Annotated in this window: 61 protein-coding genes, 1 tRNA gene and 3 pseudogenes (2 of these 65 only partly in view); 36 read left to right on the top strand and 29 right to left on the bottom strand. The window is 62.6% G+C overall.

Going from position 1 to position 53,851, the window contains the following annotated elements; genetic code table 11:
* Window positions 1-113: the 5' portion of a hypothetical protein gene (locus NKH33_RS05700; protein WP_352768213.1), read on the bottom strand. 103 nt of this gene lie to the left of the window's left edge; the window shows 113 of its 216 coding nt (coding positions 1-113); it begins with the start codon at window positions 111-113; the stop codon falls past the left edge of the window.
* A 333-nt stretch (window positions 114-446) separates the two neighbouring features.
* Between NKH33_RS05700 and NKH33_RS05695 the strand changes: the two genes are divergently transcribed.
* Window positions 447-1,418, top strand: a complete 972-nt coding sequence (locus tag NKH33_RS05695; RefSeq protein ID WP_352540242.1) for a DUF2865 domain-containing protein — start codon at window positions 447-449, stop codon at window positions 1,416-1,418.
* 83 nt (window positions 1,419-1,501) lie between these two features.
* On the opposite strand, the gene NKH33_RS05690 is transcribed toward NKH33_RS05695, so the two are convergent.
* A complete protein-coding gene (locus NKH33_RS05690) occupies window positions 1,502-1,855 on the bottom strand; it encodes a hypothetical protein (protein WP_352540241.1) in 354 nt (117 codons plus the stop codon).
* A 654-nt stretch (window positions 1,856-2,509) separates the two neighbouring features.
* On the opposite strand from NKH33_RS05690, the gene pstS reads away from it, so the two are divergent.
* Genes pstS through phoB form a run of 6 tightly spaced genes read left to right on the top strand, consistent with a single transcriptional unit; the run spans window position 2,510 to window position 7,721 of the window.
* The gene (gene pstS, locus NKH33_RS05685; protein WP_352685935.1) at window positions 2,510-3,571 is read left to right on the top strand and encodes a phosphate ABC transporter substrate-binding protein PstS; all 1,062 of its coding nucleotides are present in this window, start codon (window positions 2,510-2,512) and stop codon (window positions 3,569-3,571) included.
* 59 nt (window positions 3,572-3,630) lie between these two features.
* A complete protein-coding gene (gene pstC / locus NKH33_RS05680; protein WP_352634128.1) occupies window positions 3,631-4,620 on the top strand; it encodes a phosphate ABC transporter permease subunit PstC in 990 nt (329 codons plus the stop codon).
* A gap of 3 nt (window positions 4,621-4,623) precedes the next feature.
* The gene (pstA, locus tag NKH33_RS05675; RefSeq protein WP_352918436.1) at window positions 4,624-5,475 is read left to right on the top strand and encodes a phosphate ABC transporter permease PstA; all 852 of its coding nucleotides are present in this window, start codon (window positions 4,624-4,626) and stop codon (window positions 5,473-5,475) included.
* Window positions 5,472-6,275: a phosphate ABC transporter ATP-binding protein PstB gene (gene pstB, locus NKH33_RS05670; protein WP_254816571.1), complete on the top strand. Its 804-nt coding sequence runs from the start codon at window positions 5,472-5,474 to the stop codon at window positions 6,273-6,275. Before pstA ends, pstB begins: the two co-directional genes overlap by 4 nt.
* Before the next feature lie 32 nt (window positions 6,276-6,307).
* Window positions 6,308-7,015, top strand: a complete 708-nt coding sequence (phoU, locus tag NKH33_RS05665; protein ID WP_023678534.1) for a phosphate signaling complex protein PhoU — start codon at window positions 6,308-6,310, stop codon at window positions 7,013-7,015.
* Window positions 7,016-7,031: 16 nt separating this feature from the next.
* On the top strand, window positions 7,032-7,721 hold the full coding sequence (gene phoB, locus NKH33_RS05660) for a phosphate regulon transcriptional regulator PhoB (protein ID WP_031212149.1): 690 nt from the start codon (window positions 7,032-7,034) through the stop codon (window positions 7,719-7,721).
* Window positions 7,722-7,730: 9 nt separating this feature from the next.
* Here the strand turns inward: phoB and NKH33_RS05655 are convergent, their stop codons facing one another.
* Window positions 7,731-8,975 (bottom strand): ROK family protein, encoded by a 1,245-nt coding sequence (locus NKH33_RS05655; RefSeq protein WP_352685931.1) that lies wholly within the window; start codon window positions 8,973-8,975, stop codon window positions 7,731-7,733.
* 285 nt (window positions 8,976-9,260) lie between these two features.
* Between NKH33_RS05655 and xylF the strand changes: the two genes are divergently transcribed.
* The 4 genes from xylF (at window position 9,261) to NKH33_RS05635 (ending at window position 14,375) form a co-directional block, all read left to right on the top strand.
* On the top strand, window positions 9,261-10,301 hold the full coding sequence (gene xylF / locus NKH33_RS05650) for a D-xylose ABC transporter substrate-binding protein (RefSeq protein ID WP_352685929.1): 1,041 nt from the start codon (window positions 9,261-9,263) through the stop codon (window positions 10,299-10,301).
* Between the two features lie 141 nt (window positions 10,302-10,442).
* Window positions 10,443-11,807: a sugar ABC transporter permease gene (locus NKH33_RS05645; protein WP_352821295.1), complete on the top strand. Its 1,365-nt coding sequence runs from the start codon at window positions 10,443-10,445 to the stop codon at window positions 11,805-11,807.
* Window positions 11,808-11,822: 15 nt separating this feature from the next.
* Entirely contained in the window at window positions 11,823-12,623 is an 801-nt protein-coding gene (locus tag NKH33_RS05640; protein WP_352613525.1) for an ATP-binding cassette domain-containing protein, read from the top strand.
* A 129-nt stretch (window positions 12,624-12,752) separates the two neighbouring features.
* A complete protein-coding gene (locus NKH33_RS05635; RefSeq protein ID WP_352821298.1) occupies window positions 12,753-14,375 on the top strand; it encodes a CHASE domain-containing protein in 1,623 nt (540 codons plus the stop codon).
* Between the two features lie 98 nt (window positions 14,376-14,473).
* Here NKH33_RS05635 and NKH33_RS05630 read toward each other — a convergent pair whose 3' ends face one another.
* The 5 genes from NKH33_RS05630 to NKH33_RS05610 all read right to left on the bottom strand — a co-directional run bounded on the left by NKH33_RS05630 (window position 14,474) and on the right by NKH33_RS05610 (window position 17,779).
* Window positions 14,474-14,719 (bottom strand): YMGG-like glycine zipper-containing protein, encoded by a 246-nt coding sequence (locus NKH33_RS05630; protein WP_006328050.1) that lies wholly within the window; start codon window positions 14,717-14,719, stop codon window positions 14,474-14,476.
* A gap of 346 nt (window positions 14,720-15,065) precedes the next feature.
* The gene (locus tag NKH33_RS05625) at window positions 15,066-15,236 is read right to left on the bottom strand and encodes a hypothetical protein (protein WP_352685923.1); all 171 of its coding nucleotides are present in this window, start codon (window positions 15,234-15,236) and stop codon (window positions 15,066-15,068) included.
* Between the two features lie 131 nt (window positions 15,237-15,367).
* Window positions 15,368-16,402, bottom strand: a complete 1,035-nt coding sequence (locus tag NKH33_RS05620; RefSeq protein ID WP_352451150.1) for a sensor histidine kinase — start codon at window positions 16,400-16,402, stop codon at window positions 15,368-15,370.
* Between the two features lie 191 nt (window positions 16,403-16,593).
* Complete coding sequence (locus NKH33_RS05615) at window positions 16,594-16,758, bottom strand: DUF1328 domain-containing protein (protein ID WP_023678541.1); 165 nt, start codon at window positions 16,756-16,758, stop codon at window positions 16,594-16,596.
* A 226-nt stretch (window positions 16,759-16,984) separates the two neighbouring features.
* The gene (locus NKH33_RS05610) at window positions 16,985-17,779 is read right to left on the bottom strand and encodes a response regulator (RefSeq protein WP_352471123.1); all 795 of its coding nucleotides are present in this window, start codon (window positions 17,777-17,779) and stop codon (window positions 16,985-16,987) included.
* Window positions 17,780-17,996: 217 nt separating this feature from the next.
* Between NKH33_RS05610 and NKH33_RS05605 the strand changes: the two genes are divergently transcribed.
* Window positions 17,997-18,200, top strand: coding sequence for a NepR family anti-sigma factor (locus NKH33_RS05605; protein ID WP_023678543.1), 204 nt, complete (start codon window positions 17,997-17,999; stop codon window positions 18,198-18,200).
* A gap of 3 nt (window positions 18,201-18,203) precedes the next feature.
* Complete coding sequence (locus NKH33_RS05600) at window positions 18,204-18,755, top strand: sigma-70 family RNA polymerase sigma factor (protein WP_023678544.1); 552 nt, start codon at window positions 18,204-18,206, stop codon at window positions 18,753-18,755.
* 29 nt (window positions 18,756-18,784) lie between these two features.
* On the opposite strand, the gene NKH33_RS05595 is transcribed toward NKH33_RS05600, so the two are convergent.
* The gene (locus NKH33_RS05595) at window positions 18,785-19,282 is read right to left on the bottom strand and encodes a response regulator (RefSeq protein ID WP_352821300.1); all 498 of its coding nucleotides are present in this window, start codon (window positions 19,280-19,282) and stop codon (window positions 18,785-18,787) included.
* 110 nt (window positions 19,283-19,392) lie between these two features.
* On the opposite strand from NKH33_RS05595, the gene NKH33_RS05590 reads away from it, so the two are divergent.
* Window positions 19,393-19,719, top strand: a complete 327-nt coding sequence (locus NKH33_RS05590) for an ElaB/YgaM/YqjD family protein (RefSeq protein ID WP_023678546.1) — start codon at window positions 19,393-19,395, stop codon at window positions 19,717-19,719.
* 10 nt (window positions 19,720-19,729) lie between these two features.
* Entirely contained in the window at window positions 19,730-20,209 is a 480-nt protein-coding gene (locus tag NKH33_RS05585; protein ID WP_352918433.1) for a hypothetical protein, read from the top strand.
* Between the two features lie 48 nt (window positions 20,210-20,257).
* On the opposite strand, the gene NKH33_RS05580 is transcribed toward NKH33_RS05585, so the two are convergent.
* Window positions 20,258-21,784 carry a sensor histidine kinase gene (locus NKH33_RS05580; RefSeq protein WP_352613535.1) on the bottom strand — a complete coding sequence of 509 codons (1,527 nt, stop codon included), beginning with the start codon at window positions 21,782-21,784 and terminating at the stop codon, window positions 20,258-20,260.
* Window positions 21,785-21,930: 146 nt separating this feature from the next.
* Between NKH33_RS05580 and NKH33_RS05575 the strand changes: the two genes are divergently transcribed.
* The gene (locus NKH33_RS05575) at window positions 21,931-22,104 is read left to right on the top strand and encodes a hypothetical protein (RefSeq protein WP_292659198.1); all 174 of its coding nucleotides are present in this window, start codon (window positions 21,931-21,933) and stop codon (window positions 22,102-22,104) included.
* Window positions 22,105-22,162: 58 nt separating this feature from the next.
* Here NKH33_RS05575 and NKH33_RS05570 read toward each other — a convergent pair whose 3' ends face one another.
* Entirely contained in the window at window positions 22,163-23,083 is a 921-nt protein-coding gene (locus NKH33_RS05570; protein WP_352471119.1) for a diacylglycerol/lipid kinase family protein, read from the bottom strand.
* 252 nt (window positions 23,084-23,335) lie between these two features.
* Here NKH33_RS05570 and NKH33_RS05565 point away from each other — a divergent pair, with 252 nt between their 5' ends.
* Window positions 23,336-24,703 (top strand): PRC-barrel domain-containing protein, encoded by a 1,368-nt coding sequence (locus NKH33_RS05565; RefSeq protein ID WP_352540232.1) that lies wholly within the window; start codon window positions 23,336-23,338, stop codon window positions 24,701-24,703.
* A 52-nt stretch (window positions 24,704-24,755) separates the two neighbouring features.
* On the opposite strand, the gene NKH33_RS05560 is transcribed toward NKH33_RS05565, so the two are convergent.
* Entirely contained in the window at window positions 24,756-26,369 is a 1,614-nt protein-coding gene (locus tag NKH33_RS05560; protein WP_502896448.1) for an alkaline phosphatase family protein, read from the bottom strand.
* Window positions 26,370-26,556: 187 nt separating this feature from the next.
* On the opposite strand from NKH33_RS05560, the gene NKH33_RS05555 reads away from it, so the two are divergent.
* The 4 genes from NKH33_RS05555 to NKH33_RS05540 all read left to right on the top strand — a co-directional run bounded on the left by NKH33_RS05555 (window position 26,557) and on the right by NKH33_RS05540 (window position 29,674).
* A complete protein-coding gene (locus tag NKH33_RS05555) occupies window positions 26,557-27,489 on the top strand; it encodes a VOC family protein (RefSeq protein ID WP_352918430.1) in 933 nt (310 codons plus the stop codon).
* Between the two features lie 10 nt (window positions 27,490-27,499).
* Window positions 27,500-28,135 carry an alpha/beta hydrolase gene (locus NKH33_RS05550; protein ID WP_352686686.1) on the top strand — a complete coding sequence of 212 codons (636 nt, stop codon included), beginning with the start codon at window positions 27,500-27,502 and terminating at the stop codon, window positions 28,133-28,135.
* Complete coding sequence (locus NKH33_RS05545; RefSeq protein ID WP_352451160.1) at window positions 28,128-28,427, top strand: GNAT family N-acetyltransferase; 300 nt, start codon at window positions 28,128-28,130, stop codon at window positions 28,425-28,427. The genes NKH33_RS05550 and NKH33_RS05545 overlap by 8 nt, the downstream gene beginning before the upstream one ends.
* Window positions 28,428-28,615: 188 nt before the next feature.
* Entirely contained in the window at window positions 28,616-29,674 is a 1,059-nt protein-coding gene (locus NKH33_RS05540) for a dipeptidase (RefSeq protein WP_352686689.1), read from the top strand.
* Here NKH33_RS05540 and NKH33_RS05535 read toward each other — a convergent pair.
* Window positions 29,671-29,973 (bottom strand): hypothetical protein, encoded by a 303-nt coding sequence (locus NKH33_RS05535; protein ID WP_352918427.1) that lies wholly within the window; start codon window positions 29,971-29,973, stop codon window positions 29,671-29,673. The genes NKH33_RS05540 and NKH33_RS05535 overlap by 4 nt on opposite strands.
* Before the next feature lie 2 nt (window positions 29,974-29,975).
* Window positions 29,976-30,194, bottom strand: a complete 219-nt coding sequence (locus NKH33_RS05530; RefSeq protein WP_352918616.1) for a hypothetical protein — start codon at window positions 30,192-30,194, stop codon at window positions 29,976-29,978.
* Window positions 30,195-30,307: 113 nt separating this feature from the next.
* On the opposite strand from NKH33_RS05530, the gene betI reads away from it, so the two are divergent.
* The 5 genes and pseudogenes from betI (at window position 30,308) to NKH33_RS05505 (ending at window position 33,721) form a co-directional block, all read left to right on the top strand.
* Window positions 30,308-31,024, top strand: coding sequence for a transcriptional regulator BetI (betI, locus tag NKH33_RS05525; RefSeq protein ID WP_502893699.1), 717 nt, complete (start codon window positions 30,308-30,310; stop codon window positions 31,022-31,024).
* Window positions 31,025-31,100: 76 nt separating this feature from the next.
* Window positions 31,101-32,402, top strand: coding sequence for a flavin monoamine oxidase family protein (locus NKH33_RS05520; RefSeq protein ID WP_352618137.1), 1,302 nt, complete (start codon window positions 31,101-31,103; stop codon window positions 32,400-32,402).
* A 27-nt stretch (window positions 32,403-32,429) separates the two neighbouring features.
* A pseudogene (locus NKH33_RS05515) lies at window positions 32,430-32,606 on the top strand (aspartate aminotransferase family protein); the annotation flags it as partial.
* A 50-nt stretch (window positions 32,607-32,656) separates the two neighbouring features.
* Complete coding sequence (locus NKH33_RS05510; RefSeq protein WP_352618134.1) at window positions 32,657-32,860, top strand: hypothetical protein; 204 nt, start codon at window positions 32,657-32,659, stop codon at window positions 32,858-32,860.
* Between the two features lie 66 nt (window positions 32,861-32,926).
* Entirely contained in the window at window positions 32,927-33,721 is a 795-nt protein-coding gene (locus tag NKH33_RS05505) for an inositol monophosphatase family protein (protein WP_352618131.1), read from the top strand.
* Here NKH33_RS05505 and NKH33_RS05500 read toward each other — a convergent pair whose 3' ends face one another.
* The 6 genes and pseudogenes from NKH33_RS05500 to NKH33_RS05475 form a co-directional block, all read right to left on the bottom strand.
* Window positions 33,722-33,967 carry an extracellular solute-binding protein gene (locus NKH33_RS05500; RefSeq protein ID WP_352618129.1) on the bottom strand — a complete coding sequence of 82 codons (246 nt, stop codon included), beginning with the start codon at window positions 33,965-33,967 and terminating at the stop codon, window positions 33,722-33,724.
* 267 nt (window positions 33,968-34,234) lie between these two features.
* Window positions 34,235-36,827: pseudogene (locus NKH33_RS05495) on the bottom strand (NAD-dependent epimerase/dehydratase family protein).
* A 190-nt stretch (window positions 36,828-37,017) separates the two neighbouring features.
* Window positions 37,018-37,941, bottom strand: a complete 924-nt coding sequence (locus tag NKH33_RS05490; RefSeq protein ID WP_352618145.1) for an arginase family protein — start codon at window positions 37,939-37,941, stop codon at window positions 37,018-37,020.
* A 334-nt stretch (window positions 37,942-38,275) separates the two neighbouring features.
* Window positions 38,276-38,776: a DUF6496 domain-containing protein gene (locus NKH33_RS05485; RefSeq protein WP_352451168.1), complete on the bottom strand. Its 501-nt coding sequence runs from the start codon at window positions 38,774-38,776 to the stop codon at window positions 38,276-38,278.
* Between the two features lie 122 nt (window positions 38,777-38,898).
* The gene (locus NKH33_RS05480; protein WP_352471474.1) at window positions 38,899-39,576 is read right to left on the bottom strand and encodes a dienelactone hydrolase family protein; all 678 of its coding nucleotides are present in this window, start codon (window positions 39,574-39,576) and stop codon (window positions 38,899-38,901) included.
* A gap of 11 nt (window positions 39,577-39,587) precedes the next feature.
* A complete protein-coding gene (locus NKH33_RS05475) occupies window positions 39,588-40,304 on the bottom strand; it encodes a phosphoribosyltransferase (protein ID WP_352471473.1) in 717 nt (238 codons plus the stop codon).
* A gap of 297 nt (window positions 40,305-40,601) precedes the next feature.
* Between NKH33_RS05475 and NKH33_RS05470 the strand changes: the two genes are divergently transcribed.
* Window positions 40,602-41,030 (top strand): CBS domain-containing protein, encoded by a 429-nt coding sequence (locus NKH33_RS05470; protein ID WP_023677862.1) that lies wholly within the window; start codon window positions 40,602-40,604, stop codon window positions 41,028-41,030.
* 87 nt (window positions 41,031-41,117) lie between these two features.
* Here the strand turns inward: NKH33_RS05470 and NKH33_RS05465 are convergent, their stop codons facing one another.
* Window positions 41,118-41,597: an Hsp20/alpha crystallin family protein gene (locus tag NKH33_RS05465; protein WP_352471471.1), complete on the bottom strand. Its 480-nt coding sequence runs from the start codon at window positions 41,595-41,597 to the stop codon at window positions 41,118-41,120.
* Between the two features lie 279 nt (window positions 41,598-41,876).
* Between NKH33_RS05465 and NKH33_RS05460 the strand changes: the two genes are divergently transcribed.
* Both NKH33_RS05460 and NKH33_RS05455 read left to right on the top strand, forming a co-directional pair.
* Window positions 41,877-42,314: a DUF2267 domain-containing protein gene (locus tag NKH33_RS05460; RefSeq protein ID WP_023677864.1), complete on the top strand. Its 438-nt coding sequence runs from the start codon at window positions 41,877-41,879 to the stop codon at window positions 42,312-42,314.
* 49 nt (window positions 42,315-42,363) lie between these two features.
* Window positions 42,364-42,834 (top strand): YbhB/YbcL family Raf kinase inhibitor-like protein, encoded by a 471-nt coding sequence (locus NKH33_RS05455; protein WP_352918424.1) that lies wholly within the window; start codon window positions 42,364-42,366, stop codon window positions 42,832-42,834.
* A gap of 24 nt (window positions 42,835-42,858) precedes the next feature.
* On the opposite strand, the gene NKH33_RS05450 is transcribed toward NKH33_RS05455, so the two are convergent.
* Both NKH33_RS05450 and NKH33_RS05445 read right to left on the bottom strand, forming a co-directional pair.
* The gene (locus tag NKH33_RS05450) at window positions 42,859-44,334 is read right to left on the bottom strand and encodes an FAD-dependent oxidoreductase (protein WP_352618116.1); all 1,476 of its coding nucleotides are present in this window, start codon (window positions 44,332-44,334) and stop codon (window positions 42,859-42,861) included.
* A 1-nt stretch (window position 44,335) separates the two neighbouring features.
* The gene (locus NKH33_RS05445; protein ID WP_352814990.1) at window positions 44,336-45,325 is read right to left on the bottom strand and encodes a hypothetical protein; all 990 of its coding nucleotides are present in this window, start codon (window positions 45,323-45,325) and stop codon (window positions 44,336-44,338) included.
* A 295-nt stretch (window positions 45,326-45,620) separates the two neighbouring features.
* On the opposite strand from NKH33_RS05445, the gene NKH33_RS05440 reads away from it, so the two are divergent.
* Together NKH33_RS05440 and NKH33_RS05435 are read left to right on the top strand one after the other, a co-directional pair.
* A complete protein-coding gene (locus NKH33_RS05440) occupies window positions 45,621-45,890 on the top strand; it encodes a hypothetical protein (RefSeq protein WP_352471467.1) in 270 nt (89 codons plus the stop codon).
* A gap of 24 nt (window positions 45,891-45,914) precedes the next feature.
* Window positions 45,915-46,350 (top strand): annotated as a pseudogene (locus NKH33_RS05435) (YqaA family protein).
* A gap of 199 nt (window positions 46,351-46,549) precedes the next feature.
* Here the strand turns inward: NKH33_RS05435 and NKH33_RS05430 are convergent.
* The 3 genes from NKH33_RS05430 to NKH33_RS05420 all read right to left on the bottom strand — a co-directional run bounded on the left by NKH33_RS05430 (window position 46,550) and on the right by NKH33_RS05420 (window position 49,154).
* Window positions 46,550-47,323: a sulfite exporter TauE/SafE family protein gene (locus tag NKH33_RS05430; protein ID WP_352471466.1), complete on the bottom strand. Its 774-nt coding sequence runs from the start codon at window positions 47,321-47,323 to the stop codon at window positions 46,550-46,552.
* A gap of 224 nt (window positions 47,324-47,547) precedes the next feature.
* Window positions 47,548-48,435 carry a DUF1259 domain-containing protein gene (locus NKH33_RS05425; protein WP_352918422.1) on the bottom strand — a complete coding sequence of 296 codons (888 nt, stop codon included), beginning with the start codon at window positions 48,433-48,435 and terminating at the stop codon, window positions 47,548-47,550.
* A 92-nt stretch (window positions 48,436-48,527) separates the two neighbouring features.
* Window positions 48,528-49,154 (bottom strand): hypothetical protein, encoded by a 627-nt coding sequence (locus NKH33_RS05420; RefSeq protein WP_352918420.1) that lies wholly within the window; start codon window positions 49,152-49,154, stop codon window positions 48,528-48,530.
* A gap of 262 nt (window positions 49,155-49,416) precedes the next feature.
* On the opposite strand from NKH33_RS05420, the gene NKH33_RS05415 reads away from it, so the two are divergent.
* Window positions 49,417-50,322 carry an alpha/beta fold hydrolase gene (locus NKH33_RS05415; protein WP_352471462.1) on the top strand — a complete coding sequence of 302 codons (906 nt, stop codon included), beginning with the start codon at window positions 49,417-49,419 and terminating at the stop codon, window positions 50,320-50,322.
* Here the strand turns inward: NKH33_RS05415 and NKH33_RS05410 are convergent.
* Both NKH33_RS05410 and NKH33_RS05405 read right to left on the bottom strand, forming a co-directional pair.
* Window positions 50,317-50,393 (bottom strand) — tRNA-Arg (locus tag NKH33_RS05410). The genes NKH33_RS05415 and NKH33_RS05410 overlap by 6 nt on opposite strands.
* A 47-nt stretch (window positions 50,394-50,440) precedes the next feature.
* The gene (locus NKH33_RS05405; RefSeq protein ID WP_352457625.1) at window positions 50,441-51,133 is read right to left on the bottom strand and encodes a winged helix-turn-helix transcriptional regulator; all 693 of its coding nucleotides are present in this window, start codon (window positions 51,131-51,133) and stop codon (window positions 50,441-50,443) included.
* A 338-nt stretch (window positions 51,134-51,471) separates the two neighbouring features.
* On the opposite strand from NKH33_RS05405, the gene NKH33_RS05400 reads away from it, so the two are divergent.
* From NKH33_RS05400 to NKH33_RS05385, 4 genes are all read left to right on the top strand, one after another.
* On the top strand, window positions 51,472-51,798 hold the full coding sequence (locus NKH33_RS05400) for a DUF1330 domain-containing protein (RefSeq protein ID WP_023677873.1): 327 nt from the start codon (window positions 51,472-51,474) through the stop codon (window positions 51,796-51,798).
* Window positions 51,799-51,919: 121 nt separating this feature from the next.
* Window positions 51,920-52,444 carry a hypothetical protein gene (locus NKH33_RS05395; RefSeq protein ID WP_502906724.1) on the top strand — a complete coding sequence of 175 codons (525 nt, stop codon included), beginning with the start codon at window positions 51,920-51,922 and terminating at the stop codon, window positions 52,442-52,444.
* Window positions 52,445-52,564: 120 nt separating this feature from the next.
* A complete protein-coding gene (locus NKH33_RS05390) occupies window positions 52,565-52,855 on the top strand; it encodes a hypothetical protein (protein WP_352471460.1) in 291 nt (96 codons plus the stop codon).
* A 41-nt stretch (window positions 52,856-52,896) separates the two neighbouring features.
* The gene (locus NKH33_RS05385; RefSeq protein WP_198023575.1) at window positions 52,897-53,040 is read left to right on the top strand and encodes a glycine zipper domain-containing protein; all 144 of its coding nucleotides are present in this window, start codon (window positions 52,897-52,899) and stop codon (window positions 53,038-53,040) included.
* 72 nt (window positions 53,041-53,112) lie between these two features.
* On the opposite strand, the gene NKH33_RS05380 is transcribed toward NKH33_RS05385, so the two are convergent.
* Window positions 53,113-53,851 carry the 3' portion of a M20 aminoacylase family protein gene (locus NKH33_RS05380; protein ID WP_352451192.1) on the bottom strand. 425 nt of this gene lie beyond the right edge of the window, so the window shows 739 of its 1,164 coding nt (coding positions 426-1,164); its start codon lies beyond the right edge, outside the window; its stop codon occupies window positions 53,113-53,115.

The raw sequence follows: 53,851 nt of genomic DNA, 5'->3' as shown, positions 1-53,851 counted from the left end.
TCCAGCAAAAGCCTCTGCTCGTGGTCGAGTGGCCTCGGTGCGCGTTCATGGTCCAACCAAAGTGAATGGAACAGATTCCTGGTCAGGTCCGCGACAGTGAAGTGGATCGACATTTGCGGTCTCCTCCTTTGGCCGCTCAACGCCGATCCCAGGGCTAAGGTTTCAGCGACGGCCGGCCGGTAACGCCGGATTGATCGCGATGCCGAACCCGCCGCGCGCATCAAACTTCGCCGTGGCGGGCGTCCGCCGGCGTTGCTGCCGGTTCGTCTCAATCTTGAAATAAAAATGTAATATTGAATTTACACGAGTAGATCTAATACACTAGAGCTAAAGTCTCTGGTGGCGGTTTGATCTACTTCAATTAGGAAAAACTGATTTAGCTAGTACTTATCCATAGTCGACAAAGAAATCATGTTCTCGGTGCAACAAGGATAATGGTCGTTCCAATGACACGCTTCTGGCCCCTCACGATTCTGATGCTGGTGTCGGCAATAGCCGTTGCGCTCGGCACATCCTTCTCCTACGCGGATAGCTGCGGTGCCATCAGGAGCCAATTGCTTTCGGCGGGGCGCAGCGGCGGGACCAGCCCCGAGCTTGCCCAACTGCGCCGGCAACTCGCCGCGATTCAAAAGCTTGAGAGACAACGCAGATGCGCAGCGAAAACCGCCGGCTTCTTCTTCAATCCCTGCGCCGACCTGGTCAGCAGCAAGGCGGAGGTGCAACGGCAGATCGCCAGACTGTCGAATTCGAGCAGGGACACGTCCGGACTGAAGGCCAGGTTTGTCGCGCTGGGCTGCGCCGCCCCCGCTGCCAAGAAACAGCCGGCGCAGCAACGCCCGGCACCCAAGGCCCAGTCCGCAGGCACAACAATTGGCGGCAATCGGATGCTGTTTTGCGTTCGCTTGTCGGACGGATATTTCTTCCCCGCGCCAAAATCGCAGTTCGCCAAGAGCGACGATCTGAAGGAAACGGTCGATCAGTGTCGCTACATCTGCGACGATGCCGGCGTCGACCTCTATACGCTGAGCGACGCCACTCGCGAGACCGAGGAGATGGTCGCGCTCGAGTCGGGAAAACCCTATGTGGAGCTACCTGCCGCGTTCCGGTACCGCGACGACGCGAACTTCAAGGCCTGTGACGTCAAGCGCTATTACCAGCGCGTTGCCGAACTCAGGGCACGAACCGTGACACCGGCCAACATGAGCAACGCCATCATTCCGTTGCCGACCGCAAAGCCGGATCTTGGCGTCGTCGCGGAAATTCCTGAATCCGGGATCGAAACTGCCGGTGCGGCTCTCGCAGGGGCAAAAACGTCGGTTTTCGAGGTGCCAGGGACTGCCCAGCATCAGTCGATCGAGAAAGCGATCGGCGCGCGGCCGGTGAGAGTGGTCGGGCCGGCCTTTTTCCCGGCGGACTGACCAGGGCGGGCGATGTTCCGAGACGGCTGGCCGGATAGCCGCTTCAAGGCCTGGAGCCGTGCGCATCGACCGACGTCGGCTGGTTATTCGCAGACCATGCGGGCCCGTTTACCGGGCTCGCTGACATTCTTGCAAGTTAGCGGCTTCGTCGACTCCGGCGACAGCATGGGCGGGTTGTTGGTGACCCTCCTCCGAGGCGTTGCAACGGAAGCCGCGCTCCTGCGCACCGCCGGCCTTTTCGGCGTTTGCGGCGCCACTGGAAAGACGTCGGTCTCCAGTTGCGACTGTTCGGCTTGCGCCTGCGGCGAAGGCCTGTCCCAGAAACGGCGAACATCGAGCGGCTTGGGAATGATGACGGTGCCGTCATAGCTGCGCGCGCAGCCGCTTCCCAGAGGCAGCGCCAGGCACAGGAAGACAGGCAGAATCCGTCGAGACATCAGCAATACCCCTGCAAGCTTATAACGCTGCTTCGGCCTAACCGACAACCCGCGGAATAGGGCGAAGGGAGTAGATACCGTGAAGTAGAAGTCGTCGCACTTCCAGTGGAAGGCGTTGCTCGAAGATCGAGCGCCGGGTCGGGCGCGGATGGAGGTCCAGCGCGAGTTAGAACCTTGCGATTCGTCAACGCTTCCAGCGTAAGGCCATGGTGCGATCGCACCATACCAAAGCCGCGCTCAGTGGCGACAATGGGATATTCGAAGTTCCGCTCCTCCAGTTACGGGCGGGAGCAGCGACCGCCGGCAAGAAACAGGGTCAGATTTACCCCAACGGACCTGTTTCGGCGATGGCGCGGCCATGACACGTTCTGGCTGCATGCAACGCGCTCCCGTCCGGCTTTTTTCTTTTAAAGCCGGTGGCTGCGATCGCCGAGCAGACGATGCCGGCCGGAATTCACGCAAGCTGCTGATTCCAGCGGCAAACCGCGGCCCATGCCGACAAAAGCCCGCGGCCGCTCCTTCTTAACCCGGCTGGACGTCGTTACCGGAGCGACATGAAACTGTCATGCGACTGTAATAATCGGGGGCTATTGGCCTCAGCGGGCGCCGGAGGAATGGCGCCGAGAGACCATATTCCGAACAGGAGCAGGCCACATGAGACATTTCATCCGCTCGGCGGCCGTTGCGATTGCAATGGCTGCGGCGACGACCACCCTCACCCTGTCCGCCGCGCTCGCCGCGGACATCTCCGGCGCCGGCGCCACCTTCCCCTACCCGATCTATGCGAAGTGGGCCGACACCTACAAGAAAGACACCGGCGTTGGCCTTAACTACCAGTCGATCGGTTCCGGCGGCGGCATCAAGCAGATCAAGGCCAAGACCGTTACCTTCGGCGCTTCGGATGCGCCGCTCAAGGGCGACGAGCTTGAAGCGACCGGACTGGCTCAGTTCCCGATGGTGATGGGCGGCATCGTTCCCGTCGTCAATCTCGAAGGCATCAAGCCGGGCGAGTTGGTTCTCGACGGCCCGACGCTGGCCGACATCTTCCTCGGCAAGATCACGAGCTGGGATGACGAAGCGATCAAGAAGCTCAATCCCGACGTCAAGCTGCCTTCGCAGGCGATCGCGGTCGTTCACCGTTCCGATGGTTCGGGCACGACGTTCAACTTCACCTATTACCTCGGCGACGTCAGCGCGGTCTGGAAAGAAAAGGTCGGCGTCGACAAGGCCGTGGAATGGCCGGTCGGCATCGGCGCCAAGGGCAATGAGGGCGTTGCCAACAACGTCTCCCAGACCGGCGGCGCGATCGGTTATGTCGAATATGCCTACGCCAAGCAGAACAAGCTCACCCACACCGATATGATCAACAAGGACGGCAAGAAGGTCGAGCCCACCGCGGCGGGGTTCTCGGCGGCAGCGGCCAATGCCGACTGGAGCTCGCAGCCGGGCTATGGCGTCATCCTCGCCAACGAGCCGGGCGCCGAGTCCTGGCCGATGACGGCGGCAACGTGGATCCTGCTCTACAAGAAGCCGGATGATGCCGCGACCACCGGCGAAGCGCTCAAATTCTTCGCCTGGGCATACGACAAGGGCGACGAGATGGCCGGCGAGCTGGACTACGTTCCGATGCCCGACAAGGTGGTTGAGAGCGTCAAGGCCATGTGGGCCAAGGAAGTCGTCGGCGACGACGGCAAGCCGCTCTACTCGGCTATGTAATCTCCTCCAGGGAGGGCGTCGATGGCGCCCTCCCTGTTGCCTTTAATCGCGAGGACCCAATGACCATCGCTTCCGATGCCATGCCATCATCTGCAGCAGCCCGGGCCAGGGAAGCTACTGTGCGGCGCTTCGCGCTCACAGATGCCATATTCCGCGGACTCACCCGCGCTTCCGCAATCCTTGTGCTGGTCATCCTCGGCGGTGTCGCCATCTCGCTGTTTGCCGGCTCATGGCAGGCGCTGTCGTCGTTCGGTTTTTCTTTCCTGACGACTGAGAGCTGGAATCCCGTTACGGAAAAATTTGGCGCACTGGCGCCGATCTACGGCACGCTGGTGACGGCGGCCATTGCCATCCTGATCGCGGTTCCGATCGGCATCGGCATTGCAATCTTTCTCACCGAGCTCTGCCCGCGCCCGCTCAGGCGTCCTATCGGCATAGCGGTCGAGCTGTTGGCCGGCATTCCTTCGATCATCTACGGCATCTGGGGCCTGTTCGTGTTCGCGCCGTTCCTGCAGACGACGATACAGCCCTTCATCATCAACATCTTCCACGGCGTGCCGGGACTATCCAGCCTTTTCGCCGGCCCTCCTTACGGCATCGGCCTTCTGACCTCGGCGCTGATCCTCGCCATCATGGTGCTGCCCTTCATCACCTCGATCACCAAGGACGTCTTCGATACGGTGCCGGCGGTGCTGAAGGAATCGGCCTATGGCATCGGTTGCACGACCTGGGAAGTGACCCGGCGCGTGGTCATTCCCTATACCCGCATCGGTATCATGGGCGGCGTCATGCTTGGCCTCGGCCGGGCACTCGGCGAAACCATGGCGGTGACTTTCGTCATCGGCAACGCACATCGCATCAGTGCCTCCCTGTTCGCGCCGGGCACGACGATCTCGGCGACCATCGCCAATGAATTCACCGAGGCCGACGGCGACCTCTACACCTCCTCGCTGGTTTCGCTCGGCCTGATCCTCTTCGTCATCACCTTCCTGATCCTCGCCGCCGCCCGCTATATGCTGATGCGGATCGACGCCCGTACGGGAGCCTGACCGATGTCGACATCCTCATCGCTCCACAGCCGCCGCAAAGCCAGGAATTCGGTGATGATGGCGCTTTGCGTCGTCGCCGCCGGCATCGGGCTTGCCTGGCTGGCGCTCATTCTCGGCGCGTTGGTCTATAAGGGCATAGCCGGGCTTTCGCTCGCGGTCTTCACCGAGATGACGCCACCACCGGGCGAGGCCGGCGGCTTGCTCAATGCCATCACGGGCAGCCTGCTGATGACGATCATCGCCGTTGTCGTCGGCACGCCGATCGGCGTGCTGGCGGGAACCTACATGGCCGAGTATGGACGCTTTTCGCGCATCACCACCGTCGTCCGCTTCATCAACGACATCCTGTTGTCGGCGCCGTCGATCATCATAGGCTTGTTTGTCTATGAGCTGATGGTGCGGCCAATGGGACATTTCTCGGCCATTGCCGGCGCCGTTGCGCTTGCCATCCTGGTCATTCCGGTGGTCGTGCGCACCACTGAAGACATGCTCAACCTGGTGCCGAACGCGTTGCGTGAAGCCGGTGCCGCGATCGGCGCGCCACGCTGGGTGGTGATCCGTTCGGTCGCCTACCGCGCCGCATTGTCCGGCATCGTCACCGGCATATTGCTGGCGATAGCACGCATTTCCGGCGAGACGGCGCCGCTGCTCTTCACCGCGCTCAACAACCAGTTCTGGAGCAGCAATATCAACGCGCCGATGGCCAGCCTGCCGGTGACCATCTTCCAGTTCGCTCTCAGCCCTTACGAGGAATGGCAGCAACTGGCGTGGACCGGCGCACTCATAATCACCCTGACGGTTCTGGGCTTGAGCATCCTCGCCCGCAGCCTTACCGGACGCAGAGAGGACAGATGACACAGATGTTGTCCCCAGACATGACGATGACCGAAACGGTCACCGAGAAGACGAAGATCGAGGTCAAGAATCTCAACTTCTACTACGGCCAGAGCAAGGCGCTGAAGGACATCAGCCTGTCGCTGCCCGAGCGCAGCGTCACGGCCTTCATCGGCCCTTCGGGCTGCGGGAAATCGACGCTGCTGCGTGTGTTCAACCGCATCTATGAGCTCTACCCAAAACAGACGGCCGAGGGCCAGGTGCTGCTCGACGGCAAGAACATTCTCGACCGGTCGCAGGATCTCAACCTCCTCAGGACCAAGATCGGCATGGTGTTCCAGAAGCCGACGCCGTTCCCGATGTCGATCTACGAGAACATCGCCTTCGGCGTCAGGCTCTACGAGAACCTCGGCAAGTCCGAGATGGACGGCCGCGTCGAACAGGCGTTGAAGCGCGCCGCGCTGTGGAGCGAGGTCAAGGACAAGCTCAACGCCAGCGGCTTGAGCCTATCCGGCGGCCAGCAGCAGCGGCTCTGTATCGCCCGCACCGTGGCCGTGAAGCCGGAAGTCATTCTGCTCGACGAACCGGCTTCGGCCCTCGACCCGCTGTCGACTGCCAAGATCGAGGAACTGATCGACGAATTGCAAGCCGACTACACGATCGTCATCGTCACCCACAACATGCAGCAGGCGGCGCGCGTGTCGCGCCAGACGGCCTTCATGTATCTGGGTGAACTGGTCGAGTTCGACCGGACCGAGAAGATCTTCACGTCGCCCCGCGAGAAGCGCACGCAGGACTACATCACTGGCCGCTTCGGCTGAGCCGTTCCGATCATGCATATGAGGACAGGACCATGGGCGAACACACAGTCGCTTCTTTCGACGAGGATCTCGAGCAGATCAGCAAGCTGATCCGCGACATGGCCGACCTCGCCGGTTCGATGGTCGGCGGGGCGACCAAGGCGCTGTTGAATTCCGACAACGTGCTGGCGCAACGCGTCGTTTCCGACGACGCCATCATGGATGCGCGTCAACGCGAACTGGACGACCGCGCTATCACCCTGATCGCCAAACGCCAGCCGATGGCCCACGATCTTCGCCATGTGGTCGGAGCGATCCGCATGGCGGGCGACCTCGAACGCATCGGCGACCTTGCCAAGAATATCGCCAAGCGCGTGAGTGCGGTCGGCCTCAGCGCCACGCCGCGGGACCTGTCGCATTCCATCGACGCGATGGCGCAGCTGGTTCTCATCCAGGTGCAGGGTGTCATCGAGGAATATGCTGCAGGCGATGCGGCCGCGTTGGCCAAGCTTCGTGCCGCCGACGAGCGCATCGACGTTAAATACACGTCCGTGTTCCGCGAGCTGTTGACCTACATGATGGAAGATCCGCGCAACATCACCGCTTGCACGCACCTGCTGTTCTGCGCCAAGAATCTGGAGCGGATCGGCGACCATGTCACCAACATCGCCGAAAATGCGTATTATGTGCTGACCGGCGAGCAATTGCCGGTCAATCGTCCGAAGCAGGACGAAACGACAATGTCCGCACCGGTGACATGATGGGGGTGCCCAGCCGATGATCGCACCACGCATAATGGTGGTGGAGGACGAGGAGCCGTTGGGTGTGCTGCTCCGCTACAATCTCGAATCCGAAGGCTACCAGGTCGAGGTGGTGACACGCGGCGACGAAGCCGAGATCCGTTTGCAGGAGAATGTGCCCGACCTTTTGGTGCTCGACTGGATGATACCAGCGGTTTCCGGCATCGAGCTCTGTCGTCGGTTGCGGGTGCGCCCCGAAACCGAGCGGCTGCCGATCATCATGCTGACCGCGCGCGGCGAGGAGAGCGACCGGGTGCGCGGTCTTTCGACCGGCGCCGACGACTATCTGGTCAAGCCGTTTTCGACACCGGAATTCATGGCCAGGGTCAAGGCGCTGCTGCGGCGCGCCAAGCCGGAAGTGCTGTCCAGCGTGCTGAAGGTCGGCGACATCGTGCTCGATCGCGAATCGCACAGGGTCTATCGCAAGAAGAGCGAAATCAGGCTCGGGCCGACCGAATTCCGGCTGCTCGAGTTCATGATGCGGCATCCGGGCCGTGTCTTCTCGCGCAGCCAGTTACTCGATAATGTCTGGGGGGAGACAATCTACATCGACGAACGCACCGTCGACGTGCATGTCGGGCGGCTGCGCAAAGCCGTCAACAACGGCCGGATGCCGGATGTCATCCGCACCATCCGCGGCGCCGGCTATGCGATCAGGGAAGATTGACCCGCCTGGTCAGGCTACGTTCTTTCTGACGCTGGGCCTCATTTGCGCGCCCGGCGCGAAAATCTCCTGGTCGACGAAGCTTAACGCCCGCATCGCGCAGCCTTCGCGGATCAGAGGCAATTCGTTCGGCTCTGTATCGAAGGAGATCGAGCCTGAATGCTGGCCGCCGGCGGTCTGGGCGATTGCCTTCCGCAAGGCCGGCTCGATCAGATCGAAGGCGGCGGCACTGGCGCCGACCATCGCGACCGGTGCCGGATCGATCAGCGCGAACAGCGAGCCGAGACCGAAACCCAGCGCTTCGCCGGCCTTGCGGTAGGCCTCGCGTTCCGGCCCATCTTTCTCGCGCGCCCGGGCCGCCAGTGCGCGCATGTCGGCGTCGCTGACGTCGGCGACCGGTTCGCTGTCTTCGCTCATCTGCCTGGCGTTGCGCCAGATGGCGTAGTTCCCGGCATACGCCTCGATGCAGCCGCGCCGCCCGCAACGGCAGAGCGCGCCGCCCGGACGATGGATCATGTGGCCAAATTCGCCGCCCGAGGAATGCGTCCCGGTGAACAGTTCGCCCTTCAGCACCAGCCCCATGCCGATGCCATGCGAAAGCAGGATGGCGATGAAGTCGTCGCGATAGCGATCCGGATTGCGCCAGCGCAAAGCCACCGCCATCATGTTGCAGTCGTTCTCCACCGTTGCCGGGATGCCGAATTCGTCCTCCAGCATGTCGGCAAAGGCGATGTCGGTCTGCGGCGTGATCGGCGACCACAGCATGGCGCGTGCAGGGGAGTCGGTAATGCCCTGAATCGCCAGGGCGATGCGGGCGACACTGCGGACGTCAAGATCTGGATCCTGCAGCCGGCGCCGGACGATGGCCATGCATTCACGGATCAGCTCGTCGCGCGGCATAGTCAGCGTGTCCAGCCGGCGCTGTTCCTCGGCGACCACCTGTCCCGTATAGTCGATAATGGCGGCCGAAAGGAAATTCAGCGACAACACCACGGTCAGCACCGCCGCCGCTTCCGGGTTGAGGGCGAGGCCGACTTGCGGACGACCGCGTTTCAACGAAACGGGCTCACTTGGCTTGCTCTCGGCGAGGATGCCTTCCCGTATCAGGTCGGAAGAAATCGCCGATATGGTCGAATGACTGAGGCCGGTGGTAGCTGCGATCTCAGTACGCGATGGCTGGCCGGCCCGGCGCACCGCCGAGATCACCATCGCCCGGTTGCGCCGGCGCAAATCGTCATGGCGGATTCCGACCGACATTGTTTTGCTTTCCTCCCGGTTGCCGCGGCCGCTCATGAACCGGAAGCCGTCGGTAATGTCCGACAAATAGTGTCGGATGAGGCAAATAGTGTCAGATGCAGGTGGCGCTGTCATCGTTTATTCCGACGCTCGAAAAAACTCGCAGAGTCATCAAAATCCATCAGAATCGATGTTGACAGCAGCCGGAGATCGGGCCAGTATTTTTTCGATGCTCGAAAAAATTAGAGCTTCTAAGCTGGTCTTTGAGCCAATTGGTCACGCCGTACGCGGCGCAGGGAGGATATGATGAAGAAATTCACGACCGCCATTCTGGCGGGTGTCGCCATGACGCTGGCGCTGGCGTCGGTGGCGCAGGCTAAAGACAAGGTCATCGGCGTTTCCTGGTCGAACTTCCAGGAAGAGCGCTGGAAGACCGACGAGGCCGCAATGAAGGCGGCCATCGAGGCCGCAGGCGACAAGTATATTTCCGCCGACGCACAGTCCAACCCCGGCAAGCAGCTCACCGACGTCGAGAGCCTGATCTCGCAGGGCGCCAACGCACTGATCATCCTGGCGCAGGACGCCTCGGCCATCGGGCCGGCCGTGCAAAAGGCGCTGGACGAAGGTATTCCGGTTGTCGGCTACGACCGGCTGATCGAGAACAAGGACGTCTTTTACCTGACCTTCGACAACAAGGAAGTCGGCCGCATGCAGGCCCGGGAAGTCTTCAAGGTGAAGCCGGAAGGCAACTATGTCTTCATCAAGGGTTCGGGTTCCGATCCGAATGCCGATTTCCTGTTTGCCGGTTCGATGGAGGTGCTGAAGGCGGCAATAGACAGCGGCAAGATCAAGAATGTCGGCGAGGCCTATACCGACGGCTGGCTGCCGGCCAACGCTCAGAAGAACATGGAACAGTTCCTGACCGCCAACGACAACAAGGTCGATGCCGTGGTCGCGGCCAATGACGGCACTGCCGGCGGCGTCGTCGCCGCGCTGACAGCGCAAGGGCTGGCCGGATCGGTTCCGGTTTCGGGCCAGGACGGCGACCACGCCGCGCTGAACCGCATCGCGCTCGGCACACAGACCGTGTCGGTGTGGAAGGATGCGCGCGAGCTCGGCAAGAATGCCGCCGAGATCGCCTCGCAGCTGGCCGACGGCAAGCAGATGACCGACATTGCCGGCGTGAAGGATTTCACCACGCCCGGCGGCAATACCGTCAAGTCGCTGTTCCTGACCCCGGTCGCCATCACCAAGGACAACCTCAACGTCGTCATCGACGCCGGCTGGATCAAGAAAGAAGAGGTCTGCGCCGGCGTGACGGCTGGCACTGTTGCAGTCTGCAACTGAGCCGACGTTTCCGAGAAGTCCGAACGCCGCGGCCGCTCGCCGCGGCGTTTTTCAACAAGAGTTGTTTTTCCGCTTCCGGCGGATAACTTCTAGGCTGCTTCCGGCATCCGCGGCAGACGGCAACCCGGCGGGAGAAACATCATGACCGACACGACGTCCAACACGCCGGTCGACAGCACGGCAGACCGGGCACGGGAATCCGAGCTCGGCATCGTTGCCCGATTTCTCAAGGCAACCGAACTCGACACGCGCATGCTCGGCATGGTCGGCGCGCTGCTGGTCATCTGGGTCGGCCTGCATGTCATTTCCAGCGTACGGCTCGGCGTCAATCCGTTCGACTTCGACAGCCGGACCTTCCTGACGCCACGCAATCTCTGGAACCTGTCGGTGCAGACTTCCGCCGTGGCCATAATGGCCGCCGGAATGGTGCTGGTTATCGTCATGCGCAATATCGACCTGTCGGTCGGTTCCGCCGAAGGTCTGATCGGCGTGGTCATGGGCTTTGCGCAGGTGCATTTCCTGGTGCGAATGATCGGTCTGCAATTAGGCAATCCCTGGATCTGGATCCTGGCACTGGCCATCGGCCTGGCGCTTGGCCTTCTGATCGGAGCGTTCCAGGGATACATCATCGCTTATCTCGAGGTGCCGGCCTTCATCGTGACGCTGGGCGGCCTTCTGGTCTGGCGGGGTGCCGCATGGTGGGTCGCCAGCGGTCAGACGATTGCGCCGCTTGATGCCACTTTCCAGCTGATGGGGGGCGGGCCGGCGGGTTCGATCGGCGCGCGATGGAGCTGGATCGTCGGAATTGTCGCGTGCCTAGCGGTTGTGTTCATGCTGCTCAACGGGCGGGTGCAGCGCAAGCGGTTCCGCTTTCCGTTGCGCCCGATCTGGGCCGAGACGTTCCTCGGTGTCCTCACCTGCGCTGCCATCATGGGCGCCATATGGCTTGCCAATTCCTATCCTTGGCCGGTCGGCATCGTGAACAGATATGCGGCGGCCAACAATATAACGGTTCCCGAAGGCGGGCTGTTCATCGCCCATGGCATCGCCATACCCGTGCTGATGGCTGTAGCCGTAGGGCTGATCATGACCTTCATCGCCAAGCGTACCCGTTTCGGCCGCTATGTCTTCGCCATCGGCGGCAATCCGGAAGCAGCCAACCTTGCCGGTATCAACACGCGCTGGGTGACCATGAAGGTGTTCATGATCATGGGCGTGCTGGCGACGATCGCCGCGGCGATCTCGTCAGCCAGGCAGAACTCGTCGACCAATGCGCTGGGCACGTTGGACGAGCTGCTGGTCATCGCGGCGGCGGTGATCGGCGGCACGTCGCTCGCCGGCGGCTCCGGCACAGTGCTCGGCGCCATGCTCGGCGCGCTTTTGATGCAGTCGCTGCAGTCCGGCATGGTGCTGCTCGGCATCGATTCACCGCTGCAGAGCATCGTTGTCGGCGCCGTGCTGGTGCTCGCGGTGTGGCTCGATACCGTCTATCGCAAACGTGTGTAGGGAGGAGGAACGATCATGGCAGACAAAACCGCTCCCACGGGCACGCCGCTGATCGACATGCGCAACATCTCCATCGCTTTCGGCGGCATTCGCGCCGTCGACGATGCCTCTGTCGACCTTTTCCCGGGCGAGGTGATGGCTTTGCTCGGTCACAACGGTGCCGGCAAATCGACGTTGATAAAAATCCTGTCCGGCGCCTACAAGCGCGATGCGGGCCAGATTTTGGTCAACGGCGAGGAGGCTTCGATCTCCAATCCCCGCGACGCCAAGAAGTACGGCATCGAGACGATCTACCAGACGCTGGCGCTGGCCGACAATGTCGATGCGGCCGCCAACCTGTTTCTCGGCCGCGAGCTGATGACCGGCTGGGGAACGCTCGACGACGTCGCCATGGAGGCCGAGGCGCGCAAAGTGATGGGCAGGCTCAATCCGCGTTTCCAACGCTTCAAGGAGCCGGTGGTAAAGCTTTCGGGCGGCCAGCGGCAGTCGGTGGCGATCGCCCGCGCCATCCTGTTCAATGCTCGCATCCTGATCATGGACGAGCCGACGGCTGCACTCGGGCCGCAAGAGACGGCGCAGGTCGGCGAACTGGTCAGGCAGCTCAAGGCCGACGGCATCGGCATCTTCCTGATCAGCCATGATATTCACGACGTGTTCGAGCTTGCCGACCGTGTCTGCGTCATGAAGAACGGTCGGGTTGTCGGAACGGCGCGCACAACCGACGTCACCCAGGACGAGGTGCTCGGCATGATCATCCTCGGCAAGTGCCCACCCGGCGCCATTCCGGGGCCGGGCGCGCTGAAGATCGCCGCATGAACGAGAATTAGCCGGCTAATCACACGCCGCCAAAATGTGCCAGCCGTCACCATGCTTTGGCCTCGCCATTGTGTTGGCGTCAGGACTTGCCCATAAAGATGCCGAACCGTCCACGGGACGTATCAGCAATTGAAGAAGCTTTTTCCGACCGTCGCTTTTATCGCCGTCGCGCTGATCAGCCTGACGATGGCGGGTTTTGCCTATTTTGCCACCCAGGAGGCGGCCCGCATTAAATTCGAGGCGACGGCAGACGACGCGCTTAACCGGATCGAAAGCCGCATCGACCTGGACCTGTCGCTGCTGCGTTCGACCCGGGCGCTGTTCGACGCACGCAATGGCGGTATCTCGCAGGGCGAGTTCAAGGCTTTCTTCAACGCGCTCGACGTCGACAATAATTTCGCCGGCCTGCGCGGCATCGGTTTCCTCCGCCTGGCGAAAACTGGCAACGAGGCGGCGGTCGAGCGCGACATCCTGCACGATCACGGCGCAAGCCATCCGATCTATCCCGACACGAACTTACCGTGGCGTACGCCCATCGTGCTGTTCGAACCGCTGGATCCGTCCAACAAATCCAGCATCGGCTACGACATGTTCACCGGGCCGGCGCGGCGCGAGGCGATCGAAAAGGCGATGGCCGACGACCAGCAGCACGCCAGCGGGCTCGTGCAGTTCGGCAAGGATACGGGTGCCGCGCAGACCTTTACCGGGTTCCTCGTCTTCGTCCGGCTCAATGTCGAAACCGCGCCGGACGCCGTGAACGCGACGAGATCCTCGACTGCCGGCTTCCTTTATGCGGCCTTCCGCGCCCGTGATCTGTTCCAGGCTGCGCTCAGCCGGGCACCATTGCTGCCGGTCAACACCGAGATCTATGACGGCACGGTGGACAGCGACAACCTGCTGTTCCAATCGGAAACGCCGCCTGTTTCGAGCCTCGGCGACAGGCTGCTGGTCACCCGCAAGGTCACCGTCGCCGGCCGGCCGTGGGTCGTCCTGTTCAGGCCGACAAGTGCTTTCTCGCAACCTTCCTCGCGCGCCATCCCGGTGATGCTCGGATTGTTCGGACTGCTGCTTGCGGGCGCCATCGCGCTGGTGGCCCGCTATCAGGAGCGGGCCTATGAGGCGGTCTCGCTGCTTCACGAAACGACCGAAAAGAGCCTGCTGGAAAAAGACCTGATGCTGCAGGAGATGAAGCATCGCATCAAGAACTCGATCACGCGGGTGCTGGCAATCGCGCGCCAGACAGCATCGCACACCACCGACGTCCAGGAATTCTCGGCTTCTTTCTCGGCCCGGCTGCAGGCGATGGCGGCTTCCCAGGACATGCTGACGCGCTCACGCTGGCAGAAAGCCGATCTCGGCGACCTGCTGCGCATCGAGCTAGGCCAGGTGTTCGGCAGCGAGCTTCCTGAAGGGCTGCTGTCGGGACCGCAGATTCTTCTCGATGAAAAGACGACGCAGGCACTCGGCCTCGTCTTTCACGAACTGGCGACGAATGCGCTGAAGCATGGCGAAGCCGGCAATTCAGTCGGTGCGCTGAAGGTCGACTGGTCGCTCGAAGCCCGTAGCGGCACCCGGACATTGGCTCTCAACTGGCGCGAGGCCGGTCAGAAGAAGCTTGAGAGACCGGCAAAGAGTGGTTTTGGCACCAGACTGATCGATCTCAACGTCACGCGCGAATTGCGTGGCACAATCAGGCGCGATTTTCGCGAAGATGGCTTGAACGTGGAAATCAAGGTTCCGCTGCCGGCCTGAAACGCCGTCTCGTGGGCCGCATCGCAACAGCGCTTTAAAGAGCAAACGCGGAGACAGGTGGCCTGCCTCCGCGTTTGCTGTTCGCCTGGAGCTCGAAACTAGTTGCAGCGAGCTGTGTAAATCCGGCCGTGACGATCTCTGTATTGGCAGTAGCCATTTTGCAGCCGGCGAACGAGCAGACCGCCAATCGCACCAGCGCCGGCGCCGATCAAAGCGCCCTTGCCGCCGCCGACAGCGCCACCAATGAGCGCGCCGCCCACAGTGCCGATACCCACGTTCTCTTCCGTGGTGGTGCAGCCGCTGACCGCAACCACGGCAACCATGGCAATAATCATCTTCCGCATGGAGTCATCCTCACTTTTGTCCTCACTTTAATAAGCTCCAGCCGCCATTTAGCATGAAAGTACGGCCTTTGCCCGCACGATTTCATTGTTGATTAAGATAGTCTTTTTCGGGGCGTGCGCCGTTCGATGCTACCACGAACCCGGAAATCTCCAAGGACGCATCGAGCGTGCCGTTGGGGCGCACGTTCCAGACGATCCTGTCATGGTCGTTCTCGAGCGCCGGATCGACGGCAAGGCATCTGGCGCCGACATGTTGGGCCTGGCCCTGCAGGTCAGCGACCGCGAACGGGCACGGCCGAGCACTCGGGCAGTGGTTTCAAAGCGATCAAGCAGAGGCGAGTTCGATTCAGATCAGTTGGGACGCGGCGGTCAGGACGATCGCGGCCATAAGCGCGACGGCGGCGAAGCGCAGGGGCGAAGCACGAGGCGCGGGCGTTGCGGGCGCGTCGGGATCCTGAAAACCGCCCATCGAGACGCGAGCGGCCTGTTCCAGTCTGTTCACGTCTGCAGCCGTCAACGCCCATCCCTTCACTTTGTGCCAAACTCAATCCGGCGGATCGGCACGTTCGCACAGGATCGGACTTTATGGTGAACAGTCGGTTAAAGATGGCGATGCGCAGCAAGCCTTCGCGCGGCGACCGCCGCTCGTTAATCCGTCTCGAAATTACCGTGAGGAACGACAAGGCGGTATTCGAGGCGGTTCCCGGTGATCTCAAGGGTCGCCGTTCCATTCAATGAAGTGGGCACGACGCGTTCGAGCGCGACGCTGCCAAAACGCTTCTCACTGCGCTGATTGTCGTTGGCTCCGATCACTTCGGCCCATGTCAGCGACAGCGCAGGCTCGCCAGCGGAAGCTGCCGTCAGATCGGCCGTCACCTCGACGAAACCGTCGCTGCGCGACAGTGCGCCATAGCTGACCGAATTGACGGCGAGCTCATGCATGGCCAAGCCGATGTGCAAGGCGGCATTGGGGTTGAGATATGGATTTGCGCCGCGGAAACGTAGGCTGTGCAAGGGATCCGCGCCGTACCTGCCGACCTGACCGGAAACCAGCTCGCGCAGCGCCGCTCCCCGCCAGTTGGATGACGTAACCAAATCCTGCGAGGAGGCCAGCGACTGCAATCGGCCCCGGAAGCGCGTCAGGAAATCGTCAATGCTGCCGGAATAACGGCCCGTCTGGGTGGCGATGCTCTGGATGATGGCCAAAAGGTTCTTGGAGCGATGACTGACTTCGCGCAGCAGCGCCTTCAACGTCTGCTCCCGGCGTTTCTGCTCGGTTGTTTCGACCATGGTGGTCACGACGCCCTGCACCGCGCCGGTCTCGCTGCGGTCGGCGTCTATCCACACCTGAAACCAGCGGGCGCCGTCATCGGCCGGCACACTGAGCTCAAGATGTTGAGGATTGCCGGAGACGATGACGTCGTGCTTGGCGGCGCCGATACGCTCTGCCTGCGCCGGCGGCAAGATGCCGTTGTTGTCGGAGGCATCGGAAGTCCAGGGCGCGCGCATGTTGCGCGCCCACACCGTCTTCATCTCGCGATCCTGGTACAGGACGGAAATCCCGGCATTGTGCAGTGCATGGAGAAGGGCCCGACCAAGCTGCATCCCGCTTTCGGCGGGATGCAAAGCGATGATCTCATCACTCTGGCCGCGGTCTTTCATTTTTCCGACTCTGGAACGCATCGGTCAATTTGCTCAACCCATGTCGGGCTGAACGGTTCGCGGAAAAATGGGTTCCAAAAGGAGGAGGTTCGTATCAAACCTTAAAAAGCGGTCCGCCGAGCGGCATCCCGTTGGAGGACACTGCCCGGCGGTGGCTGGAAACCGTTTGAGGGGTGCGGCTTCCAGTGTTCGCTTGAATGGCCGCTTGGCATTCACGCTCGTCTGATCAGGCCGGCAATAAGCGATATGATCAGGAAGGCGAGAAAGATGAAGAACAATATCTGCGCTATGCCGGCCGAGGTGCCAGCGATGCCGCCGAAACCAAGCGCACCGGCGATGATCGCCACGACGAGAAATACGAGCGCCCAGTAAAGCATGATCGATCTCCTTCCAATGCTGCGGTGAAAACGTGATTCGCCTCCGTTTGTTCCACCATTTTCCGAAAAAGACGATGCTGAAAATCTTCAGGGCCCGAATTGCCGCGGTGTGTGGAAAGGTCCAGTTGGTTGCCCCAGTTGGTTGCCAGTGAATTGAGCCGGCGTCACTCCCCTCTGATCCTGGGGAGCGGCTGTCTCGGCGGCCGCAGTTCGGCCGCCCGCTGTTTCATGCCGCGGCTTTCGCGTGCCGGTCAAAGAACAGGGCCTGGCTGATAAGAGCCTTGACCATGTCCGGATTGAACGGCTTGGTAACCAGGAATGCCGGTTCCGGCCGCTCGCCGGTGAGCAGGCGCTCGGGAAAGGCGGTGATGAAGATCACCGGTACCGAGGTCGACGACAGGATCTCATTCACGGCCGCTATGCCCGAACTTCCGTCGGCAAGCTGGATATCGGCAAGCACCATCTTTGGCCGCGCCTTGCCGAACATCGCCACCGCCTCGGCGTGGGTGCGCGCCGTTCCGACGACGCGGTGGCCGAGGCTTTCGACCATTTCCTCGATGTCCATGGCGATCAGCGGCTCATCCTCGATGATCAGCACGTCGGTTGCCACCTGACGGGAGATCTCGTTGCTCGCCTGCGCGAGGAGTTCGGAGAATTCCTGTTCGTCGACGTCGAGAATCTCCGCCGCCTCGTCTTCGCTGAAGCCTTCGACCGCCACCAGCAGAAAGGCTTGGCGGGGGCGAGGCGCAATTGCATTCAGATTGGCCGCGGCACGCTGTTCCCATGCCGACTGGGCATGCTCCTGCGGAACGCGAATGGCCACTGAGGTGAAGAGCTTGGCAAAGACCTTGTAGAGCGCGATGCGGTCGTTCGATGCGTTCGGAAAGATGTCGACATCGGCAATGATGGCCTCGAGCATTGCGGCGACCAGCGCGTCGCCGCTCTCCTGCGATCCGGATACTGCGCGCGAGAAGCGACGCAGGAACGGCAGGTGCGGAGCGATGGTTGCTGATAGGCTCATATTGGACGTCTCCCTCATATGACGTGATTGCATGTTACAGCTAAAAAACGGTTCGCAAGCCCAGAGTTGAAAACGCGGGTTCTGCGAAAAAGTTCCGATCATGCGGAACTAAATATATGGGCTGGCGTTTAGGGGCGGGTTGGGCAACCAGACGAGGCTGCCGCTTGCCTTGCGTTATGTGTTGAAGGGCGGCTTAAGGCTGGGACAAAAGGGCGAAATGAAGAACATGACGAAAGCTACCATGGGTGGCGTTGGCAACGGGCGCCGGGCTGCTTCCCGCGACCCGCTTGGGCCGAACTCGGAAATCGGCCGCAAACTCAAACAATACTACGACGAGCTGGTCTCCGACAATGTGCCGGATCGCTTCGCCCAACTGCTCAGCCAGTTGGAAAAAGCCGAACCTGTACAAAAGAAGGACTGAGGCATGGCGGCCGTCTCCCAGGGCTTCAAGACCGACTTGCTCGGCTCGATCCCGAGCCTGCGGGCTTTTGCCGTGTCGCTGACGCAAAACGCCGACAAGGCCGACGACCTGGTGCAGGAAACATTGGTCAAGGCATGGGACAAGCATGAAAGCTTCCAGCCCGGCACCAATCTGAAGGCATGGCTGTTCACGATCTTGCGCAACGAATTCTATTCGCAGATGCGCAAGCGCGGCCGCGAGGTGCAGGACAGCGATGGCGTCATGACGGCCAGGCTTGCCGTTCACCCGGCCCAGCACGGCCAACTTGACCTCGAGGACTTTCGCGGCGCGCTCGAATTGCTGCCAGAAGACCAGCGCGAAGCCATTATCCTCATCGGCGCGTCGGGCTTCTCCTACGAGGAAGCGGCCGAGATCTGCGGCTGCGCCGTCGGAACGATCAAGAGCCGCGTCAGCCGCGCCCGCACACGGCTGCAGGAAATTCTGAAGATCTCCGGTGAAGACGAGTATGGCCCGGACGCAATTTCGGCTCAGGTAACCGGGTCGACGGCTGCGTGAAGCGCGGCGTGTTCGAACCGCTCCGCGCCTCAGCGGAGAGGCGTTCGCCTGCAGGCCGCCGCCACTGCCTCGACGAGATCGTCTCCCGAATAGGGCTTGGTGACCAGTCTGACGCCGGGAAAGGATTTCTTGATCTCGTCCGTATCCGAATAGCCCGAGGCAAAGACGAACGGGATGCCCGCTTCACGCAGCCGCGAAGCAAATTGGAGCGTCGAAACGCCGCTCAGCATGAGGTCGACGATGGCCACATCGAACTGCGCGGCAACGTCTTGCTGTTCGATCTCAGTCAGATCACGGGCGATGACCACATTGAGCGCGCCGTAGTCGCGGCAAAGCTGCTCGATATCCATGGCAATCAGGAACTCATCTTCCAGGATAAGAATCCGCAAACCGTCGAGTGATGCGCGCACGCAGCAATATCTCCTTAAATTCGTCTCGATCGTGAAACGGGGGAAGTCATGATCGTTATTTGGCATGCTGTCATTTAAAAAAGACGCGCTGGCGCGGATGCGTCGGCCTCGGCCCATGCAAGGCATTTGCAACGCGCGCTGCCGGAGATAGGGTTAGAAGAGGTTCGTGCCGGAACCTTGGGGTCTGTCGGGCGTTTCGACCGAGCAAAAGCATGGAGAGTGAAGCAATGGCGACTGCCGCAGGAAAGGCCGCGAACGAAGCCCGCACGAATTCCGATATTGAGGCCGACATCGCACAACTGAAGGCCGACATCGACCAACTTACCAAGCTGTTGGCCAAAACTGGCGAACATGGCTACGGGGCAGCGCGGCGAGCCGCCGCCGAAAGCGTCGAGCAGTTGCGAACCCAGGGCGAGGCAGCCTTCGACAGCCTGCGCAGCAACGCCAGGGACATCGAGGCGCAGATGATAGCGCATATGCGCGAGAAGCCGGTGACGTCGCTGGCGATCGCCGCCGGCGTCGGGTTCCTCTTCGCGCTTCTCGCGCGCCGCTAGTTCTGCACGCATGGGAATGCTTGCATCGCTGATCTCGGGCCTCGCCTCGGGCGAAACCATTGCGGCGGTGCAACGCGCGCGTGTGGCTGCAATTGTCTATTCGGTCGCAGCGGTCGTAGCGCTGTGCGGCCTCGGCTTCCTGGTCGGGGCGGCCTATATCTGGACGGCGGCCCGCTATGGGCCGATGGCAGCTTCCCTGAGCTTCGGGATCGGCTTTCTCGCAATCGCCGGTCTCATCCTGCTCGTCTACCGGATGTCGGCCGGCTCGCGCGCCAGGCGCCGGGCGAAGCGACGCAACGCCGACATGAAGGCTATCGGGATCACTGCGGCACTCGCCGTGCTGCCGGCGCTGCTCAAGGGCAAAGATGGCCCGGGAAAGGCCGGACTGAGCGCGATTCTCGGTCCGGCGATAGCACTCGCTGCCTACGCCATCTACCGCGAGAACGTGAAGCGCGGCTCCGATGATCCGGATACCGGCAAACGCGAATAGTTCGGATGGGATAGTTCGGGGCAAACGATTCTGGCGCCGGTCGCAAAATCACAAATCTTCGAGCGGAATCGATATTTCCGCGACCACGCCGTCCGGCCGGAATTCATGGATCACCTCGCTGGAAATGACCTTGGCCAGGCTGCGGCGGATCAGGATCGAGCCGAAGCCATGGCGTTCGGGCGGCGCAACCCGCGGGCCGCCGCTTTCGCGCCAGGCCAGCAACAGACGGCGTGCGCCCTTCCTGCCTTGTACCCTCCAATCGAGATCGACCTTTCCGGAGGAAACCGAGAGCGACCCGTATTGCAGTGCATTGCTTGCCAGTTCATGCAGGATCAGCCCGAGCCCGACTGCCTGGTCGGGTGAGAGCAGGACATCGGCGCCGGAGATCGCCATGCGCGATTGTCCGGCGGCTTGGAACGGCTTTAGCTCGATCTCCACCAGCTCGCGGATGCCGATGCCGCGCCACTCGCGGTCCGACAGCAGGCTGTGCGCAACGCCCAGTGCCTGCAGCCTGGCGCTGAAGGCTTCGAGGAATTCGCTTGGCTGGCGGGCATGGCGAACGGTCTGCGTCGCCAGCGCCTGTACGGTTGCCAAAGTGTTCTTGACGCGGTGATTGAGCTCGCGCAGCAACAGTCGTTGACGTTCGTCGCCAAGCTTGCGTTCGGTAATGTCGTAGTTGACGCCGAAGATCAGCGTCGGCTTGCCATCGCCGTCGCGTTCTATGACGCGGCCGCGTGTTGCGATCCATCGCGGCGGATCGAGGCCTTTGACACGGTATTCGCCAAAATAATCGTCGCTGCCGGTCAGCGCGTCGCGAAAGCGTGTTTCGGTCTGGTGAACGTCGCGCGGGTCGATGGCGGTCAGGATGTCGCGCGCCCTCAGCCTGTTCGACTTCGGCAGGTTGAACAATTCGGACAGCAGGACATCGCAGTCGATCATATCGCTGCGGATATCCCATGCCCAGCTGGCAAGCGAAGCCGCGTCGAGCGCGATAGCGCGCCGCTTTTCCTCTCGAACCAGTGCTGCCTTGGCAATCGCCGCACTGCGGGTTGCATCCTTCAGCGTGAACAGGCTCGCGGCGAGGCCGGCCAGCGCCGACAGCTGGTCGAGCTGGACAGAGGAAGGACGTGCGTGCGGCTTCCGGTCGAGCACGCACAGCGTGCCGATCAGCGCGCCGTCGACTACGATGGGCACGCCTGCGTAAAAGCGGATATGATGCTCGCCGGTGACCAGCGGATTGGCTTTGAACCGCGGATCCGCCGCCGCGTCGGCCACCACCATCGGCACGTCGCCGGCTGCGATGGTATAGGCGCAGAACGATGTCTCGGTTGCGATTTCGGTCTCGTCGAGGCCGATACAGGACTTGAACCACTGCCGCTCGGCATCGACCAGCGTGATCAGTGCGACAGACGTTTGCATAGCCGAAGCGGCAAGACCGCCGATACGATCGAAATCAGGGTCGGCAGCCCCGTCCAGCGTGTCGAGGCCGTGCAGCACGGCAAGACGGTCCGCGGCGCCCACCACACGGCGAATATCGGCCGGCAGGCCCGGCGTGTTCTGGCTATTGTCGTCCACTATGCCCCCGGAGGCCGGCTCCGCTGATTGGTCAGGCCAACCGGCCCGTCTGCCGCCTTGCAGTGCCGGAACTTTCGCGGCGGGGGACCGTTACCAGCCAACGCCCCGCGAGTTACGCCTGCCGGCGCCAAATATGGAGCCAGACGATGCCAAAAACCATTCCTGAAAACAAAGCCCGTCAAGGGCGGCGGGGTCGGCATGTCCTTCGTATCCTGATCGCCGCGCTGTTGCTGGCTTTTATCGCCTGGGGCGTCGCCGAAATCTACGGCTGGATGATCGAGACGCCGAAGACCGAACAGGGCAACACGCCCAGCGGCTAGGTTCTCTCCATCGCTCGCGCCAGTTTGCATCACGCAACCCCACATCACGCATCCCACGTCAGGCAACCTTTGCCTCGACAGCGCGCGCCGGGACGAGAACATTCAACGCGCGCGGATGGATTTCGACGGTCGTCTCGCGATCGAGCTTTACCAGTTCGCCGTCCATGACGGCCTGAACTTTCCTGTTAGTCGAATGGATTTTCAAAACGGCGCGGTTTGCCTGATGGATTTCGACATGCTCGTTGCCGCGCCATTTCCCACGGGCGACGTCAAAGAGGAACCTGATCAATTCGCCGCGCCGCCGCGCCACGGTGACATAGATGCCCAGCACGCCGCCTGCCGGATTATCGGCATAGGGCAGGTGGCCCTCGCCAAACAGATTGTTGGTGATGCCGATACCGGTGATCCGGGTTCTGATCTCGGCCTCGCCGATCATCAGCGTTACGTTCATCGCCGGTGGATTGTTGATCGTCGCCCAAGCGGCTCGCACCGAGGCGCGCATCTTCCCCAACCGCGAGCCGAATTCCATCTTCTGGCGCAGTTGCACCATCCTGGCGTGCATGCCGATCGAGAATTGATGCACGAAGGGCCGGCCGTTGGCTGTTGCAATGTCAATCGCCATCACCTCGCCGTCGGCAAACGATTTCAGTGCCGCATCGAGGGTCTGCGGGATACCGAGGCCGCGCGCAAAAAGGTTCATTGTGCCAGCCGGCAGAATTGCCAGCGCCTTCTCCCCATTCATCAAACGGGCTGCCGCGGCCGAAATGGTGCCGTCGCCGCCGCCAGCCAGCACGACGTCGATGCCGCGCCTGGAAGCTACGCCGTCCAGCGTGGCGACGATATCCTTGCCGGCGACGATTTCGATATCAATCGAGTGGCCGGCAGTCTCAAGTGTGCTGCGCATCCGACTGGCGAAGGCCTCAAGATCGATGGTGCGCAGGGTGCCCCCGTCCTTGTTCAGCACCGCTGCAAACCGCATGGCCGTTCCATTTTCCAGCACCTATCGGGCCGGGACGTAGCCCCAGCCGGGAGTGGAACGGGGCGGCCGAGAAAATGTTCCTTTCGACCAACGCGGCGAATCCGAGAACCATTGACATCGCACCGGGTGCACCACGGCTTTTTTCGGAACAACAGTGTGGTCACAACGTTGTGAACATGCAGAAGACGCTGCGCCCGCAGTGACGCCAGGCGGGCACGGCGTGCACGAAATCACCGACGAGGAGACACTAAGATGATCCGCACCCTTTTAACCACGACAGCAGTCGCAACATTGATTGCGACGGGTGCATTTGCGCAGTCGGCGACGACCCCGGCGCCGGCGCAACCACCCGCCGTAGAGAATTCCGCTCCAGCCGCTCCGGTGCAACGCGCCGAGGGCAGCCTTGTCACCAATATCATCGGCGAGTCGGTCTATAACGGCACCGGCGACAATGCAGAGAATATCGGCAAGATCACCGATGTCGTCTTCGACGAGCGCGGCGAGGTAAAATCCGTCGTCATCGGCGTTGGCGGTTTTCTTGGCATAGGAACCAAGAACGTCGTTTTCGACTACAAGAAGATGCAATGGGCCGAAAGAAATGGCGACCGTTGGCTGATAGCGCAAACGACGAAGGATGAGTTGACGGCTCAGCCGGATTTCGACCGGAGGCCTTACGATCCGACTCCGCCACCAGCTTCGGCGGATAATGCGGCGCCTGCCGCCCCTTCCACCAGCGCGCAAAATACAACCCCGGCGCCTGCCGCGCCGGCTGAGCCAGTGAAGCGCGCCGAAGGCAATCTCGCCACCAATATCATCGGCGAGACCGTCTATAACGGCACCGGCGACGACGCCCAAAACATCGGTGACGTGAACGACATCGTCATCAACAAGGAAGCCAAGGCGCAATCGCTGATCATCGGTGTCGGCGGCTTCCTCGGCATCGGCGAAAAGAACGTCGCCTATGACTTCGATAAGGCGCAGTGGGCCGAGAGGAACGGCGATCGCTGGCTGGTCGCGCAAACGACCAAGGAAGAGCTGCAGGCGCAGCCAGACTTCAACCGCAAGGCCTATGATCCGGCCCCGGCAACCACTGCGTCGAACGATGCCAATGCGCCTGCTACCGTCACGCCTACCGTGATGGCCAGCAACACTGCGCCGAACGACAACACCGCAACGACCAACAACGCTGACCAAGCCGGCAAGACGGCTCAAAACGCTCCGGCAGCGGCGCCTCCGGCTAATTCCACGGCCGACCAGACCAAGACCGGGTCGATCGACAAGTCGACGCTAACCGAAATGCCGATGGGCGAAATCCGGGCCGAGGATCTGGTTGGAACAACCGTCTACGGCGCCAACGATGTCAACGTCGGCGAGATCGGCGATATCGTGCTGGGCAGCGACAAGAAGGTCGACGCAGTCATCATCGACGTTGGCGGCTTCCTTGGCGTCGGCGAGAAGGAGGTGGCGGTCGGCATGGACAACCTGAAATTCATGACCGACAAGAACGGCAAGCGCTATCTCTACACGAACTTCACCAAGGAGCAGCTTGAGGCGCAGGCCCCCTACGACAAGGCCAGCTATGCGCAAAATCGCGACAAACAGCGCATGATCATGCGCTAAGCTGCTCACAGGCCGACAGAGAAGCCCGCGCCGGCAACGGCGCGGGCTTTGCTTATCTCGAGGGGAAGCCCGCGACATGGCCGGCAACGCCATTGTCCGTCAATTCGGCGAGCGCCAGAGATTGGTCGAGATGCTCGGCCCGCCAGGCGAGCAACTTCTCGGCAAATTCCAACCGCACCGGCAGATAGGCTGGGTCGTCAGCGACGTTGGTCAGCTCGCCGGCATCTTTTTCCAGGTCGAAGAGCAAGGGCGGCAGGCCGCCGCCGAAATTCACATATTTGAACTTTTGCGTGCGGATGACGGCGAGATTGCACTGACGCGGACCGATGCCGAAATAGCGTTCTGCATCACCATCCGCAATCGAGCGGAAATCGAACTCCCAATGCGCCGCATCGCGCCAATTGTCCGGCTCCGTTGCGTCCAGGAAAGGCGCCAGCGAGCGGCCGTCGAGATGCGGCAGGACTTCGCCGCCAGTGAGCTCGAGCCCAGTGAGCTCGACCAAGGTCGGTGCCAAATCGACCGCCTCGGTGAAGCGGTCGACACTGCTGCCGGCCGCCTTGCGGCGGCGCGGATCGCGAATGACCAGCGGAATATGGAAGCTGCCGTCGAAGAAGCCGCCCTTGCCCAGCATGAAATGATCGCCCATCATCTCGGCGTGATCGGAGGTCAGCACGATGACGGTGTCGTCCCATGCATCGGCCGCCTTGACCGCTTGCCAGACGCGGCCAAGCTGCGCGTCGACCTCCGAGATCATGCCGTAATAGAGCGCCCGGATGCGGCGAAAATTATCGTCGCCCCAGTCGCGCACCTTGCCCTCCGAGCCGGGACGGAATTTCGACCGTTCCTGCCGGTTAAGTTCATAGGCGAGATAAGGGTGGCTTGCTGCTTCGGCCTGCCAGCTTTCCGCGCGGTCAAAAGCTGGACCGATGGCCGGATCGTACATGGCGTTGTAAGGCGCCGGCACGATGAAGGGCGGGTGGGGGCTGATGAAGGAAAGATGCGCGAACCACGGGGCATCGCGCTCCTGCTCGCCGAGCCAGCGGATGAATTCGCCGGCCAGGAAGGCCGACGGCGTCTCGTCCTTCGAATAGATTGGCGGACCGTTGCTGATCGCGCCGTCGTTTTCCAGGATTTCGCCCGCCGGGCGGTGAATGGCGGGGGAGCCGGCGCCGGCATCGACGCCGCGCGCCTTGAGCCATGACAGCCAGGGCTTCTGGTGCTCGGGCAGAAGCTGGCGCACGGTGAAGCCGGGCAGCACGCCTTCATAGCTTTTCAGCTGCGGGTCGCCAGGCGCCAGCGTGCGCGGGTCGCGCGCCATGTCGGTATAACCGAACAGCGTCGGATCATAGCCGAGGGCGCGTGCCCAGAGGGCTATGTTGCCGTGGCGGGCGTCGAGCGGCGTGCCGTTGCGGCAGACACGATTGTTCATCTGGTAGAGGCCGGTGTAGAGGCAGGCGCGTGCCGGCGAGCAAGGTGCGGCGCCGCCATAGTGCTTCTGGAACAGAACGCCCTCGGCGGCCAGCGCGTCGGCATTGGGCGTTCTTACCACCTTGTGGCCAGCAGCTGACAGGCAGTCGCCGCGCCACTGGTCGCAGGTGATCAGGAGAATGTTGGGGCGTTTTCCCGTCAACCGCGGTATCCTCACGCTGCTACATGCGTCGCTCATGGAGCGCAATTTCGGCGAGTATGCAAGCCGGTCCAGTTTGCCGAATGGTGAACAAAACCTGCTTCGTCGTTCACTTTAACAGCACAGTCCATTCTGTGTTTGCCGCCTTTGCGGCCAGGAGGCGGATGCTCATATTTGCGTGGACAGCGGCAAGGGCCGCACCAGCACAAGGGAAGGAGCAACAGACATGCTCGACCAGGTCAAGGGCCTGCATCACGTCACGTCGATGGCCAGCGATGCGCGCCAGAACAATGAATTCTTCACCGGGACGCTCGGTCTGCGGCGGGTCAAGAAAACCGTCAATTTCGACGCACCCGATGTCTACCACCTCTATTACGGCGACGAGGTCGGCACACCCGGCTCGGTGATGACCTATTTCCCGTTTCCCAACATCGGCAAGGGCCGCCATGGCGTTGGCGAGGTCGGCACCACCGCTTACTCGGTGCCTGAGGGCACGCTCGGCTATTGGGAGAAACGGTTTGCCGAGCAAGGCGTCACCGGGCTGTCCCGCGAGGAGACGTTCGGCGAGAAGCGTCTTGCCTTCGCCGGCCCCGATGGCGACGGGTTTGCGCTGGTCGAGGACAGAGCGGACAACCGTGCGCCATGGGCCAAGGGTGGCATTCCCACCGACGAGGCGATCCGCGGCTTTCACTCGGTGTCGCTCAGGCTGAAAGACGGTGGCGCCACCGAAGAGCTGCTGAAATTCATGGGTTATGAGGAGATCGACAAGTCCGGCAATGTCAGGCGGCTGGCGGTGAAGAACGGCAACGGCGCCGATGTCGTCGATATCGAATCGCTGCCAGGGGCCGGCTTCGCCAATCTCGGCGCCGGCTCGGTCCACCATGTCGCCTTTGCCGTCGAGAACCGCGCCAAGCAGCTCGAAGTGCGCAAGGCACTCCTCGATACAGGTTATCGGGTGACGCCGGTGATCGACCGCGATTATTTCTGGGCGATCTACTTCCGCACACCGGGGGGCGTGCTGTTCGAGGTCGCCACCAACGAGCCGGGCTTCGACCGCGACGAGGATACCGCCCATCTCGGCGAGGCGCTGAAGCTGCCGTCGCAACACCAGCATTTGCGGCCCTATCTCGAGCAGCATCTGCAGAAACTGGAAGACTGAGGGCAGGGTTATGAGCAAGGATTCGTATATTCACAAGGTGCTGCCCGGTTCGCTGGACGGACCGTTGCTCTTCGTCTTCCATGGCACTGGCGGCGACGAGGATCAGCTTCTGTCGCTTGGGCGCGATCTTGCGCCGCAAGCGACGATCGTCGCCCCGCGCGGCGATGTCTCGGAACAAGGCGCCGCACGCTTCTTTCGCCGTACCGGCGAGGGCGTTTACGACATGGGCGATCTCACGCGAGCGACGGACAAGATGGCCGGCTTCGTCAAGGCACATGTCGAGGCGGCAAAGCCATCTTCGGTGCTAGGCCTCGGTTATTCCAACGGCGCCAACATCCTGGCCTCGGTGCTGTTTGCCGAACCGTCGCTGTTCGACGCAACGGTGCTGATGCATCCGCTGATCCCGTTCGAGCCGGAGGTCAAGGGCAGCCTTGACGGCAGCCGCATCCTGGTCACCGCCGGCAGGCGAGACCCGATCTGTCCGCCTGATTTGACGGCGCGGCTCGAAGCCTATTTGCGCGCCGATGGTGCCGATGTCACAGTCGAGTGGCATGACGGCGGCCATGAGGTGCGGCCGAGCGAGATCGAGGCGGCGCGGCAGTTGTTCGCCGTAGCGCCGGATGAAAGGACCGCAAGCCATGTCTGACCTATTGCCAGAGATCGAGCTGGAGGACCGCGGCTCGAAGGGCCGCTACTTCCTGCGTGGGCCGAGCGGCGCCGAGGCGGAGATGACCTTCACCAAGGTCGGCGAGCACCAGATCATCATCGACCATACCGAAGTGCCGGATGCATTTCGCGGCCAGGGCGCGGGACTTCGCCTCGTCACCCGTGCCGTCGAGGATGCACGTGCGGCGGGCAAGACGATCATCCCGCTTTGCCCGTTCGCCAATGCTCAGTTCCGCCGCCATCCGGAATGGGCGGACGTGCTGAAGCGGTAAGAGAGACAGCCCCTCGATGAATGACAGGAGAAAGGGTGCGCGGCTTTACCGCGTGCCGCTTCGACCATTGGCGGCGTACAAACATAAGGCAAACATGCGGGAATTGCGCAGAGCGCTCGCCTTGCCTAAGTATTGGCAACAACCGGCTCGCCCTCCGCGGCCCGACCACTTCAACCGAATGGCCCTCCATGACCGAATCCGATCTCGTTCCCGTCTTCGACGGCCACAACGACACGCTGCTCAGGCTCTACCAGTCGAAGGATGCGGACCTCGAAAAGCTGTTCGTCGAGGGGACGCCGAGTGGCCATATCGACCTGCCGCGCGCGAAGAAAGGCGGATTTGCCGGCGGCATGTTCGCGATCTTCCCGCCGCCTGTCGAGAAATCCAAGCGCGGCGCGGTGCCGCTGGCGCCGAGCGACAGTGAGCCCTTGCCGCCCGAGGTTCCGCGCGCCGATGCGCTCAACTCCACCATAGCGATGGCCTCGATCCTGTTCAGGCTGGAGCGGGCTTCGGCGCTCACTGTCTGCCGCACCGCCGGCGATGTGAGGAAGGCGATGGCGCAAGGCTCGATCGCGGCGGTCTTCCACATCGAAGGGGTCGAGGCGATCGACCCTGAGCTCACCCTGCTCGATGTCCTCCACGCAGCCGGCCTGCGCTCGCTCGGTATCGTCTGGAGCCGTCCCAATGCCTTCGGCCACGGCGTGCCGTTCCGTTTCCCGTCGTCGCCCGATACAGGGCCGGGGCTGACCGATGCCGGCAAGGCGCTGGTGAAAGCCTGCAACCAGCTGAAGATCATGATCGATCTTTCGCATCTCAACGAAAAAGGTTTCCGCGACGTCGTCGAGATCAGCGACGCACCGCTGGTCGCGACCCATTCCAACGTGCACGCAATCTGCGGCCATTCGCGCAACCTCACCGAATGGCAGCTCGGCGCGATCCGCGACTCCGGCGGCATGGTCGGGCTGAACTTCGCCACCGGGTTCCTGCGTGAGGACGGCAGGATGAACGCCGACACCAGCCTCGACATCATGGTGCGCCATGTCGATTCGTTGCTGCAGGCGCTGGGCGAAGACGGCGTCGGCCTGGGCTCGGATTTCGACGGCGCCATGATCCCGGCCGTGATAGGCGACGTTGCCGGCCTGCCAAGATTGCTCGACGCTTTCGCGGCACGCGGCTTCGGGCGCGCGCTGATCGAGAAGATCGCCTATCGCAACTGGCTCGGCATGCTGGAAAAGACCATCGGCTAAGCGGGTGATGCCGGCTTGACCGGAATGCGATTTGGAGGCGGACTATTCGAAACCCAGCGTTTAAGCCAGTCCTGGCCAATGCCGCGGTCGCGGATGATCGGCAGCGGATCGGTCGAATCCAGCCTCGCACAAATACGGTAGACCTCCAGCGTTTCAGCGCTCATCTCGCCGTGTTTGTAGAAGAACATGGCCGCAGCATAGCGGGTGCGGCCCGACCATTTTTCGCCGAGCGGTGTGTTGATCAGCTGCCACTGTTCGGCGGCTTCGGCGTCGAGTTTGGGACTGTCGGTGTCGGCCATGTTTAGAAATCCGCAGGCGGACTGGCAGTGCGGCGGCCGAGCCTGACGACCAGCCGCGGCACCAGTTTGGCACGCTTCAGCAGCTTTTGATATTGCAGCTCGCGCCTGGCGTGGATCTCGACCCAAGATCCGCTGCAGGCGGGCTCGGCGGCGCTGATCTGGTCTGCATCGCCGGGACTGCTGCCTTTCGCCGACGGTGCCTTCGACGACGTTTTCTCCAAGGATGCAATCTCGACGAGAACATCCGAATATGGGCAGCCATGCAGAAGGTGCTTGACAGTGGCAAACACCGTCCCACTGATCTTCGCGGCCGATGCCGGTCGGCTAGCCGGCGATGCTGGAGACCATCACCCCGATGAAGACAACAGAGGCGCGCGAAGCCCTCCTCGAACCGGCGCGAAAAAGCGATTCCGAAAAGCGCGGCCGCAAAGCGTCGAAAGAGACAAGGCAGGTTCAACTGATCGAAGCGACTATCGATTCATTGGCCAAGCGCGGCTATTCGGAAACGACTATGGCCGACGTCGCCGACGGCGCCGGCCTGTCGCGCGGCATCGTCAATTTCCATTTCGAGAGCAAGGAGAAGCTGCTCGTCGCCACTTTGCAATACATGCATGACGAGTATTCGGCGCATTGGCGCGGCGCCTTGCAAAGGGCCGGCGATGATCCCGCCCGCCAGCTGCAGGCATTGGTGGCAGCCGATTTCAACCGCTCGATCTGCAACAAGCGCAAGCTGGCTGCTTGGTGTGCCTTCTGGGGCGAGGCCAAATCGCGACCGAAATATCAGGCGCTGAGCAGCGCACGCGATGCCGTCTACCAGAACATATTCATCGATCTTTGCGCGGCGCTCAAGCAGAGCGGCTTCTATGCCTATGAGCCGCAAGTCATGGCGCTGGCGCTCAGCGCCATGCTGGATGGTCTGTGGCTGCATTTGATGATGGGCACCGAGGACGCCACACGCGAGACGGCGCTGCAGGCCGCGAACGAGTTCCTGTCTGCGGCATTCCCCAAGCACTATCCGAACTCAGCAGCCCGCGGTGCCAGGCCGGCATGAACCATCAAAAAGAGGGTGGACCAGCAATGAAGACAATGATCCGGCGCCTGACATTCGAGAAGATCAAGGCCGGCTAATGAAGTTCAAGATCGAACGAGCCGATGTGGCCATCGTCGGCGCCGGCTTCACCGGCCTGTCGGCCGCGCGTGAATTGAACCACGCCGGCATCGATGCCGTGCTGCTCGAAGCCCGCGACCGTGTCGGCGGCCGCGTCGAAGCCGTGCAGAACGGGCTCGGCGAGCGGATCGACAGCGGCGGCCAGTTCTTGTGCGAAGACATGCCGGAATTAATGGCGCTGGTGCGAGCGCGCGGCAAGACATTGGTCGAGACCCATGTCGCAGGCGAATTCGTCACGCAGCCGCGAATGAGCGAGGCGCAAGCCGGGCGCACTTACGGCACTGCGATGCGAATGCGCGAGCGGATGAACGCGATCGCACCGACCGACCCGGCCATCGCCGGCTTGACAGTCGCGGCATGGCTCGATCGCCAGAACGATCCCGACGATGCCAAGGCCGCCTTTCGGTCGATGATCGAGGGCCTGTGGTGCCTGGCAATGGAAAGGCTGCCGCTGTGGTACTTGATCGACAATGATCGCCGCATCACCAACGAGGTGTCGGAGCTGCAATATTTCGTGGGCGAAACCATGCATTCGCTGGCGGATGATCTTGCGCGGGATCTCGGCGATCGACTGCGGCTGAATACAGCTGTCGAGGCTATTGAGCACGGGCCGGGAGGGGTTCGCGTCGTTTCGCCCGCCGGCGTGACCGAGGCACGAGCGGTACTGGTCGCGCTACCGCCGATGATGGCCTCGAGAGTGGATTTCGTGCCGCCGCTGCCGGCTGCGCTGGAGAGAGCCCTCGGCGTCTGGCAAAGCGGCGCGGTGATCAAAATGCTGGTGCGCTATCCCAAGGCTTTCTGGCGCGACAGGGGCTTGAGCGGCATGGTAATGTGGCGGGAGCCGCACGGACTTTTTGCCTGCGATGCCAGCAAGGATGAGGATCATGCAGCACTTGTCGTCTTCATCGGCGGGCCGCTGGCGCAGCGCTGGCGGGATATGGACAGCGCGGCGCTACGCGCAACGGTGACATCAAAGCTGCAAGATGCGCTCGGTATCGAGGCCGCCGGCGTCACCGATCTCAGCCATCGCGACTGGACCGGGGATCACTGGAGCGGCGGCGGTTACAGCGATTCGATCGTCGATGCGACGGCAACGGATGCCGAACGCATTATCCGGGCGGGCGCCCCGCCGGTGCATTTTGCCTCGTCGGAGCTGTCGCCGTCATTTCCGGGCTATGTCGAGGGCGCGATCGTCGCCGGTCGCACTGCTGCGCAAAAAATTATTCAGTCGGTTATCGCCAGCAGAGCCTCAGGGTCATAAGCGAGGCGGATCGAGGTGCCGACCTGCATCGACGCGCATTGCCACGAGCTCGGCCTGTTGGTCCGGCTACTGATCAACATGTGCGTGATGTCGCCGCCATTAATCATCAAGCGCCAGTAGATCGACGATATGGTGTCGATCCTGCGCGAAGGCATTTCGCGCGCGATGGACGATCTGCGCCGCGAAGATGTCTGGCGGGGATAGGCGTTTATCGCCGGCAATCTCAGCCGTGGCATTGGTCGGCCGCTGGCAAGGTGGGCGGGGTCGATGAACTGGGCGGTGCCGCGATCTTCCTGGTTTCCGACGCGTCGAGCTTCATGACCGGCCAGATCATCTATATCGAAGGCGACATGACCCGGACCCGTATGAGCGCGACTGTCGCTGTCGGGCGCATGGAAGACCGGTCGGCCTCGGGGCTGCCCCGCAAAAGGCAGGGCTCGTCATTTGCACGCTCTTAGCTTCACCGCTAAGCTTCTTTGGCTGGGGTATTTTCCTCAGATCACATTCGCCATCCCAAGGATCTCATGACACCCGACACAGCAACGCGCGAACAGTTCGCCATCGATCTCGCGCGGCGCGCCGGCGCGCTCGGCCTGAAGTATTTTCGCGACCTCGACAGCCTCGCCATCGAGAGCAAAGGTCATCAGGACATGGTCTCGCAGGCTGACCGCGAGGTCGAGCTGTTCATCCGTGCGGCAATGAAAGCCGCTTACCCGACCGATGGAATTGTCGGCGAGGAGCATGCCTCGGTCACCGGATCGAGCGGGCATGTCTGGGTGATAGATCCGATCGACGGCACCGCGAATTTCGTGCGGGGCATTCCGGCCTGGTGTGTGGTCATCGCCTGCGCCAAGGACGGCGACACTGTCGTGGGTGTCATCCACGAGCCCTCTACCGGCGAAACGTTCCATTGCCGTAAGGGCGGCGGCGCTTTTCTCAACGGCAAGCCGATCAGGGCAAGCGCGGCCACCAGCCTGACCGACGGCTCGTTGGGCACCGGCTTTTCCAACCGCGCCGAAATGCAGAACGTCGCAACGCTCATCGGTTTGCTGTTTTCACAGGGCGGCGTGTTTTTCCGTAACGCATCCGGCGCGTTGATGCTCGCCTATGCGGCCGCCGGCAGGCTGCTCGGCTATGTCGAAGAGCATATGAACGCCTGGGACTGCCTGGCAGGCATGCTGCTGGTGGAAGAAGCCGGCGGCACTATAGTCAAGCCCGACCCAAAGACGGTGCTGGAAAACGGCGCGCTGGTGATTTGCGCCGGCAGCGGCGTGTTCGCCCAGGTCCGCCAGCTCTGCGTGCAATCCTTCAAGCTTTGATCAGAACCGGTCCGCATGAGCAGCGGCGATTTGTATTTCCACTGTCAGGCCCTCCTCGGCTGCCTGCAGATGCGGATCGCCGGCTCCGCCCCACCAGATGTCTCCCTTTGGGTTGGCGGCCTCGGCGCGCAATTGCGCATAGATTTCGCCAGCGCTCTTGCGGGTCATATTGACGGTGATGCCGGTCTTCTCCTCGAACGCCCGCGCCGTCTGCTGGCACCAGACCTCGTCAACGCCGCAAGACATGGTCAGGCTTTCGGCGGACGCCGATGACGACGCGGACCACATACCGGCGGCGAGGATGCCGGCGCAGAGAATTGCCCTTTTATCACGTTGAAATTCCTCCCTAATTTATTTGCCGACTTATGAAATGCAGATACGCGGAAAATTCAAGTTGGAAGGGTACGGCCGCCTTTGCGCCTTTCGCCGACTTCCCGCTCGATGTGTTCGACAGGTTGATGCGGATCAATCTTTGCAGCCACCTGGCCGACCGTCCTGCGCCGCCGAACATTCTCAGACGATGGCCCGGTCCCAGCCGCCATAATGCGCAGCGCTGCGCGTGCCGCGCGGCAGGCTGAGCCCGACCAGCAGCGCTCCGATCGCCAGATTGGCGAGGCTCGCCGCCGCGCCGCCGGCTGAGCCCGACCAGCAGCGCTCCGATCGCCAGATTGGCGAGGCTCGCCGCCGCGCCGCCGGCGAGCATGAACGGAGAGAGGGCGATCCAGGCTCCAAGCGCTATGTTCACAAAGCGGACGGCGCGCGCCACCTCGGCCATCGCCGTAACGGCGATCATGATGACCAGGCAGCCGGTGACATTATCACTGAAGTAGAGCGGCGGGCTGGTGCCGAAGACAAGCGGCGTGATCATCAGCAGGGCGCCGGCGAGTGTGCTGGCGACAAGGGTCCGGGGAAAATTCACACCGCCAGTGACGAAGTCCCGCGCCACTGCCGATAGCGGCCGGTCGAGATCCGGCGTTGGCGTCTGGTCCTCCGAAAGTGCCGGACCTCCGCACCAGAATGTGCGCCAGAACGGCTCTCCCGCTTGTTTCGCGTGCCAAAGATACTGGCAGCTCGCCAGCACCTCGTCGACCGAATAAGGGATGAGGACGACGGTGACGGCAGCCTGGACGATGCAGAGCGTGCACAGCGCCCCGATGAGCGGTGGCTGAATGATGATGAAGCCGACGCTGACCACACCGAGCGGAACGACCAGCAAGCCGAACAAAAGCACCATCCACGGCATGGTACGCCAGCGGCGGCGATCGCCGATCGCGCCCGCGAGGATATCCAGCGCATAGGCAAAGGCGCCCAGCCCGGCATCGGCGATCGGAAAACCCTTGGAGACCCAGGAGGTGACCACCGCCTCGCTGCCATTGCCGGCCGGCGTTTCGCCCGGGCCGAAGAACGGATCCCAAAGACTGTCGATGTGCCCTAGCTGATAGGCAGCGAGATAGCGCGAGACGAACAGGCCGACAAAGGCGAGGCCGATTATGGGAATGCGCTGGGTGAAGAGGGAGGGCGAATAGCTCCAGCCGAGCGGGCGGTCGTCATCGGCGGCAAGGGCACGCCGGCTGATACCCGGCGTCGGCGGGATCATCACCGCGAACGCGACGATCAGCATGCCGGCCAACGTGTCGGTCGCGTAGGCTCCGGCGCTGGTGGTCCAGAACAGCAGCGGCGCGAACATCACCCAAACCCCGATCGAGGCGGTGATCCATTGCAGCCCGTGCCAGCGCCGGCGCATGCCGACGAGCGCCAGCGACAGGATGGCGAGGCCGGATACGATCTCACTGATGCCGAGCCTGCCATCGCGCGTCTCCGGCGAGGCGATCTCATGTCCGAGCGCCGGCGGAATCGGTGCTGAAGCGGGATCGAACAGGCCGAGCGTGAAGGGCGACGCCACGAGCCACAGCCCGATCGCAACGTTGGTCAGCGGCGCCCAGAGCGTTGCGGCCCGGCGGCGTTCGGTTTCCGCCTCGACCTCGTCGTCCGAGCGCTCGAGCGGGCGCTGCAGCCGTTCGGCGGCCTGGTCGAGCTCGGGCGCGGAAGCGGCGGCCGCCGACGGTTCAAGCTTGTTCTTCTTGTACCAGTCGGTAGGATCCGCCTTCAGCCGCCGGATCATTTCCGGCAAGGTAGCGGTCAGGCGGTGCCGCGGGTTCCAGCCAAGCAGGCGCCTGGCGCGGGAGATGTCGATCTCGTAGTGATCGTCGGCGTTCTCGATCATCCATGGCTTGATGTCGGACTCCTGGTCGAGAACCTTCTCCTGCATCCAGGCACCGAGCTTCGTCACCTCTTTCGGCAGGGACAGGGTCCGCCAGGTCTCGCCATGCAGGAGCTGCCCGATCTGCTTCTGCATCTCGTCGTAAGACGGCGTCTCTTCTTCGCCGATCAGCAGTACGGTCTCGTCGGGAAGCGGGCTGCGCCGGTCGACAGTGCGCACCACGGCGTCGACGAGATCGTCCAGATGCAGGTAGGGCTGGCCGGTGGTGATGTCGCCGGTGAAAAGATAGGCGGTCGGCATGCGCTCGAAAATGCGGGCGATCTGCTGGGCGATGAAGGCCGCGTGACAATCCTCGTCATAGACACCCGCCAGTCGCAGGATCGCAACCTTGATGTCGCCGTGCTCCTTCTGGATCAGCGTCTCGGTCTCGGCCTTCGATCTCGGATAGGCCCAGGCCGGATCGATCGGCGATCGCTCGTCGATCCTGGCGCCCTTTGCCGGGCTCGGCGCATGCACCAGCAGCGTGCTCGAAAACACGAACTGCTCCGTCTCGAACCCCCTCAGCGCGTTCAGCAGCCGGCGCGTTCCCTCGACGGTCACCGCGCCGTATTTCGGATTATCCTCGCCGGTCGTGTCGTAATAAGCCGCGAGATGGATCACCGAGGCAACGCGGCCGCCGCTCCGCTCGCGCACCTCGGCCAGTGCCTTCGCCACGCTCGCGTCCGAGGTAAGGTCGATCTCGATCGTCTCGACGCTGGGCAAGGATCGTCTGGCAACATCAAGGCCGATGATGTCGTAGCGCTCCATCAAGCCGCGAGCGATGGCCTGGCCCAGAAACCCGCTGCTGCCTGTGATCAGGACGGTGGGACGGGTTTTGCCGGTCATGGCGAATCTCCTTGGCGATAGCCGGGTAGAAGAAGCCGAATGCTTCGGTCGCACACTCCGAACCATGTTCGTTGAGAACGGTTCCCGATGAGGTAGCACCACAGAATGGGTGCGCGCGGCGATCCGTCAGACCGACGGCCATTCGTGCCGGCGGATTGCATTTGTGCACAAGTGCAGGACTCCCATTGGTCTACCGGCCGCGAAGGGAAGCGACCAGAATGTCGATCAGCAGCTCGCCACAGCGACGATCCGGATCGCGGTCGGGATCATAGATCGTCACCTCCATCCCAATCACGCGTGGATCGTTGCACCATGTGCGAAGGGCTTCGACAGCTTCGTCGGGCAAGACACCGCCGGCCTCCGGCGTATCGACAGCCGACATGATCTCGCTGTCCAGCACGTCGACATCGAAGTGAACGAATACACCCTCGATGTCCTGCCCTGCGACCGCGTCAAGCGCTATGCGTGCCGCATCGGCGAAGCCGCGCCGCCGCACTTCAGCCAAATCCATCCGGTGAACATCGGTGTCGAAGACGGCCTTGGACCTGTAAGTCGCGGGGTCCTGCACATCGCGATAGCCAAACGCGACTACGTCGGCCTCACGGACCAAAGGAGTGTGCTCGCCGAAGTCGGTCAGGAGCGTCGGGCCATGGCCGGTCACGAAGGCCAAATCCATGCCCGCGGCTCCCTTTGACGGCGAGGTATCCGGCAATTTGAAATCGGTGTGCCCATCGAAGAAGATAAGGCCGTAGCGGCCACGACGCCGTAGCGCGAGCGCAGGGCCAAGCAACACACGGCAATCGCCGCCGAGCATGAGCAGGAACCCTCCCGAGTTCAGCTCCTCGTCGACCGCTTCGGCAAGCGTCTTGGAATACTGGCGCAGGGCCTGGGCATTGCGCACGCCCGTCGCAGGATCCACCTCAGGCCGATAAGGCGGAGCCCGAACCGAGCGCAACGGACCGGCGCCTAAACGGTCGGCGAGACCAAGCGATTGAAGTGTCTCCGGCGCCTTCCACACGCCGGGCTCCGGCTCACCCTCCTGCGGCATCAGCCCAAGATTAGAGGGCGCGCCGAGCAAAGCGATATGTCTCGTCTGAGTGGTGTCTCGCGGCATTGTCGTGCTGGCAGCTGAGGTCATGATCAGAGTTCTCCGCGTTATGGGCGATACGCATCATGCTCAAGAAACAGGCTGCGCTTTCCTGACCGGTCTCCCGCTGCCCTTGCCGCCGTGTACCTCCGGTTGGTGTCACGCGTCAGGCAGCGTCGCGAGTGACGCGTATTGCTCGTTCAGCGCCACCGTTTCGTCAGCGGTGATTTCGAAGTCGATGTTGTCCCGCGGATGCAGGTTCGCCTTGGGCAGCGGCGTTGTCCCGCGCTGCCGGGGCAGATCTCGATACCGGTCGCTTGGGCCATATCGGATTTCCAGGAGGCGAACTGCCGTCTTTGAACTATGCGTGGTGCGCGCGCGTTCTGGCGGCCTTCTGCGCCGCCGCCTTCCTTCCGCTGGCGCCTTTCGTCTCGGCGGCCTTCTTGGCAGCGGCCGAGCGCTCCTCAGCCGTCCGGCGCGAGGCCGCACGCTTGGCTTGCTGCGCCAGCGCCTCGTGCGACGCCGTACTCCTCGGCTCGTGCTCGAGCACCTTGGAGACGGCTTTCGAGACCCGCGGGCGGCGTTTCGGCGTGCGTTCACCCTGGCCGGCCTCATAGGCGTATTCGGCGCTTTTGCGCGTGCTCTCCTTCACCTTGCCCTTTTTGGGCGGGGGCAGGTCTACGCCTGCGCGTCTTGCCTCGGAAAGCCCGATGGCGATGGCCTGCTGGGTCGAGCGCGCGCCGTGCTCGCCGCGGCGGATTTTATCGATCTCCTCGTGCACGAACTCGCCGGCCTGTGTGCTCGGCGATTTGCCCTCGCGCTTGTCCTTTCGGGCCTTCTCGATGGTTTTCTTGTCCGGCATTGTCTTTCTCCCTCATACGGGTTGCGACAGCCATTCGGGTTGCAGCTGCGCGCGGTCTTATGAGGATCATAACGCGTTGAGGACGCAAATGATCCCGGGACTGGTGATCCAAGCCCCAGCTGTCAGGACGTCGACGCCGATCTGTCCGAAATCAGATGGCGCAAGAACCATCGGCTCGCCAGGCCCGCGACTTCGTCCAGGGCGCCGGGTTCCTCGAACAGGTGCGTCGCGCCAGGGACGATGGCGAGCTCCTTCTCGCAGTGGAGCGCCGCCAGCGCCGAGCGGTTGAGCGCGATCACCTGCTTGTCCGCGCCTCCGACGACGAGCAAGGTCGGCGCCCGGACGCGCGGCAGGGCGTGCGCTGCAAGATCGGGCCGGCCACCACGCGAAACCACGGCCGCGGCCTGGTCGGGCCGCTCGGCCGCCGCCACCAGGGCGGCACCGGCGCCCGTGCTCGCGCCGAAATAGCCAAGACGCAACCCCGATGTTTCCGGCGAGGCGCCGAGCCAATCCGTGACGCCGACCAGCCGGTCGGCGAGCAGTCCGATATTGAAGCGCAACTCGGCCGTGACCTGGTCGATCCGCTCCTCTTCGGCCGTTAACAGGTCGATGAGGAAGGCGGCGAGGTTCGCCTCGTTCAGCCTTCCTGCCACGTAGCGGTTGCGCGGGCTGTGGCGGCTGCTTCCGCTGCCATGGGCAAAGAGCACAAGGCCACGAGCATCCGAGGGCAACGAAAGATTGCCCTCAAGCGTGACAGGTCCCGCGGGAACATGCACGACGTGCTCGCTATCCCGGTCCATATCCATCTCCGCTATGTCGATCTGGTGCCAGGCGCCGGACCCGCGCCTGCGCGCCCAGCCAATTCCTCTTCGGAAGCGGCGGGCTTGGGCCCGGACCTGGCGAGGAGCGCGCGGACCTCTTCATCGCTCGTCTGCGAGAAATCCACGTACCAGCGCCCGACACCCAGCAACGGCTCTGGTGTCGTCGCGCAAACGACCTCGTCGGCGTCCGCCCGCATCGCGTCGCAAGTGTCGGGGCTACCGACGGGAACGGCCGCGACAATATGGGCGGCGTGGTTTTTTCGCAGCGCCTTGATCCCGGCCCGCATGGTCGATCCGGTCGCAAGCCCGTCATCCACGAGGATAATGGTTCGTCCATTCAACTGCGGTGGGGGTCGCCCGTCCCTATAGAGGTGCTCGCGGCGCAGAAGCTCTTTTTCCTCCCTTGCAGCGACCGCGTCGATGACATGTGGCGGGATCGCGAGACCGTTGACGATTTCGTCGTTCAGGACACGTACGCCTGAGGGCGCGATCGCCCCCATGGCCAGTTCCTCGTGGCCGGGGACGCCGAGCTTGCGCACGACGAAGACGTCGAGCGGTGCCTTGAGTGCCTGGGCGACCTCGTAGCCGACCGGCACGCCGCCTCGGGGCAGCGCCAATACGATCACATCGTCGCGGCCGGCAAAGCGAACGAGTTCCCCGGCGAGTTGCCGCCCGGCCTCGCGGCGATCTGAAAAGATGATAGCCATGACCTTCAATCCGCGTGCATCTGTTTTCCCGGTGGATGTTTTTTCACCAGCCTGCGTCCACATTCCGTGGGATGGCTGCGGCACCGGTACCATTTTGGAACTCGCTCGCTGCCTGGACGTTCCAAGAATAGTTTCGATCGCGAGGTGCCGGCACCGGCACGCGCCTCAGCGCGGATCGGGAAGATCGAAGATAGTGATCCGTACATGCCTCGTCCGGCCAGCTGGCAATCTAGCGATGCGTCGCAACAGGTCCGTCTGGCGACTTGTTGCCTCAGCAATCAGGGAAAGGAAGATCCCATGCAAGTTCAGGAGATCATGAGCCGTCGGACCGAGTTGGTCGGCCCGAACACGACAATCAGGGATGCCGCCCGGAAAATGCGGGCCGACAATCTCGGCGCCCTTCCGGTCGGCGAGAATGACAGGCTGGTCGGCATGGTGACAGACCGCGACATCGTGATGCGCGGCGTCGCCGAGGAGCGCTCAGCCGGCAACACGACCGTTCGCGAGGTCATGTCCGAGCATGTCTATTGGTGCTTCGATGACGCCGATATCACCGATGCGGCGAAGATCATGGCCAAGCATCAGGTGCGTCGTCTTCCGGTGATCAATCACGACAAGCGCCTCGTCGGCGTCATCGCCCTGGCCGACCTCGGGCGGACCGATGAGGAAGCCGCCAAAATCGCTCTCGAAGGCGTTTCCGAGGCAACGGACGATCCCCGGCGCTAGACGCTCGCTGGGCGGTTGCCGCCGTGCTCGCCGTTCTTCTCCATCTGGGCTGAACGCCGCCTGCTCAGGCAGCCTTCAGTTTGGCAACTATCTCGCTTTCACTTCTATGCGGCGTGTCTTGTCCTTTGCCGCGGGGTTCTTCGGAAGCTCGACAGCCAAAATGCCGTTTCTGAAAGTGGCCTGCACCTTGTCGGCATCGATCTCCGCTTCCAGCGGGATGGTCCGCTGAAACCGGCCATAACTGCGTTCGCTGTAGGTGCGGCCGCCTTCGCCTTCCTTGTGCTCCGAACGCTTCTCGCCCGTAATAAAGAGGGTGTTTTCGCGCAGCTTGAGCTCAACGTCCTTCTGCTCGAGCCCCGGCAATTCGGCGGTGACCTTATAGGCTTGGTCTGTTTCATGTACGTCGACGCTCGGCCAAAGATCGCCGGCCGTAGTCGCTTCGGCCATCGGCGCGAAGAAGTCGTCGAACAGGCGGTCAATCTGCCGGTGGAATGACGTGAGCGGGTCGCGCGCGGATGGGTAGAGGCTGCGCGATGGCGTCCGGGGCGCCAAATCGTGATGTGCCATGGTTCTTCTCCTGTTTTTTGTGTCTGCATCACTCGTCGCCATGTGATCGGCGACGGCAAACAAAACTCGTCCACCCATGAGGATGTTCCGGTGCCGGCCAAGAAAGGTGGTCGAAAAACAGCGGCAAAAAAGCCGGCCCGAATTCCCTCATGACGGGCCGACAACAGACGGGACCTCCGACAATAAATGCGCATCAGGACATGCGCTTGGGGGAACAACGGGCAGGTACGGCTGTTTGGTCACATCACCTAGTCGGATTTGAACGGAAGGAGGATCTCGATGAACGCCACCGGACTCGACGTATTCGACAAGACACTGCAGACCACGAACATCTGGCTCGACGAGATCATGGACGAGATTGGACCGGATCGGCAGGTCGCCTGGCACGTTCTCGGAGCGGTGCTGCACGCCCTGCGCGACCGTATGCAGCCGGATCTTGCAGCCCACCTCGGCTCGCAGCTGCCGATCCTGGTGCGCGGCGCCTTCTATGACCAATATCAGCCTTCCAAAGCTCCCGAGAAGATGCGGTCGCTCGACGAGTTTCTGGCCAAGATCAAGGCGGAGCTGGAATTTACCCGCCCGGTCGATTCCAAGGATGCATTCAGGGTCGTGTCCAAGGTACTCGCCCATCACGTCGGAGAAGGACAGATGCACAAGGTCTGGGAATCCCTGCCGGGCGAGATAAGACGCGTCGCCGAAGCTCAGCAAGCGGCGTGAACGGCGCAGGCGCGGGCTTCTCGGTCGCAACCTCCTTGGGGAAATAGCAATGCCACTCACCCTTATCAGCCCGGCGTTCCGGGCAGGCGGAAGAATTCCCGAAAGGTATACGCGTGACGGCCAGAACGTCTCGCCGCCGCTGAAGTGGTCCGGTGTCCCGGATGGTACCAAGAGCGTTGTTCTTGTCGTGCGGGATCCCGATGCACCAAGCGGGATTTTCGGGCACTGGGCGGTGTTCAACATCCCGCCGGATGCCGGGGGACTAGCCGAGGCCGAAGACGGCAAGCCCGGCCCGTCGGCACTCAGGCAAGGCACCAACGATTTCGGCAATGCGTATTACGATGGTCCGCAGCCGCCTGCAGGGCACGGCGTCCACCATTACCACTTCCTGCTGGCCGCGCTCGATGTGCCGAGCCTCAGCGTACCAGGACAGGCGGGCGTGCATCAGGTCTGGAAGCAAGCCCAGAAACACGCATTGGAGGAGACGGAGTTGGTCGGAACCTACGAACGGCCGGCGTGACGCGGGCCGTGTCGGTCGCCGCCTTCACAATGTAATCTGGGCAAGCGGTTTTCGGGCAGGGCCGTGGATGACCGAACCGTCGGCGGCGAAGATCGAGCCGTGGCAGGGACAATCCCAGGTGTGGTCCGCATTGTTCCAGGTTACGGTGCAGCCCTTGTGGGTGCAAATCGCCGAAACCGCCTGGAGTGCGCCTTCGGTGTCTCTCCACGCCGCAATCTTTTCGTCTCCCCTGACGATCACGCCGCCCATACCAGGCGCAATGTCGTGGGTGCTCGAGACGATCGATTGACTGCGGCCGTTCTTGTGGAAGTCCTCAGGATAGGGCCGGGCCGGATCGTAGAGTTTTTGCCATGGGCTCGGGCGGCCGCAGATCAGGTCGGCGATCATCTCGCCCACGGCCGTCCCGTTGGTGATGCCCCAGGCGTTGAAGCCCGTGGCAATGTGGAAGCCGGCGGCCTTGGCGGGATCGGGTTCGCCGGCATATGGGATCCTGTCGGCCGTATCATAGTCCTCATTGCACCAGCGCCAGGCGACGTCGCCGACCGGAAGGTTCTTTCTTGCCCAGTTTTCCAGTTCGACAAACCGCTTGGCCACGTCGCCGTCCCAGCCGGTGTTGAACTTGGGGCCGAGCGTGACCAGCAGTGGCCCTTCGGCATCACGGCCCGTGCGGATGGAATGCGTCGGGTCGTCGATGCCGATGAACATGCCGTCGACAGGGAGGGGATCGTCGATCCGAAAGGCCATGGCGGTGTGGCAGCGCGGTTGCGTCCGGTTCGCCATGCCGACGGGGCTCTTCACCGTCATGTTGGTGGCGACGACGACATGCCCGGCATCAACGGCGCCGCCATCGGTGGCAACGCGCCAGCGGCTTGCCTCGTCGATCGAGGTGGCGCGGCTGTTTTCGAAGATCCGACCGCCACGGGCCGTCACCGCTTCCGCCAGGCCAACCAGATACATCGCCGGATTGAACTGCGCCTGGTCGGGGAACCGTAATGCCGCGGCCGTTTCGAAAGGCAGCGGCGCGCGGTCGAGGATCTCGGCCTCCAGCCCGACCTGGCGCGCGGCCTCCGCCTCGGCCGCAATCTCCGCGCAGCGGCTTTCACTGCAGGTGTAGGTATAGGCGTCCTTGCTCTCGAAATCGCAGGCGATGGCGCAGTTGTTAACCCAATCGCGGATTTGGCGGGCGCCGGCGGAATTCGCATCGGCATAGGTCTGCGCCAGGTCCCGGCCAACGCTGTCGATGAGATGACGATAGATCAGCGCATGCTGCGTGGTGATCTTGGCCGTCGAGCGGCCGGTCACCTGGCCGCCTGTGCGCAGGCCTTCGAGGACGACCACCGACCGGCCCGCCTCGCAAAGCTGAAGCGCCGTCGTCAGCCCGACAATTCCAGCACCCACGACAATGGCGTCCGCACGGATCGAACCTTCGAGCTGGGGATAGTTCGTGGAGGCGGCTGCCGCCACCCAACAGCTTCCCGGTTTTCCCAAGAGAATGGCCATTTCAACCGCGCCCCTTGCGTCTCCATGCACTTCCATCGACAACCGCGCCGGCGGAGGAACGTTCCCGAGCTTGGTCGCTTTCAATCATTGTCTCGCCACCCCGGGTCAGAAAAGCGCCGGGAAGATGCGAGGTGCAGGCCATCACCCAGGTGATCGCCTCGCGGTCGTATTCGTCACCGGAGCGCCAGTCCTCGAAGAAGGCGTTCAGCCTATCGACACGCCCCGGCCAGATACCGGCGGCCTGCAGGCCGAGCGAAACGCCGTAATTGGTGAAGGCGAACTTGGTATCGCGCAGCCATGGCGCGCGGCTGAAATAACCGGGCGGGTCGACCCACATCGTTTCCAGGGTTCGCAGCGAACGCCTCGTCTGGGCCTCGGCCCACGGCTCGTCGGGAGAGAAATGGGCGAGCCACAGCATCATGCCGAGGCCGAGGTCCTGGTCGATGTCGAGGCTGCGCCAATCGCGCTCCATCAGGGCACGCATCTGCGCGATCTCGGGCGCCAGTTCCTCGTCGTCGAGCATTCGGTAAGAGACGTAGCCGTCATAGGCATCCATGCTGCCGAGGCCGTAGCCGGGGTAAGGACCGCTCAAATCCTCCTGCATCTTCCAGATCACGCCGCGGCCAGGGACCACAAACGCCGGGTGAATGTCCCTCGCCAGCGCAATGCCGCGCTTGCGGTATTCCGGCTTCAGATCGCCGAGACGCGCCAAAGCAAACAGCCACATCGCCAGATAGTGGAAGTACTGGCCGTCGCGATCGGCCGCTTCGCCGATCCTCAGTCCGCGCCGGCGGCCGAGCACACGCTCGACATCGGCCACCAGCCGCTCGGCCGCGTCCAGCCAGCGCTGTTCGCCAGTTTCTGTGCAAAGCGAGACGTAGAGCACGACCCCGAATGCGTCGGTCCACAGATACCGCAAGCCGTTCGGCCAGATGCCTTCGCCGCGCATCCAGTCGAGTTTTTGCAGGACATAATCGACGTCACGCAGCATTGCACCAAGCCCCGAATCCACGGCAGACTTTGCCGATGTTCGGTTCCATGCGATTGCGGGCATGCGGCATATCTGCCTCCGCTCCGGTAGGCCTTAGCCAGATACCGCGAAACGATCTGATCGGCGGCAGGTTCCTTGGCCGCTTTCACCGGCGCGACCCTCACGATTCTCGCGGAGACTTTGCAGGCTGAAGGAACAGCAGAATTATGATGCGCTGCGCTGGCCACGGACCGGTATCGCAACTGACGCTGCGCCGGAGCCCTTTAAGGTCGCCTGCGGTCTGGCTGCGGGGACGTTGGAAATCGTCGACACACCGGCCGGCGAGCGGACGCGGCTGACCATCGATCGCCAGGCCGACGATCTGGCAGCGACGGTGATCATCGACCGGCCCGGCGGGCCGGAGACGCTTCGCCTCGAACCTGTCGGCGACAACCATCACCGCCTTGAGAGCACCGTCGCCCCTGCCGAACCGCATGAGTTCCAGGCAGGTCTGGTGCTGACCGCGAAAGATCGCGAACAGGTGCTGCCGTTCAAGATGGTCGAACCCGAAGGTCACCATCATTAGGTCGACTGGCGGATATGCGGTTCAATGACCGATCTCGCGGCCTGTGCTGGTCTGTTCCTGGCGGCCTTGCTCGCCGCTACGATCCTGCCGATGCAATCGGAAGCAGTGCTGGTCGAACTCGTGCTTGCGGATTACTCGCCCTGGCTGTTCATCGGAGTCGCGAGCGTCGGCAACGTGCTTGGATCGGTGATCAACTGGCGGCTCGGGCGAGGCATCGAGCGCTTTCGGGGCCAACGGTGGTTTCCGATGAACCAAGCGCAACTGGACCGCGCGCAAGTGTGGTATCGCCGCTATGGAAAGTGGTCGCTCCTGCAGAGTTGGCTGCGGTTGTCGGTGATCCGCTAACCGTCGTCGCGGGCGTCCTGCGCGCGAGCCTTTTCGGGTTTTCCTTTTGCTGGTCACTGCCGCCAAGGTCGGCCGCTATCTGGTTCTTGCCGCCGTGACCCTGAGCGCGATCTAATCTCACGAAGCCTCTCGAAGCTGAGCTGGTTAGGTCGGCTGGTTCGAAGAGCCTTGTATGATGCGCGCGGACGGGAAGCGCTAGCTCTTTTTGACGGCGACCTTGTCGAGGGCTGCGCGCAGGCCTTTTGCCAGCTTCTGCGTATCGCGCGACCGGTCAACCAAGCTACGGCGCAGCGCTCCAGCCAACATCGACATTGTTAAGACATTCCTGTGGCCGCGCGCCAGGCCTGCACAACGAAGCTGTGCTGGTTCCAGATCATCAGCGCTCCACTCACAGCCATGAGCGCGACCACAAGGCCGCGGAACTGTCGTCCACTTAGGCGTTCGAGCCAGCGCTTGGCCAGCAGATTGGCAAGCGCAGCGCCCAAACCCGCGGCTGCGCCGTACATGACCGCCTGACCACCGAGCGCGCCGAGTCCGGTGAATACCGCGATCTTGACGACATCGGTCACAAACGAGTTCACCGATTTCGTGGCGACCAACGTCTCCTTCTCCGAACCGTAGTTCAGATAGAGCGAATTCAAGACGGGTCCCACCGTGCCCATCAGCGCCGACAACAGCGCGACGATCAGGCCGGCCGGGAGGAACCACCAGCGGCGGGCTCGGTAGCTCCGCTCGCGCGCGCCGCCGCGAAATTCCCAGACTGCACTGATCAGATAGATCCCTATGAGTATCTGGAGCCATTCCGCCCGACTGTTGGCGAAGAGCCAGGAGCCCGCAGCGGCACCGGCGATGGCGCCGGGCAGGTACCAACGGACCAGGCTCCAATCGATGTCGCGCCGGAAGGCCAGGGCGCGGATGGGATTGCCGATGAGCTCGGTCAAGGTGATGACCGGCGCAACCGCCGCGCTCCCTGTGATGAAAGTCACGGCGGGGATCAGCAATAGACCTCCGCCTCCGGCCGAGAGGGTGTTCAGTGTCCAGGTGAGGAACCCCGCCAACGCCAGGAGGCCTAGTCTAATCCAGTCCATCCGATCAGAACGAAGCGGACCTTTGATCGTTCCGAACGCGTTAGTTCGCAAAAGCCCGCCCCGCCCCTTGAGTCTCGTGTGCGATGGAAAGGTGATCTCAGGCGCAATGCTGGTGGCGGAGAGACGCCGTGCCAGAGAACCATTCCCGAGGCGGCGGGAAGAAGGCCGACGATCGCTCCGAGTCGGCCGAACTCCGCCGTTGGACGCGCGCGCGGACGCCCAATCTAGCTCTTTTTGACGGCGACCTTGTCGAGGGCTGCGCGCAGTCCTTTCGCCAGCTTCTGCGCATCGTCGTACGCCCAGAAATGCATGAAGAAGAGCCGCGGTTGCTCATCGAGCATGTGGCTATGCAACGCGGTGATCTCGATGCCGTTATCCAGCATGGCTTTGATAACCGGATTGACCTCCTTTGCTGTCAGCACAAAATCACCCGTGATCGCCGCCTTGCCGCCACCTGTCGATTGGAAGTTAATCGCTATTGCCGAGCCCATGGCCGCCGGCACTTCCATTCCATTTTCCTCGACCGGCTCAGCGCGCGAGATCGTGAACTGGTAGACCGCGCCATTGGCCTTACCCTTATAACCGATGGTTTGGTCGACACCGGCCGTGTCGAACTCGATCTGTGGTGCGGCTTGCGGCTGGGCGCCGCCTCCCATCGGTGTTTTGCTCAGCGCCAATCCGGCATGAAGCGCTGTGGCGAGCGTAACCGGGTCGCCCTGGCCGAAGACGTGCATGTAGAGTGTCATCGGCTCCGCGCGCAGCAAGTGGTTGTGTACCGCAGTGATCTCGATCCCGCTTTCTTCAAGCTTCTTGATGACCGGGTTCACCTCGTCCTGCGTCAGAACGATGTCGCCCATAACCATTGCCTGATCTCCCATGGGTTCGAACGCGATCCAGCCTCCAAGCGCAAATCCGGGTTTCAGGGCCACGCCGTCGAGCGAAACCTTCAGGTCCGTTCGCGGCAGCCCGACCCGGTAGACGCCATCAGGCGTCTCGGTTCCGGATTCGCCGAGCGCCTTAGCGATTGTTTGCCAATCGGGTGCCGCCGATGCCGGTTGGAGCAGCGCCGACATCGCGATCAGCATTGCTCCGGTCACGAGTTTTGCATGCATGGGATTTCTCCTTGTGATCTGCCCCCCAATTTGTCATGCGGCTGCTGGCTTCGTGGCGGGAGGGTCGGCGCCGCGCATGATCGCGGCAATGATTACGATCGCCGGGTCGCGCTCGAGCCCATTTTTGGATCGGGCTCGCCGGCATATGGAATCCTGTCGGCCGTATCATAATCCTCATTGCACCAGCGCCCCACGACGTCGCCGACCGGAAGGTTCTTTCTCGCCCATTTTTCCAGTTCGGCAAACCGCTTCGCCACGTAGCCGTCATAGGCATCCATGCTGCCGAGACCAAAGCCAGGATATGGGCTGCTCAGATCCTCCTGCATCTTCCAGATCACGCCGCGGCCAGGGACCACAAACGCCGGGTGAATGTCCCGCGCCAGCGCAATGCCGCGCTTGCGGTATTCCGGCTTCAGATCGCCGAGACGCGCCAAAGCAAACAGCCACATCGCCAGATAGTGGAAGTACTGGCCGTCGCGATCGGCCGCTTCGCCGATCCTCAGTCCGCGCCGGCGGCCGAGCACACGCTCGACATCGGTCACCAGCCGCTCGGCCTCGTCCAGCCAGCGCTGTTCGCCAGTTTCCGCATAAAGCGAGACGTAGAGCACGACCCCAAAGGCATCGGTCCAGAGATAACGCAAGCCGTTGGGCCAGATGCCTTCGGCGCGCATCCAGTCGAGTTTTTGCAGGACATAGTCGACGTCACGCAGCATCGTCACGCAGCATCGCGCCAAGCCCCGAACTGGCAAAGCCGGCCCGTGTTCGTGTCCCACGATTGTGAGCATGCGGCATGTCTGCCTCCGCTCCGATTGGCCTTAGCCAGATACCGCGAAACGATCTGATCGGCGGCAGGTTCCTTGGCCGCTGTCACCGGCGCGACCGGGAACCCTCGACCTGATCATGAGTTTCGGATCCAGGCGCTCACAACGGGATGCGGGGGTTACCAGTCATTTTCGGAGCCTTTCGATCGAGGAGGCAAAGTTGCGACACCGCCAAATCAGAGTTGACGGAATTACTGTCTTCTTTCGCGAGGAAGGCCCGGCCGACGCTCCGGTGCTTCTGCTGCCGCACGGCTATCCCTGTTCGTCCTATCAGTTTCGAAGGCTGATGCCCGGACTGGCTGATCGCTGGCACACGTTCGCCCCGGATTTTCCTGGCTTCGGCTACAGCGCTACGCCCGACATGGCTGCATTCGGCTACGATTTCGAGACCTATGCCGGGTTTTTGGCGGCTTTCGCGGACGCGCTCGGCCTGTCTCACTATGCGCTCTGGCTGCACGATTACGGCTCGCAGATCGGATTGCGCCACGCCATCGCCTATCCGGAGCGCGTTGCCGCGCTTATCATCCAAAACGGCGACATCTACGAAGACGTGCTCGGCCCGAAATACGCAGCCATCAAGGCGTATTGGAACGACAAGACGCCCGACAAGCATCGCCCGCTGGAAGAAGCGGTGAGCGAGGAGGGCTTCCGGCACGAGTTCATCGGTGAGGTTGGCGAGGCCGTGGCCGAGCGCGTGCCACCGGATCTGTGGAAACTCCATTGGCCTCTGATGGACACGCCGCCCCGTCGGCGGCTTGCGGTCGGCCTGATGGAGAAGCTGGAGGCGAACCTCAACTGGTTCCCGAAATACCAGGCTTATCTGCGCGAACGGCAACCACCGACACTGATCGTCTGGGGTCCCGAGGATGGCTATATGCCGGCCGCATCGGCCCGCGCCTACAAGCGCGACTTGCCGCAAGCAGAGCTCCATCTCCTCGATGGCGCCGGCCACTGGCTACTGGAAACCCATTTCGATGAGGCGCTTGCGTTGGTGCGCGACTTCCTCGCACGCGTTCACAGCCGAGCACCGACGCGACCGTCAGGTAACCAGTTGAAAGCGTGGTGATCCCGACAGGAATCGAACCTGTGACCTACAGATTAGGAATCTGCCGCTCTATCCTACTGAGCTACGGGACCACGCGGCCCGACACATAACCGCTTCGGGACGTTTCGCCAAGAGGCAGCTAGGCCGCTCGCTTGGGTTCGACCGCGAACGGGCTCAGGCCGAGCCAGGTCTGCATTTTGCGCGCGATGTCCTGGTCGCCCGTCAAGATGACTTTCGGCCCGGCCTTCTCGACGGTGATCAGCCCCATCCAGATTTCGGTCATGGTGTGCAGGTCGGTCGAGACGTAGAGATCGACATCGAAGCCCGGATCGTACCAGCAGAGGTCGACCTCGCCGTGCTTCTCGACGATCAGCCACCATGACCGCTTGGAGGCGGGGAGCTCCTGATACAGAAATTGTATTACTGTGCGCCCGTCGGGCAGCGGCGACGCGTTGAGATTGCGCCGCATGTCCCACATCAGCAGCGATGGATCGAGGTTCTTCAGCGACAACCGGGACTCGACCCATTTCTGGCCCCAAAAACCCATCGCCTCGACGACGGAACGCAGATCCCTGCCTGCCTCGGTCATCCGGTATTCGAAGATGCCTTTCTCGCCGCGCACCTCCTTGCGCTCGACGATCCCGGCCAGCTCGAGCTCCTTGAGGCGTTGCGACAGAAGGGTCGGCGACATTTTGGGGACGCCGCGGCGCAAATCGTTGAAACGGGTCGAGCCCGCCACCAATTCGCGAAGCAGAACCATGGTCCAGCGGGTGCACAGCACCTCGGCGGCCATCGATAACGGGCAGAACTGTTTGTATCCGGACTGGGTCACGATGTTGCCTTCCCTCAAACTCCGCCGGAACCATAGGCCTTTCCCGGCGACGCGGCGAGTACAGAAACTGTACCGGCCCAGTGCGGTGGATTCGAAGTTCCTGCTTTCTGGGTGGCATCAGCATTAGGAACTTCAAATCCAAAACCACACTGGAAATCCAAGCACTTGCTGGTGTGGCTTTTGAATCCGAAATTCGCTCGCTGCGTTGCTCCAAAGTGAATGCGAATTTCGGATTCGCCACACCAGTACAGATCGGGGACTGGCTGGCGCGACCCTTGCCATGCGACCCCTCTGCCGCTGCACGGGATACCCCTGTGCACGACCAGGAGACATGACCCATGACCGCTTACGTTATCGCAGACATCAAGGTGAGGGACCCGAAGTGGATGCCGGCCTATGCCGCGTCGGTCCACGACCTCGTTCACAAGCACGGCGGCAGATATCTGTCGCGCAGCGGCAATGTGAAGACGCTCGAAGGCAAGCCGCTCGACACGACGCTGATTGCCTTGATGGCGTTCCCGACCGAGGCCGCGGCGCGCGCCTTCACCGACGATCCTGCCTACGCGCCGTTCGTTTCGGCCCGTCAGGGCGGCAGCGACAGCCGTTTCCAGCTGATCGACAACTCCGATCTGGCCGGAACCATCCCCTATCTGCCGAAGGGATGATCGGCATTCGTCGCATCGGGACAGGGATCTCCCAGCAACAACAGCCACAGCGCCCACCTGCCGGACCTCCTTACTTCCGGCGGCCGGCCGGGCTGTGCTTTTCAAGAAGAATGGAATGACTATGACAATCAACTTTCGCAACAAGTTCCTCGCTGCCGCGGCGCTGCTGTCGGCCTGCACCGCGCTGGCGCAGGCGCATCAGGCAGCGCCCGCGCCCGGTCCCAATCCGCTGGCCGACAAGGTACGCGCGGCCAACAGCCGCTTCGAGAATGTGGCGGCGGCGACCGCCGAGGGCTACGCGCCCATTCCCTGCGCCAGCGGCATCACCGGCGGCGCCATGGGCATCCACTATGTCAATCCCGGCTACCTCAAGGACGACGCGGCCGATGTCGCCAAGCCGGAAGCGGTGATGTACGAGCCGATGGCCGACGGCACGCTAAAACTGATCGCGGTCGAATACATCACCTCGAAAGGCCCGGCCTCGCTCGATGGGCATCTGTTCAACTTCAACAGCGCCCCCAACCGCTACGGCCTCGGCCCGTTCTACGAGCTGCATGTCTGGGCCTGGAAGGGCAACCCGACCGGCGCGTTCGCGGACATGAACCCGAACGTGTCGTGCGAACCGACGACTGCTGTCAGCCAGTAAGCAGCCGAGCCAGGCGGCGCCAACGCCGCCTGGCCGAATGTGGGAGCAGGCCCCAAAGAGGTCGGGATAGCGGAACTTTCGGGACGCCGGCGCGCTTTAGTGTCCCGAAGGAGACACCGCATGAGCGCCACCAAAGAGTTCTTTCAAACGTGGCTGCAGGAGAATGTCGGCAATTTGCCGGCCGAGAGCGAGGTGAGCGTCGCCGTTCTGGCGCAGCAATTCGAGCAGGACGCCGACGCTGCCGGCTATGGCCACGAGGTTCGCGAAGACGAACTCGGCAATATCCAGGAGGCGATCGAGGCAGCCCTGAAGAAGGCGAGGACAGGCGAAGAGCCGCAGGCTGCCGACGACAATGAGCTGGCGCCGGTCATGGAGGCGCTGGAGGTCGAGGATCCGAAGAGCGGACCGTAGCGGTTGCGGCTCTTCCCTTCCACGCTACATGACCGGGCATAATGGATGCCAAACACCTCACACTCGGCGTCGTGATCGGCGTGGCTATCGGCGTCGTGTTGGACAACATTGTTGCGGGCATCGGTATAGGTATTGCTCTGGGCATTGCCTTCGGCCTTGCCCGGAAGTCGTCCGGCCGGAAGTGACCAGCAGAACATGTCCTGCCCGGTTTTGCCGCCCAGAGGTGCGGCGGTTGCCGCACCGCCGATGCCGAATGGCTACGCCGCCAGCGCTGTTTCCGCCAGCTTCACCCAATAGCTCATGCCGTGCGGGATGACCTCGTCGTTGAAGTCGTAGGCTGGGTTGTGCAGGCCGGCGGTATCGCCGTTGCCGATGAAGATGAAGGCGCCCGGCCGCGCTTCAAGCATGTAGGAGAAATCCTCGCCGCCCATCACCGGCTGGATGGCGCGGTGCACATGGCTGTCGCCGGCGACGTCGGCCGCGATGTCGCTGGCAAAGACCGTCTCTTCCGGATGGTTGAAGGTGACGGGGTAATTGGCATTGTAATCAACCTCGATTGTCGCGCCGAAGGCAGCGCCCAGGCCTTGGCAAAGTGCGCGGATGCGCTCCTCTGCCTTCTTGGCGACTTCCTTCTTCAGCGTGCGTACGGTGCCGGCGATCTCGGCGGTCTCGGGAATGACGTTATAGGCGTCGCCGGCATGGAATTTCGTCACCGAGACGACCACCGCCTCGACCGGATCTGTGCTGCGCGAGGCGATCGTCTGCAATGCGCCGACGAGTTGGCTGGTGATGACGATCGGATCGATGGTGCCGTGCGGCATCGCCGCGTGGCCGCCCCGGCCCTTGACGGTGATGGTGAATTCGGCGGTCGCCGCCATGATCGGGCCCGGCCTGATGGCGAACTGGCCGACCGGCAGGCCCGGCATGTTGTGCATGCCGAAAACCTTGGAGATACCGAAGCGCTCCATCATACCGTCCTTGACCATCTCGTTGCCG

The sequence above is a fragment of the Mesorhizobium sp. M1182 genome, from assembly GCF_040318335.1.
Taxonomy (GTDB): Bacteria; Pseudomonadota; Alphaproteobacteria; order Rhizobiales; family Rhizobiaceae; genus Mesorhizobium.
The sequence above is the reverse complement of the archived record's forward strand: the minus strand, read 5'-3'. Positions and strand labels throughout refer to the sequence as shown.

Coding starts and splice junctions, on each gene's coding strand:
- NKH33_RS05480 (WP_352471474.1), bottom strand. CDS start 39,576: ATGGACCGGGATAGCGAGCACGTCGTGCATGTTCCCGCGGGACCTGTC.
- NKH33_RS05455 (WP_352918424.1), top strand. CDS start 42,364: ATGCCACTCACCCTTATCAGCCCGGCGTTCCGGGCAGGCGGAAGAATT.
- NKH33_RS05470 (WP_023677862.1), top strand. CDS start 40,602: ATGCAAGTTCAGGAGATCATGAGCCGTCGGACCGAGTTGGTCGGCCCG.
- NKH33_RS05475 (WP_352471473.1), bottom strand. CDS start 40,304: ATGGCTATCATCTTTTCAGATCGCCGCGAGGCCGGGCGGCAACTCGCC.
- NKH33_RS05560 (WP_502896448.1), bottom strand. CDS start 26,369: ATGAGCGACGCATGTAGCAGCGTGAGGATACCGCGGTTGACGGGAAAA.
- pstB (WP_254816571.1), top strand. CDS start 5,472: ATGACACAGATGTTGTCCCCAGACATGACGATGACCGAAACGGTCACC.
- NKH33_RS05570 (WP_352471119.1), bottom strand. CDS start 23,083: ATGCGGTTTGCAGCGGTGCTGAACAAGGACGGGGGCACCCTGCGCACC.
- NKH33_RS05385 (WP_198023575.1), top strand. CDS start 52,897: ATGGATGCCAAACACCTCACACTCGGCGTCGTGATCGGCGTGGCTATC.
- xylF (WP_352685929.1), top strand. CDS start 9,261: ATGAAGAAATTCACGACCGCCATTCTGGCGGGTGTCGCCATGACGCTG.
- NKH33_RS05590 (WP_023678546.1), top strand. CDS start 19,393: ATGGCGACTGCCGCAGGAAAGGCCGCGAACGAAGCCCGCACGAATTCC.
- NKH33_RS05555 (WP_352918430.1), top strand. CDS start 26,557: ATGCTCGACCAGGTCAAGGGCCTGCATCACGTCACGTCGATGGCCAGC.
- pstS (WP_352685935.1), top strand. CDS start 2,510: ATGAGACATTTCATCCGCTCGGCGGCCGTTGCGATTGCAATGGCTGCG.
- NKH33_RS05500 (WP_352618129.1), bottom strand. CDS start 33,967: ATGTCTTGCGGCGTTGACGAGGTCTGGTGCCAGCAGACGGCGCGGGCG.
- NKH33_RS05655 (WP_352685931.1), bottom strand. CDS start 8,975: ATGTCGGTCGGAATCCGCCATGACGATTTGCGCCGGCGCAACCGGGCG.
- NKH33_RS05485 (WP_352451168.1), bottom strand. CDS start 38,776: ATGCCGGACAAGAAAACCATCGAGAAGGCCCGAAAGGACAAGCGCGAG.
- NKH33_RS05620 (WP_352451150.1), bottom strand. CDS start 16,402: ATGCGTTCCAGAGTCGGAAAAATGAAAGACCGCGGCCAGAGTGATGAG.
- NKH33_RS05600 (WP_023678544.1), top strand. CDS start 18,204: ATGGCGGCCGTCTCCCAGGGCTTCAAGACCGACTTGCTCGGCTCGATC.
- NKH33_RS05430 (WP_352471466.1), bottom strand. CDS start 47,323: ATGGACTGGATTAGACTAGGCCTCCTGGCGTTGGCGGGGTTCCTCACC.
- phoU (WP_023678534.1), top strand. CDS start 6,308: ATGGGCGAACACACAGTCGCTTCTTTCGACGAGGATCTCGAGCAGATC.
- NKH33_RS05575 (WP_292659198.1), top strand. CDS start 21,931: ATGCCAAAAACCATTCCTGAAAACAAAGCCCGTCAAGGGCGGCGGGGT.
- NKH33_RS05550 (WP_352686686.1), top strand. CDS start 27,500: ATGAGCAAGGATTCGTATATTCACAAGGTGCTGCCCGGTTCGCTGGAC.
- pstC (WP_352634128.1), top strand. CDS start 3,631: ATGACCATCGCTTCCGATGCCATGCCATCATCTGCAGCAGCCCGGGCC.
- NKH33_RS05540 (WP_352686689.1), top strand. CDS start 28,616: ATGACCGAATCCGATCTCGTTCCCGTCTTCGACGGCCACAACGACACG.
- NKH33_RS05630 (WP_006328050.1), bottom strand. CDS start 14,719: ATGCGGAAGATGATTATTGCCATGGTTGCCGTGGTTGCGGTCAGCGGC.
- NKH33_RS05460 (WP_023677864.1), top strand. CDS start 41,877: ATGAACGCCACCGGACTCGACGTATTCGACAAGACACTGCAGACCACG.
- NKH33_RS05505 (WP_352618131.1), top strand. CDS start 32,927: ATGACACCCGACACAGCAACGCGCGAACAGTTCGCCATCGATCTCGCG.
- NKH33_RS05535 (WP_352918427.1), bottom strand. CDS start 29,973: ATGGCCGACACCGACAGTCCCAAACTCGACGCCGAAGCCGCCGAACAG.
- NKH33_RS05450 (WP_352618116.1), bottom strand. CDS start 44,334: ATGGCCATTCTCTTGGGAAAACCGGGAAGCTGTTGGGTGGCGGCAGCC.
- NKH33_RS05610 (WP_352471123.1), bottom strand. CDS start 17,779: ATGAGCCTATCAGCAACCATCGCTCCGCACCTGCCGTTCCTGCGTCGC.
- NKH33_RS05490 (WP_352618145.1), bottom strand. CDS start 37,941: ATGCCGCGAGACACCACTCAGACGAGACATATCGCTTTGCTCGGCGCG.
- pstA (WP_352918436.1), top strand. CDS start 4,624: ATGTCGACATCCTCATCGCTCCACAGCCGCCGCAAAGCCAGGAATTCG.
- NKH33_RS05400 (WP_023677873.1), top strand. CDS start 51,472: ATGACCGCTTACGTTATCGCAGACATCAAGGTGAGGGACCCGAAGTGG.
- betI (WP_502893699.1), top strand. CDS start 30,308: ATGCTGGAGACCATCACCCCGATGAAGACAACAGAGGCGCGCGAAGCC.
- NKH33_RS05465 (WP_352471471.1), bottom strand. CDS start 41,597: ATGGCACATCACGATTTGGCGCCCCGGACGCCATCGCGCAGCCTCTAC.
- NKH33_RS05595 (WP_352821300.1), bottom strand. CDS start 19,282: ATGGGCCGAGGCCGACGCATCCGCGCCAGCGCGTCTTTTTTAAATGAC.
- NKH33_RS05390 (WP_352471460.1), top strand. CDS start 52,565: ATGAGCGCCACCAAAGAGTTCTTTCAAACGTGGCTGCAGGAGAATGTC.
- NKH33_RS05605 (WP_023678543.1), top strand. CDS start 17,997: ATGAAGAACATGACGAAAGCTACCATGGGTGGCGTTGGCAACGGGCGC.
- NKH33_RS05585 (WP_352918433.1), top strand. CDS start 19,730: ATGGGAATGCTTGCATCGCTGATCTCGGGCCTCGCCTCGGGCGAAACC.
- NKH33_RS05395 (WP_502906724.1), top strand. CDS start 51,920: ATGACAATCAACTTTCGCAACAAGTTCCTCGCTGCCGCGGCGCTGCTG.
- NKH33_RS05520 (WP_352618137.1), top strand. CDS start 31,101: ATGAAGTTCAAGATCGAACGAGCCGATGTGGCCATCGTCGGCGCCGGC.
- NKH33_RS05690 (WP_352540241.1), bottom strand. CDS start 1,855: ATGTCTCGACGGATTCTGCCTGTCTTCCTGTGCCTGGCGCTGCCTCTG.
- phoB (WP_031212149.1), top strand. CDS start 7,032: ATGATCGCACCACGCATAATGGTGGTGGAGGACGAGGAGCCGTTGGGT.
- NKH33_RS05445 (WP_352814990.1), bottom strand. CDS start 45,325: ATGCTGCGTGACGTCGATTATGTCCTGCAAAAACTCGACTGGATGCGC.
- NKH33_RS05695 (WP_352540242.1), top strand. CDS start 447: ATGACACGCTTCTGGCCCCTCACGATTCTGATGCTGGTGTCGGCAATA.
- NKH33_RS05425 (WP_352918422.1), bottom strand. CDS start 48,435: ATGCATGCAAAACTCGTGACCGGAGCAATGCTGATCGCGATGTCGGCG.
- NKH33_RS05565 (WP_352540232.1), top strand. CDS start 23,336: ATGATCCGCACCCTTTTAACCACGACAGCAGTCGCAACATTGATTGCG.
- NKH33_RS05615 (WP_023678541.1), bottom strand. CDS start 16,758: ATGCTTTACTGGGCGCTCGTATTTCTCGTCGTGGCGATCATCGCCGGT.
- NKH33_RS05545 (WP_352451160.1), top strand. CDS start 28,128: ATGTCTGACCTATTGCCAGAGATCGAGCTGGAGGACCGCGGCTCGAAG.
- NKH33_RS05645 (WP_352821295.1), top strand. CDS start 10,443: ATGACCGACACGACGTCCAACACGCCGGTCGACAGCACGGCAGACCGG.
- NKH33_RS05640 (WP_352613525.1), top strand. CDS start 11,823: ATGGCAGACAAAACCGCTCCCACGGGCACGCCGCTGATCGACATGCGC.